This is a genomic window from Klebsiella sp. K5-204, from assembly GCF_030128585.1.
In the GTDB taxonomy this organism is placed as follows: domain Bacteria; phylum Pseudomonadota; class Gammaproteobacteria; order Enterobacterales; family Enterobacteriaceae; genus Klebsiella; species Klebsiella quasipneumoniae.
On sequence record NZ_JAKUZS010000011.1, the window covers coordinates 55,561 to 107,325 of the forward strand.

Annotated in this window: 54 protein-coding genes and 1 other RNA gene (1 of these 55 only partly in view); 27 read left to right on the forward strand and 28 right to left on the reverse strand. The window is 57.5% G+C overall.

What is annotated here, in order from left to right:
• The 10 genes from nusA to mtr all read left to right on the forward strand — a co-directional run.
• Window positions 1–1,270, forward strand: partial view of a transcription termination factor NusA gene (nusA, locus tag MKR05_RS23970; protein WP_002918252.1) — the 3' portion only. Its footprint begins 218 nt before the window's first position; 1,270 of the gene's 1,488 nt are visible here — the last part of the coding sequence; its start codon lies beyond the left edge, outside the window; the stop codon is at window positions 1,268–1,270.
• 24 nt (window positions 1,271–1,294) lie between these two features.
• Window positions 1,295–3,985 carry a translation initiation factor IF-2 gene (infB, locus tag MKR05_RS23975; protein WP_023291117.1) on the forward strand — a complete coding sequence of 897 codons (2,691 nt, stop codon included), beginning with the start codon at window positions 1,295–1,297 and terminating at the stop codon, window positions 3,983–3,985.
• 102 nt (window positions 3,986–4,087) lie between these two features.
• A complete protein-coding gene (gene rbfA / locus MKR05_RS23980) occupies window positions 4,088–4,489 on the forward strand; it encodes a 30S ribosome-binding factor RbfA (RefSeq protein WP_002918248.1) in 402 nt (133 codons plus the stop codon).
• Window positions 4,489–5,433 carry a tRNA pseudouridine(55) synthase TruB gene (gene truB, locus MKR05_RS23985; RefSeq protein ID WP_023291116.1) on the forward strand — a complete coding sequence of 315 codons (945 nt, stop codon included), beginning with the start codon at window positions 4,489–4,491 and terminating at the stop codon, window positions 5,431–5,433. Before rbfA ends, truB begins: the two co-directional genes overlap by 1 nt.
• A gap of 147 nt (window positions 5,434–5,580) precedes the next feature.
• Window positions 5,581–5,850, forward strand: coding sequence for a 30S ribosomal protein S15 (rpsO, locus tag MKR05_RS23990; protein WP_002918244.1), 270 nt, complete (start codon window positions 5,581–5,583; stop codon window positions 5,848–5,850).
• A gap of 242 nt (window positions 5,851–6,092) precedes the next feature.
• Window positions 6,093–8,228 carry a polyribonucleotide nucleotidyltransferase gene (pnp, locus tag MKR05_RS23995; RefSeq protein WP_023291115.1) on the forward strand — a complete coding sequence of 712 codons (2,136 nt, stop codon included), beginning with the start codon at window positions 6,093–6,095 and terminating at the stop codon, window positions 8,226–8,228.
• 108 nt (window positions 8,229–8,336) lie between these two features.
• The gene (gene nlpI, locus MKR05_RS24000) at window positions 8,337–9,221 is read left to right on the forward strand and encodes a lipoprotein NlpI (protein ID WP_004206169.1); all 885 of its coding nucleotides are present in this window, start codon (window positions 8,337–8,339) and stop codon (window positions 9,219–9,221) included.
• Between the two features lie 104 nt (window positions 9,222–9,325).
• Window positions 9,326–9,406, forward strand: coding sequence for a protein YrbN (gene yrbN, locus MKR05_RS24005; protein WP_085903200.1), 81 nt, complete (start codon window positions 9,326–9,328; stop codon window positions 9,404–9,406).
• A complete protein-coding gene (gene deaD / locus MKR05_RS24010) occupies window positions 9,399–11,330 on the forward strand; it encodes an ATP-dependent RNA helicase DeaD (RefSeq protein WP_023291114.1) in 1,932 nt (643 codons plus the stop codon). The genes yrbN and deaD overlap by 8 nt, the downstream gene beginning before the upstream one ends.
• A gap of 143 nt (window positions 11,331–11,473) precedes the next feature.
• Window positions 11,474–12,718 carry a tryptophan permease gene (mtr, locus tag MKR05_RS24015; protein ID WP_032454170.1) on the forward strand — a complete coding sequence of 415 codons (1,245 nt, stop codon included), beginning with the start codon at window positions 11,474–11,476 and terminating at the stop codon, window positions 12,716–12,718.
• A gap of 44 nt (window positions 12,719–12,762) precedes the next feature.
• On the opposite strand, the gene MKR05_RS24020 is transcribed toward mtr, so the two are convergent.
• The 3 genes from MKR05_RS24020 to MKR05_RS24030 form a co-directional block, all read right to left on the reverse strand.
• Complete coding sequence (locus tag MKR05_RS24020; RefSeq protein WP_017899898.1) at window positions 12,763–13,770, reverse strand: LLM class flavin-dependent oxidoreductase; 1,008 nt, start codon at window positions 13,768–13,770, stop codon at window positions 12,763–12,765.
• A 143-nt stretch (window positions 13,771–13,913) separates the two neighbouring features.
• Entirely contained in the window at window positions 13,914–14,792 is an 879-nt protein-coding gene (locus MKR05_RS24025; protein WP_023291112.1) for a U32 family peptidase, read from the reverse strand.
• A gap of 5 nt (window positions 14,793–14,797) precedes the next feature.
• On the reverse strand, window positions 14,798–15,793 hold the full coding sequence (locus MKR05_RS24030) for a peptidase U32 family protein (RefSeq protein WP_004206164.1): 996 nt from the start codon (window positions 15,791–15,793) through the stop codon (window positions 14,798–14,800).
• Between the two features lie 221 nt (window positions 15,794–16,014).
• Here MKR05_RS24030 and MKR05_RS24035 point away from each other — a divergent pair, with 221 nt between their 5' ends.
• Window positions 16,015–16,539: an SCP2 domain-containing protein gene (locus tag MKR05_RS24035; RefSeq protein ID WP_002918231.1), complete on the forward strand. Its 525-nt coding sequence runs from the start codon at window positions 16,015–16,017 to the stop codon at window positions 16,537–16,539.
• Window positions 16,533–17,036 carry a GNAT family N-acetyltransferase gene (locus tag MKR05_RS24040; protein ID WP_023291110.1) on the forward strand — a complete coding sequence of 168 codons (504 nt, stop codon included), beginning with the start codon at window positions 16,533–16,535 and terminating at the stop codon, window positions 17,034–17,036. Before MKR05_RS24035 ends, MKR05_RS24040 begins: the two co-directional genes overlap by 7 nt.
• On the opposite strand, the gene MKR05_RS24045 is transcribed toward MKR05_RS24040, so the two are convergent.
• Window positions 17,023–17,313, reverse strand: a complete 291-nt coding sequence (locus MKR05_RS24045; RefSeq protein ID WP_032429219.1) for a GIY-YIG nuclease family protein — start codon at window positions 17,311–17,313, stop codon at window positions 17,023–17,025. The genes MKR05_RS24040 and MKR05_RS24045 overlap by 14 nt on opposite strands.
• Window positions 17,314–17,362: 49 nt before the next feature.
• Between MKR05_RS24045 and MKR05_RS24050 the strand changes: the two genes are divergently transcribed.
• Window positions 17,363–17,806: a YhbP family protein gene (locus tag MKR05_RS24050; RefSeq protein WP_023291108.1), complete on the forward strand. Its 444-nt coding sequence runs from the start codon at window positions 17,363–17,365 to the stop codon at window positions 17,804–17,806.
• On the opposite strand, the gene MKR05_RS24055 is transcribed toward MKR05_RS24050, so the two are convergent.
• Window positions 17,768–18,304 carry a type 1 glutamine amidotransferase domain-containing protein gene (locus MKR05_RS24055; protein ID WP_004206160.1) on the reverse strand — a complete coding sequence of 179 codons (537 nt, stop codon included), beginning with the start codon at window positions 18,302–18,304 and terminating at the stop codon, window positions 17,768–17,770. The genes MKR05_RS24050 and MKR05_RS24055 overlap by 39 nt on opposite strands.
• 128 nt (window positions 18,305–18,432) lie before the next feature.
• Between MKR05_RS24055 and MKR05_RS24060 the strand changes: the two genes are divergently transcribed.
• Complete coding sequence (locus MKR05_RS24060; RefSeq protein WP_248569172.1) at window positions 18,433–19,080, forward strand: NAD(P)H-binding protein; 648 nt, start codon at window positions 18,433–18,435, stop codon at window positions 19,078–19,080.
• A gap of 75 nt (window positions 19,081–19,155) precedes the next feature.
• Window positions 19,156–20,196 (forward strand): permease, encoded by a 1,041-nt coding sequence (locus MKR05_RS24065; protein ID WP_284118886.1) that lies wholly within the window; start codon window positions 19,156–19,158, stop codon window positions 20,194–20,196.
• A gap of 120 nt (window positions 20,197–20,316) precedes the next feature.
• On the opposite strand, the gene dolP is transcribed toward MKR05_RS24065, so the two are convergent.
• From dolP to MKR05_RS24085, 4 genes are read right to left on the reverse strand one after another with little or no spacing between them, the layout of a single operon-like run.
• A complete protein-coding gene (dolP, locus tag MKR05_RS24070) occupies window positions 20,317–20,892 on the reverse strand; it encodes a division/outer membrane stress-associated lipid-binding lipoprotein (RefSeq protein ID WP_023291105.1) in 576 nt (191 codons plus the stop codon).
• Window positions 20,893–20,901: 9 nt separating this feature from the next.
• On the reverse strand, window positions 20,902–21,492 hold the full coding sequence (gene diaA / locus MKR05_RS24075) for a DnaA initiator-associating protein DiaA (protein ID WP_002918211.1): 591 nt from the start codon (window positions 21,490–21,492) through the stop codon (window positions 20,902–20,904).
• 25 nt (window positions 21,493–21,517) lie between these two features.
• On the reverse strand, window positions 21,518–21,904 hold the full coding sequence (locus MKR05_RS24080) for a YraN family protein (protein ID WP_023291104.1): 387 nt from the start codon (window positions 21,902–21,904) through the stop codon (window positions 21,518–21,520).
• A complete protein-coding gene (locus MKR05_RS24085) occupies window positions 21,862–23,970 on the reverse strand; it encodes a penicillin-binding protein activator (RefSeq protein WP_050533704.1) in 2,109 nt (702 codons plus the stop codon). The genes MKR05_RS24080 and MKR05_RS24085 overlap by 43 nt, the downstream gene beginning before the upstream one ends.
• A gap of 63 nt (window positions 23,971–24,033) precedes the next feature.
• Here MKR05_RS24085 and rsmI point away from each other — a divergent pair, with 63 nt between their 5' ends.
• Window positions 24,034–24,897 (forward strand): 16S rRNA (cytidine(1402)-2'-O)-methyltransferase, encoded by an 864-nt coding sequence (gene rsmI, locus MKR05_RS24090; protein WP_023291102.1) that lies wholly within the window; start codon window positions 24,034–24,036, stop codon window positions 24,895–24,897.
• Window positions 24,898–25,096: 199 nt separating this feature from the next.
• Here the strand turns inward: rsmI and garD are convergent, their stop codons facing one another.
• Window positions 25,097–26,668 (reverse strand): galactarate dehydratase, encoded by a 1,572-nt coding sequence (gene garD / locus MKR05_RS24095; protein WP_023291101.1) that lies wholly within the window; start codon window positions 26,666–26,668, stop codon window positions 25,097–25,099.
• 564 nt (window positions 26,669–27,232) lie between these two features.
• Here garD and garL point away from each other — a divergent pair.
• The 5 genes from garL to MKR05_RS24120 all read left to right on the forward strand — a co-directional run bounded on the left by garL (window position 27,233) and on the right by MKR05_RS24120 (window position 31,326).
• Window positions 27,233–28,003, forward strand: coding sequence for a 2-dehydro-3-deoxyglucarate aldolase (garL, locus tag MKR05_RS24100; protein ID WP_049014794.1), 771 nt, complete (start codon window positions 27,233–27,235; stop codon window positions 28,001–28,003).
• Between the two features lie 26 nt (window positions 28,004–28,029).
• Entirely contained in the window at window positions 28,030–28,920 is an 891-nt protein-coding gene (gene garR / locus MKR05_RS24105; protein WP_032454164.1) for a 2-hydroxy-3-oxopropionate reductase, read from the forward strand.
• A 248-nt stretch (window positions 28,921–29,168) separates the two neighbouring features.
• Window positions 29,169–29,551, forward strand: an RNA gene (gene rnpB, locus MKR05_RS24110) — RNase P RNA component class A.
• Window positions 29,552–29,905: 354 nt separating this feature from the next.
• Window positions 29,906–30,769 (forward strand): mechanosensitive ion channel domain-containing protein, encoded by an 864-nt coding sequence (locus MKR05_RS24115; protein ID WP_023291098.1) that lies wholly within the window; start codon window positions 29,906–29,908, stop codon window positions 30,767–30,769.
• A gap of 149 nt (window positions 30,770–30,918) precedes the next feature.
• The gene (locus tag MKR05_RS24120; RefSeq protein WP_032454162.1) at window positions 30,919–31,326 is read left to right on the forward strand and encodes a Spy/CpxP family protein refolding chaperone; all 408 of its coding nucleotides are present in this window, start codon (window positions 30,919–30,921) and stop codon (window positions 31,324–31,326) included.
• 73 nt (window positions 31,327–31,399) lie between these two features.
• Here MKR05_RS24120 and MKR05_RS24125 read toward each other — a convergent pair whose 3' ends face one another.
• Window positions 31,400–31,567, reverse strand: a complete 168-nt coding sequence (locus MKR05_RS24125; protein WP_004206134.1) for a hypothetical protein — start codon at window positions 31,565–31,567, stop codon at window positions 31,400–31,402.
• A gap of 24 nt (window positions 31,568–31,591) precedes the next feature.
• A complete protein-coding gene (locus MKR05_RS24130) occupies window positions 31,592–32,293 on the reverse strand; it encodes a pirin family protein (protein ID WP_023291096.1) in 702 nt (233 codons plus the stop codon).
• A 104-nt stretch (window positions 32,294–32,397) separates the two neighbouring features.
• Between MKR05_RS24130 and MKR05_RS24135 the strand changes: the two genes are divergently transcribed.
• Complete coding sequence (locus tag MKR05_RS24135; protein ID WP_004144865.1) at window positions 32,398–33,294, forward strand: LysR family transcriptional regulator; 897 nt, start codon at window positions 32,398–32,400, stop codon at window positions 33,292–33,294.
• Window positions 33,295–33,333: 39 nt separating this feature from the next.
• Here MKR05_RS24135 and MKR05_RS24140 read toward each other — a convergent pair whose 3' ends face one another.
• The 11 genes from MKR05_RS24140 to MKR05_RS24190 all read right to left on the reverse strand — a co-directional run bounded on the left by MKR05_RS24140 (window position 33,334) and on the right by MKR05_RS24190 (window position 40,808).
• The gene (locus MKR05_RS24140; protein ID WP_017900662.1) at window positions 33,334–33,702 is read right to left on the reverse strand and encodes a DUF805 domain-containing protein; all 369 of its coding nucleotides are present in this window, start codon (window positions 33,700–33,702) and stop codon (window positions 33,334–33,336) included.
• Between the two features lie 126 nt (window positions 33,703–33,828).
• A complete protein-coding gene (locus tag MKR05_RS24145; protein ID WP_023291095.1) occupies window positions 33,829–34,815 on the reverse strand; it encodes a glutathione S-transferase family protein in 987 nt (328 codons plus the stop codon).
• A 79-nt stretch (window positions 34,816–34,894) separates the two neighbouring features.
• Window positions 34,895–35,287, reverse strand: a complete 393-nt coding sequence (locus MKR05_RS24150) for a DoxX family protein (RefSeq protein WP_002917920.1) — start codon at window positions 35,285–35,287, stop codon at window positions 34,895–34,897.
• A 359-nt stretch (window positions 35,288–35,646) separates the two neighbouring features.
• Complete coding sequence (locus MKR05_RS24155) at window positions 35,647–35,943, reverse strand: YqjK-like family protein (RefSeq protein ID WP_023291094.1); 297 nt, start codon at window positions 35,941–35,943, stop codon at window positions 35,647–35,649.
• Window positions 35,940–36,338 (reverse strand): phage holin family protein, encoded by a 399-nt coding sequence (locus tag MKR05_RS24160; RefSeq protein WP_023291093.1) that lies wholly within the window; start codon window positions 36,336–36,338, stop codon window positions 35,940–35,942. The genes MKR05_RS24155 and MKR05_RS24160 overlap by 4 nt, the downstream gene beginning before the upstream one ends.
• Window positions 36,339–36,340: 2 nt before the next feature.
• Window positions 36,341–36,646: a YqjD family protein gene (locus MKR05_RS24165; protein ID WP_248569170.1), complete on the reverse strand. Its 306-nt coding sequence runs from the start codon at window positions 36,644–36,646 to the stop codon at window positions 36,341–36,343.
• Between the two features lie 45 nt (window positions 36,647–36,691).
• Complete coding sequence (locus MKR05_RS24170) at window positions 36,692–37,060, reverse strand: DUF1090 domain-containing protein (RefSeq protein ID WP_004206124.1); 369 nt, start codon at window positions 37,058–37,060, stop codon at window positions 36,692–36,694.
• 149 nt (window positions 37,061–37,209) lie between these two features.
• Entirely contained in the window at window positions 37,210–37,587 is a 378-nt protein-coding gene (gene mzrA / locus MKR05_RS24175; protein WP_072096611.1) for an EnvZ/OmpR regulon moderator MzrA, read from the reverse strand.
• Window positions 37,588–37,595: 8 nt separating this feature from the next.
• Window positions 37,596–38,258, reverse strand: coding sequence for a DedA family general envelope maintenance protein YqjA (gene yqjA, locus MKR05_RS24180; RefSeq protein ID WP_023291090.1), 663 nt, complete (start codon window positions 38,256–38,258; stop codon window positions 37,596–37,598).
• 341 nt (window positions 38,259–38,599) lie between these two features.
• Window positions 38,600–39,376, reverse strand: a complete 777-nt coding sequence (gene exuR, locus MKR05_RS24185; protein WP_004206120.1) for a transcriptional regulator ExuR — start codon at window positions 39,374–39,376, stop codon at window positions 38,600–38,602.
• 130 nt (window positions 39,377–39,506) lie between these two features.
• Complete coding sequence (locus tag MKR05_RS24190) at window positions 39,507–40,808, reverse strand: MFS transporter (protein ID WP_023291089.1); 1,302 nt, start codon at window positions 40,806–40,808, stop codon at window positions 39,507–39,509.
• A gap of 480 nt (window positions 40,809–41,288) precedes the next feature.
• Here MKR05_RS24190 and uxaC point away from each other — a divergent pair, with 480 nt between their 5' ends.
• The 3 genes from uxaC to MKR05_RS24205 all read left to right on the forward strand — a co-directional run bounded on the left by uxaC (window position 41,289) and on the right by MKR05_RS24205 (window position 44,892).
• Window positions 41,289–42,701: a glucuronate isomerase gene (uxaC, locus tag MKR05_RS24195; protein WP_023291088.1), complete on the forward strand. Its 1,413-nt coding sequence runs from the start codon at window positions 41,289–41,291 to the stop codon at window positions 42,699–42,701.
• A gap of 18 nt (window positions 42,702–42,719) precedes the next feature.
• Window positions 42,720–44,207, forward strand: a complete 1,488-nt coding sequence (locus MKR05_RS24200; protein WP_044524824.1) for a UxaA family hydrolase — start codon at window positions 42,720–42,722, stop codon at window positions 44,205–44,207.
• A 130-nt stretch (window positions 44,208–44,337) separates the two neighbouring features.
• A complete protein-coding gene (locus MKR05_RS24205) occupies window positions 44,338–44,892 on the forward strand; it encodes a YgjV family protein (RefSeq protein ID WP_049013415.1) in 555 nt (184 codons plus the stop codon).
• A 15-nt stretch (window positions 44,893–44,907) separates the two neighbouring features.
• Here MKR05_RS24205 and sstT read toward each other — a convergent pair whose 3' ends face one another.
• The 5 genes from sstT to MKR05_RS24230 all read right to left on the reverse strand — a co-directional run bounded on the left by sstT (window position 44,908) and on the right by MKR05_RS24230 (window position 49,852).
• Entirely contained in the window at window positions 44,908–46,155 is a 1,248-nt protein-coding gene (gene sstT / locus MKR05_RS24210) for a serine/threonine transporter SstT (protein WP_023291085.1), read from the reverse strand.
• A gap of 267 nt (window positions 46,156–46,422) precedes the next feature.
• On the reverse strand, window positions 46,423–47,394 hold the full coding sequence (locus MKR05_RS24215) for a TerC family protein (protein ID WP_004188496.1): 972 nt from the start codon (window positions 47,392–47,394) through the stop codon (window positions 46,423–46,425).
• 272 nt (window positions 47,395–47,666) lie between these two features.
• On the reverse strand, window positions 47,667–48,656 hold the full coding sequence (locus MKR05_RS24220) for a Gfo/Idh/MocA family protein (RefSeq protein WP_065812766.1): 990 nt from the start codon (window positions 48,654–48,656) through the stop codon (window positions 47,667–47,669).
• A gap of 73 nt (window positions 48,657–48,729) precedes the next feature.
• Entirely contained in the window at window positions 48,730–49,230 is a 501-nt protein-coding gene (locus MKR05_RS24225; RefSeq protein ID WP_032454156.1) for a M48 family metallopeptidase, read from the reverse strand.
• A 19-nt stretch (window positions 49,231–49,249) separates the two neighbouring features.
• On the reverse strand, window positions 49,250–49,852 hold the full coding sequence (locus MKR05_RS24230) for an XRE family transcriptional regulator (protein WP_043520967.1): 603 nt from the start codon (window positions 49,850–49,852) through the stop codon (window positions 49,250–49,252).
• Between the two features lie 43 nt (window positions 49,853–49,895).
• Here MKR05_RS24230 and MKR05_RS24235 point away from each other — a divergent pair, with 43 nt between their 5' ends.
• Entirely contained in the window at window positions 49,896–50,603 is a 708-nt protein-coding gene (locus MKR05_RS24235; protein WP_065812765.1) for a B3/4 domain-containing protein, read from the forward strand.
• Window positions 50,604–50,688: 85 nt separating this feature from the next.
• Window positions 50,689–51,765: 23S rRNA (guanine(1835)-N(2))-methyltransferase RlmG (gene rlmG / locus MKR05_RS24240; protein ID WP_284118873.1), on the forward strand; the 1,077-nt coding region annotated here is incomplete at its 3' end.

Below are 51,765 nucleotides of genomic sequence, written 5' to 3' on the forward strand. Positions count from 1 at the left end.
CGAGATCACGCTGGAAGCCGCGCGTTTCGAAGATGAAAGCATGAACGTCGGCGACTACGTCGAAGATCAGATTGAATCTGTCACCTTCGACCGCATCACCACCCAGACCGCTAAACAGGTTATCGTGCAGAAAGTTCGCGAAGCCGAGCGCGCGATGGTGGTCGATCAGTTCCGCGAGCACGAAGGTGAGATCATCACCGGCGTGGTGAAAAAAGTGAACCGCGACAACATCACTCTGGATCTGGGCAACAACGCTGAAGCCGTGATCCTGCGTGAAGATATGCTGCCGCGTGAAAACTTCCGTCCGGGCGACCGCATTCGCGGCGTACTGTACGCCGTCCGTCCGGAAGCGCGTGGCGCCCAGCTGTTCGTGACCCGTTCCAAACCTGAGATGCTGATCGAACTGTTCCGCATCGAAGTGCCGGAAATCGGTGAAGAAGTGCTGGAGATCAAAGCGGCAGCTCGCGATCCGGGCTCTCGTGCCAAAATCGCGGTGAAAACCAACGACAAGCGTATCGACCCGGTTGGCGCTTGCGTCGGTATGCGCGGCGCGCGCGTGCAGGCGGTATCCACCGAGCTGGGCGGCGAGCGTATCGATATCGTCCTCTGGGATGATAACCCGGCGCAGTTCGTGATTAACGCTATGGCGCCGGCAGACGTCGCGTCCATCGTGGTGGATGAAGATAAACACACCATGGATATCGCGGTAGAAGCGGGCAACCTGGCGCAGGCGATTGGCCGTAACGGTCAGAACGTCCGCCTGGCCTCGCAGCTTAGCGGCTGGGAACTCAACGTGATGACCGTTGACGATCTGCAGGCTAAGCACCAGGCGGAAGCGCATGCCGCTATCGATACCTTCACCAAATATCTCGATATTGATGAAGATTTCGCGACAGTGCTGGTTGAAGAAGGCTTCTCCTCACTGGAAGAGCTGGCCTATGTGCCGATGAAAGAACTGCTGGAAATCGACGGTCTGGATGAAGCCACCGTTGAAGCACTTCGTGAGCGTGCGAAAAACGCACTGACTACGCTGGCGCTGGCTCAGGAAGAAAGCCTGGGAGATAACAAACCTGCCGATGATCTGTTGAATCTCGAAGGTCTGGATCGTGCCCTGGCATTCAAACTGGCTGCCCGTGGTGTTTGTACGCTGGAAGATCTCGCCGAGCAGGGCGTTGATGACCTGGCTGATATCGAAGGGATGACCGACGAGAAAGCTGGCGAGCTCATCATGGCCGCTCGCAACATTTGTTGGTTCGGCGACGAAGCGTAATAAACTGTAGCAGGAAGGAACAGCATGACAGATGTGACTATTAAAGCGCTGGCCTCAGAGATTCAGACCTCTGTGGATCGCCTGATACAGCAATTTGCTGACGCAGGCATCCGCAAAACGGCTGATGATTCTGTGACCTCGCAAGAGAAACAAACTTTGTTGACGCACCTGAACCGTGAGCACGGTTCGGCGCCAGACAAGCTGACGTTACAGCGTAAGACGCGCAGTACGTTGAATATTCCAGGTACCGGTGGAAAGAGTAAATCGGTACAAATCGAAGTCCGCAAGAAACGCACCTTTGTGAAACGCGATCCGCAAGAGGCTGAACGCCTGGCCGCGGAAGAGCAGGCGCAGCGTGAAGCGGAAGAGCAGGCCCGTCGTGAAGCTGAAGAAGCAGCGAAACGCGAGGCGCAATTAAAAGCTGAACGTGAGGCCGCAGAACAAGCTAAACGTGAAGTCGCTGATAAAGCGAAACGTGAAGCTGCGGAAAAAGACAAAGTGAGCAATCAACATACCGACGAAATGACCAAAACCGCCCAGGCTGAAAAGATCCGTCGCGAGAACGAAGCCGCGGAACTGAAGCGCAAATCGGAAGAAGAAGCACGCCGCAAACTTGAAGAAGAAGCGCGCCGTGTAGCGGAAGAAGCACGCCGTATGGCAGAAGAAAACGAAAAAAATTGGTCTGAAACTTCAGACAGCCCGGAAGACACCAGCGACTATCACGTCACCACGTCACAGCATGCACGTCAGGCTGAAGATGATAACGATCGTGAAGTCGAAGGCGGCCGCAGCCGCAGCCGTAGCAGCAAAGCGGCGCGTCCGGCGAAGAAAGGCAACAAACACGCTGAATCTAAAGCCGATCGTGAAGAAGCCCGTGCGGCCGTTCGCGGCGGCAAAGGCGGTAAGCACCGTAAAGGTTCCGCTCTGCAGCAGGGCTTCCAGAAGCCGGCGCAGGCCGTTAACCGTGACGTCGTGATCGGCGAAACCATCACCGTTGGCGAACTGGCTAACAAGATGGCGGTGAAAGGTTCGCAGGTCATCAAAGCGATGATGAAGCTGGGCGCCATGGCGACCATCAACCAGGTCATCGACCAGGAAACCGCACAGCTGGTTGCCGAAGAGATGGGCCACAAAGTTATCCTGCGTCGTGAAAACGAGCTGGAAGAAGCGGTAATGAGCGACCGTGACACCGGCGCGGCGGCTGAACCGCGCGCACCGGTTGTGACCATCATGGGTCACGTTGACCACGGTAAAACCTCGCTGCTGGACTACATTCGTTCCACTAAGGTTGCCTCCGGCGAAGCGGGTGGTATTACCCAGCACATCGGTGCTTACCATGTAGAAACCGACAACGGCATGATCACCTTCCTGGATACCCCGGGCCACGCCGCGTTTACCTCCATGCGTGCTCGTGGTGCGCAGGCGACGGACATCGTGGTTCTGGTGGTGGCGGCAGACGACGGCGTGATGCCGCAGACTATCGAAGCTATCCAGCACGCCAAAGCGGCGCAGGTGCCGGTGGTGGTTGCGGTGAACAAGATCGATAAGCCTGAAGCCGATCCGGACCGTGTGAAGAACGAACTGTCCCAGTACGGCATCCTGCCGGAAGAGTGGGGCGGCGAGAGCCAGTTCGTCCACGTCTCCGCGAAAGCCGGTACCGGTATCGACGACCTGCTGGACGCGATCCTGCTGCAGGCTGAAGTTCTCGAGCTGAAAGCGGTCCGTAACGGGATGGCGAGCGGCGCGGTGATCGAATCCTTCCTTGATAAAGGTCGTGGTCCGGTCGCTACCGTTCTGGTTCGCGAAGGTACGCTGCACAAGGGCGATATCGTTCTGTGCGGCTTCGAATACGGTCGTGTGCGTGCGATGCGTGACGAACTGGGTCGCGAAGTGCTGGAAGCGGGTCCGTCCATTCCGGTGGAAATCCTCGGCCTGTCCGGTGTGCCGGCTGCCGGTGATGAAGTGACCGTGGTTCGTGACGAGAAAAAAGCGCGTGAAGTGGCGCTGTATCGTCAGGGCAAATTCCGTGAAGTTAAGCTGGCGCGTCAGCAGAAATCTAAACTGGAAAACATGTTCGCTAACATGACCGAAGGCGAAGTTCACGAAGTGAACATCGTGCTGAAAGCGGACGTACAGGGTTCTGTCGAAGCGATTTCCGATTCCTTACTGAAACTGTCTACCGACGAAGTGAAAGTGAAGATCATCGGTTCCGGCGTAGGTGGTATCACCGAAACCGACGCCACCCTGGCTGCAGCATCCAACGCGATTCTGGTTGGCTTCAACGTTCGTGCCGATGCCTCTGCGCGTAAAGTTATCGAAGCGGAAAGCCTGGATCTGCGTTACTACTCCGTCATCTATAACCTGATCGACGAAGTGAAAGCGGCGATGAGCGGCATGCTGTCTCCGGAACTGAAACAGCAGATCATCGGTCTGGCTGAAGTGCGTGATGTCTTTAAATCGCCGAAATTCGGCGCCATCGCGGGCTGTATGGTTACCGAAGGGACGATCAAACGTCACAACCCAATCCGCGTGCTGCGTGACAACGTGGTTATCTATGAAGGCGAGCTGGAATCCCTGCGCCGCTTCAAAGATGACGTTAACGAAGTCCGTAACGGCATGGAATGTGGTATCGGTGTGAAGAACTACAACGACGTTCGCGTTGGCGATATGATCGAAGTGTTCGAAATCATCGAAATCCAGCGTAGCATCGATTAATCATCGGATGGCTAAGCCGCCGGGGAAGCGAAGCGCCACCCGGCAATCATTTTAAAAAGGGGCTTTAGGCCCCTTTTTTGTCTTTATTCTGGAGAATTTATTATGGCGAAAGAATTTGGTCGCCCGCAGCGCGTGGCCCAGGAGATGCAAAAAGAGATTGCTATCATCCTGCAGCGTGAAATCAAAGACCCGCGTCTGGGCATGATGACCACCGTTTCCGGTGTGGAAATGTCCCGTGACCTGGCCTATGCCAAGGTGTATGTCACCTTCCTCAACGACAAAGATGAAGCCGCGGTGAAAGCGGGCATCAAAGCGCTGCAGGAAGCCTCTGGCTTTATCCGCTCTCTACTGGGGAAAGCGATGCGCCTGCGCATCGTGCCGGAGCTGACCTTCTTCTACGACAACTCACTGGTGGAAGGGATGCGTATGTCCAACCTGGTCACCAGCGTGGTGAAACACGACGATGAGCGTCGTGTGAACCCGGACGACAGCAAGGAGGACTGATGAGTCGTCCTCGTCGTCGCGGCCGCGACGTGCACGGCGTATTGCTGCTGGATAAGCCTCAGGGCGCCTCCAGCAACGATGTGCTGCAGAAAGTAAAGCGTATATATAACGCCAACCGCGCCGGACACACCGGCGCGCTGGATCCGCTGGCGACCGGTATGCTGCCGATCTGCCTTGGCGAAGCGACCAAGTTTTCCCAATACCTGCTGGACTCCGATAAGCGCTACCGCGTGATAGCTAAACTTGGCCAGCGCACCGATACCTCCGATGCCGATGGCCAGGTGGTGGAAGAGCGCCCGCTGACCTTTAGCGACGAACAGCTGGCGGCGGCGCTGGACAGCTTCCGCGGCGAGACGCAGCAGGTGCCGTCGATGTATTCGGCGCTGAAATATCAGGGCAAGAAGCTGTACGAATATGCCCGTCAGGGGATTGAGGTCCCGCGTGAAGCTCGGCCGATTACCGTTTATGAGCTGCTGTTTATTCGCCATGAAGGCGATGAACTGGAGCTGGAGATCCACTGCTCGAAAGGCACCTACATCCGGACGATTATCGATGATTTAGGTGAGAAGCTCGGCTGCGGCGCGCACGTGATTTTCCTGCGTCGCCTGGCGGTGAGCAAATACCCGGTTGAGCGGATGGTGACCCTCGAGCAGCTGCAGGCGCTGGTCGATCAGGCGGCGGCGCAGGATATTCCTGCCGCGCAGCTGCTCGATCCGCTGCTGATGCCCATGGACAGCCCGGCGTCGGACTATCCGCTGGTGACGATCCCGGAGACCTCCGCGGTCTACTTTAAAAACGGCAACCCGGTACGTCAGTCAGGCGCGCCGCTTAACGGGCTGGTGCGGGTGATGGAAAGCGAATCCGGCAAGTTTCTCGGCATGGGCGAAATTGACGATGAAGGCCGCGTGGCGCCGCGTCGTCTGGTGGTGGAATACCCGGCGTAAGCGCTTTTCTTGCGATAAAAGCCTGCTACGAGTAGAATATCGCCGCTTAACGTCCGCTAAAGTGTTTTAACATTTTCGGGCGTTGCATCAGGGGTCGCTGAATTAGAGATCGGCACCCTTTCTTTCTTTTAATTTTGGAGTTCTAAAATGTCTCTAAGCGTTGAAGCTAAAGCAAAAATCGTTTCTGAGTTTGGTCGTGGCGAAAACGACAGCGGTTCTACCGAAGTTCAGGTTGCACTGCTGACTGCACAGATCAACCACCTGCAGGGCCACTTTGCAGAGCACAAAAAAGATCACCACAGCCGTCGTGGTCTGCTGCGCATGGTTTCTCAGCGTCGTAAACTGCTCGACTACCTGAAACGTAAAGATGTTGCACGTTACTCTGCGCTGATCGAGCGTCTGGGTCTGCGTCGCTAATTCTGCGAGTTTCAGAAAAAGGGGCCTGACGGCCCCTTTTTTCGACCGGGCGGCAGCAATTCATTCAAAACTCATGTATTGTTGCTAGTAATGATCTTCATGCAGAGGTTCGCGCGGCTAATGAGAGGCTTCATCCGCAGGGGCGGGTAAAGGTTGTCATTAGTCGCGAGGATGCAGAGGATCGGGTCAATAGACGCTATGTCGTAGATATGGCGTGATTTATAGATAAAAAGGATAGAATTTTGCTTAATCCGATCGTTCGTAAATTCCAGTACGGCCAGCATACCGTGACCCTGGAAACCGGCATGATGGCGCGCCAGGCAACGGCCGCTGTGATGGTTAGCATGGATGACACTGCGGTATTCGTGACCGTTGTGGGCCAGAAAAAAGCGAAGCCAGGCCAGGACTTTTTCCCGCTGACGGTTAACTACCAGGAGCGTACCTACGCTGCCGGTAAAATCCCGGGTGGTTTCTTCCGTCGTGAAGGCCGCCCAAGCGAAGGCGAAACCCTGATCGCGCGTCTGATTGACCGCCCGGTTCGCCCGCTGTTCCCGGAAGGCTTCGTTAACGAAGTTCAGGTTATCGCCACCGTGGTTTCCGTTAACCCGCAGGTTAACCCGGATATCGTCGCGATGATCGGCGCTTCCGCAGCGCTGTCCCTGTCTGGTATTCCGTTCAATGGCCCAATCGGCGCCGCGCGCGTGGGTTACATCAACGACCAGTACGTACTGAACCCAACCCAGGAAGAGCTGAAGTCCAGCAAACTGGATCTGGTGGTTGCCGGTACCGAAGCGGCCGTGCTGATGGTGGAATCCGAAGCGGAACTGCTGAGCGAAGACCAGATGCTGGGCGCGGTGGTCTTTGGCCACGAGCAGCAGCAGATTGTTATTCAGAACATCAACGACCTGGTGAAAGAAGCCGGTAAACCGCGTTGGGACTGGCAGCCGGAAGCCGTCAACGAAGCGCTGAACGCGCGCGTGGCTGCGCTGGCTGAATCCCGCCTGAGCGATGCTTACCGTATCACCGACAAACAAGAGCGTTACGCTCAGGTTGATGTGATCAAATCTGAAACCATCGCTACGCTGGTTGCAGAAGATGAAACCCTGGACGCTAACGAACTGGGTGAAATCCTGCACGCTATCGAGAAAAACGTGGTTCGTAGCCGCGTGCTGGCCGGTGAGCCGCGTATCGATGGCCGCGAAAAAGATATGATCCGTGGTCTGGACGTTCGTACCGGCGTTCTGCCGCGTACTCACGGTTCCGCACTGTTCACCCGTGGCGAAACGCAGGCGCTGGTTACCGCGACTCTGGGTACCGCACGCGATGCGCAGAACATCGACGAACTGATGGGCGAGCGTACCGACTCCTTCCTGTTCCACTACAACTTCCCTCCGTACTCCGTAGGCGAAACTGGCATGGTGGGGTCTCCGAAGCGTCGTGAAATCGGTCACGGTCGTCTGGCTAAGCGCGGCGTTCTGGCCGTGATGCCGACTATCGACGAATTCCCGTACACCGTTCGCGTGGTGTCTGAAATCACCGAATCCAACGGCTCTTCTTCCATGGCTTCCGTCTGTGGTGCCTCTCTGGCGCTGATGGACGCTGGTGTGCCGGTGAAAGCCGCCGTGGCGGGTATCGCCATGGGCCTGGTGAAAGAAGGCGACAACTTCGTCGTGCTGTCTGACATCCTCGGTGACGAAGACCACCTTGGCGATATGGACTTCAAAGTAGCGGGTTCCCGCGACGGTATCTCTGCGCTGCAGATGGATATCAAAATTGAAGGTATCACCAAAGAAATCATGCAGGTTGCATTGAACCAGGCTAAAGGTGCGCGTCTGCACATCCTGGGCGTGATGGAGCAGGCGATTAACGCGCCGCGCGGCGACATCTCTGAATTCGCACCGCGTATCCACACCATCAAGATCAACCCGGACAAGATCAAAGACGTTATCGGTAAAGGCGGTTCTGTTATCCGTGCCCTGACCGAAGAGACCGGCACCACCATCGAAATCGAAGATGACGGTACCGTGAAGATCGCAGCGACCGACGGCGACAAAGCACAACATGCAATCCGTCGTATCGAAGAGATCACCGCTGAGATCGAAGTTGGCCGTATCTACAATGGTAAAGTGACCCGTATCGTTGACTTTGGCGCGTTCGTTGCCATCGGCGGCGGTAAAGAAGGTCTGGTTCACATCTCGCAGATCGCCGACAAGCGCGTTGAGAAAGTGACTGACTACCTGCAGATGGGTCAGGAAGTACCGGTTAAGGTTCTGGAAGTTGACCGCCAGGGCCGTGTCCGTCTGAGCATCAAAGAAGCAACTGAACAGACTCCGTCTGCCGCAGCGCCGGAAGTTCCGGCTGCCGAGCAGGGCGAGTAAGGTTGCCGTTAGCCCTCCGCTTTTGCGGAGGGCGTTTTACGGGCAGGACGCCTCGTTTGCAGCCGGGGAACAGGACGTTCATCCAATCGTTGTCTTCGGGAGTGGGAAATGAAGCCTTTTTTGCGCTGGTGTTTCGTGGCGACAGCTCTCACGCTGGCAGGATGCAGTAGCACCGCCTGGCGTAAGGACGCCGTCCTCGCAGTACCATTGCAACCGACTTTACAGCAAGAAGTGATTCTGGCACGTATGGAACAAATTCTTGCCAGTCGGGCTTTATCCGATGACGAACGCGCACAGCTTTTATATGAGCGCGGAGTGTTGTATGATAGTCTCGGTCTGAGGGCATTAGCGCGAAATGATTTTTCACAAGCGCTGGCAATCCGACCCGATATGCCTGAAGTATTCAATTACTTAGGCATTTACTTAACGCAGGCAGGCAATTTTGATGCTGCCTATGAAGCGTTTGATTCTGTACTTGAGCTTGATCCAACTTACAACTACGCGCACTTGAACCGCGGTATCGCCCTGTATTACGGCGGCCGGGCTAAGTTAGCGCAAGATGATCTGCTGGCGTTTTATCAAGACGATCCCAATGATCCTTTCCGTAGCCTGTGGCTTTATATCGCCGAGCGTAAACTCGACGAGAAGCGGGCGCTTGAAGCACTCAGAGAGCGCTTAGACAAGTCGGACAAAGAGCAATGGGGATGGAACATTGTCGAGTTCTACCTTGGCGACATTAGCGAAAAAGAGCTGATGACTCGTCTGAAGGCAGACGCAACGGATAACACCTCGCTCGCTGAGCATCTCAGTGAAACCAACTTCTATTTAGGTAAGTACTACCTAAGTCTGGGGGACAAGGACAGCGCTACGGCACTGTTCAAACTGGCGGTCGCCAACAACGTACATAACTACGTTGAGCACCGATACGCATTGTTGGAATTATCGCTCTTGGGCCAGGAGCAAGATGACCTGGCAGAATCGGACCAGCAATAGCTGACGAACACATCAGCCCATAGTTTTTTGCTTGCCATCACCTTCGCGGGTGAGGGCGTTGTTGTTCGTTAATACACCTACTTTGAGCCGGTTCACACTTTTCAATGAAAATTACCGTAAATTTTCACGATGAGTTATGTAGACTGGCCGCCATTAATTTTGAGGCACACGTACTACATGGCTGAATTCGAAACCACTTTTGCAGATCTGGGCCTGAAGGCTCCTATCCTTGAAGCGCTTACCGATCTGGGTTACGAAAAACCATCTCCGATCCAGGCTGAGTGCATTCCGCATCTGCTGGACGGCCGCGACGTTCTGGGTATGGCCCAGACCGGTAGCGGTAAAACCGCAGCGTTTTCTTTACCGCTGCTGAACAACATCGATCCTGAGCTGAGAGCACCACAGATCCTGGTGCTGGCGCCGACCCGCGAGCTGGCGGTACAGGTTGCTGAAGCAATGACGGAATTCTCTAAACATATGCGCGGCGTAAACGTGGTTGCCCTGTACGGCGGCCAGCGTTATGACGTGCAGCTGCGCGCCCTGCGTCAGGGTCCGCAGATCGTAGTCGGTACCCCGGGTCGTCTGCTGGACCACCTGAAGCGCGGCACCCTGGACCTCTCTAAACTGAGCGGCCTGGTACTGGATGAAGCAGATGAAATGCTGCGCATGGGCTTTATCGAAGACGTAGAAACCATTATGGCGCAGATCCCGGAAGGGCATCAGACCGCGCTGTTCTCCGCCACCATGCCGGAAGCGATCCGTCGCATTACCCGCCGCTTTATGAAAGAGCCGCAGGAAGTGCGTATTCAGTCCAGCGTGACGACTCGTCCGGACATCAGCCAGAGCTACTGGACTGCCTACGGCATGCGTAAAAACGAAGCGCTGGTGCGTTTCCTGGAAGCGGAAGATTTTGATGCGGCGATTATCTTCGTCCGTACCAAAAACGCGACCCTGGAAGTGGCTGAAGCGCTGGAGCGTAACGGCTACAACAGCGCGGCGCTGAACGGCGACATGAACCAGGCGCTGCGTGAGCAGACCCTGGAGCGTCTGAAAGACGGTCGTCTGGATATCCTGATTGCGACTGACGTTGCAGCCCGTGGTCTGGACGTTGAGCGTATCAGCCTGGTGGTGAACTACGACATCCCGATGGATTCCGAGTCTTACGTTCACCGTATCGGCCGTACCGGCCGTGCGGGCCGCGCCGGCCGCGCGCTGCTGTTCGTTGAGAACCGCGAGCGTCGTCTGCTGCGCAACATCGAACGTACGATGAAGCTGACCATTCCGGAAGTTGAACTGCCGAACGCAGAGCTGCTGAGCAAACGTCGTCTGGAAAAATTCGCCGCGAAAGTCCAGCAGCAGCTGGAAAGCAGCGATCTGGACCAGTACCGTGCGCTGCTGGCGAAAATCCAGCCGACGGCGGAAGGCGAAGAGCTGGACGTGGAAACGCTGGCTGCTGCGCTGCTGAAAATGGCCCAGGGCGAACGCTCGCTGATCGTGCCGCCGGATGCGCCGATGCGTCCGCGTCGTGAGTTCCGTGACCGTGACGATCGCTTCGAGCGTCGTGGCGACCGCAACGACCGCGCTCCGCGTGGCGATCGCGAAGATCGTCCGAAGCGTGAGCGTCGTGACGTAGGCGATATGGAACTGTATCGCATTGAAGTGGGTCGCGATGACGGTGTTGAAGTACGTCATATCGTTGGCGCGATCGCTAACGAAGGCGATATCAGCAGCCGTTACATCGGTAACATCAAACTGTTCGCTTCTCACTCCACCATCGAACTGCCGAAAGGGATGCCGGGCGAAGTGCTGCAGCACTTTACTCGTACCCGTATCCTGAACAAGCCGATGAACATGCAGCTGCTGGGCGATGCGCAGCCGCGCACCGAACGTCGTGGCGGCGGTGAACGTCGTGAAGGCGGTCGTAGCTTCGGCGGTGAGCGTCGTGAAGGCGGTCGTGGCTTCGGTGGCGAGCGTCGTGAAGGTGGTCGTGGTGATGGTCGTCGTTTCAGCGGCGAGCGTCGTGAAGGCCGTGCGCCGCGTCGTGACGATGCATCCGCGCCGCGCCGCGATGACTCTGCCGGTCGCCGTCGCTTCGGTGGCGATGCGTAATTAACGCATCCCGCTAGCGTAAACTAAATAATACAGCCCCGATCGTCTTGATTGGGGCTTTTTTTATTTCTTTTGTACTCGTGTACTGGTACAGTGCGTCACACCCATTGTGGGAAAGTATTTTTGACTGGAGATTTCGGTAAATGGCGACACTAACCACTACGGCAACCCGTCCGTCCCTGTTTGGCGGCGTGGTGATCATCGGCGGCACGATTATCGGCGCGGGCATGTTCTCGCTGCCGGTGGTGATGTCCGGCGCGTGGTTTTTCTGGTCGCTGGCGGCGCTGGTCTTCACCTGGTTCTGCATGTTGCACTCCGGTCTGATGATCCTCGAGGCCAACCTTAACTACCGGATCGGCTCCAGCTTCGACACCATTACCAAAGATCTGCTCGGTAAGGGCTGGAACCTGGTCAACGGCGTGTCGATCGCCTTTGTGCTGTATATTCTGACCTACGCCTATATTTCAGCCAGCGGCTCGATACTGCATCATACGTTTAGCGAGATGTCGCTGAACGTACCGGCGCGGGCGGCGGGTTTTGGCTTTGCGCTGCTGGTGGCATTTATCGTCTGGATGAGCACCAAAGCGGTGAGCCGCATGACGGCTATCGTGCTTGGCGCCAAGGTGATCACGTTCTTCCTGACCTTCGGCAGTCTGCTGGGGCACGTCGAGCCGACGACGCTGTTTAACGTCGCGGAAAAGAACGCCTCCTATGCGCCATACCTGCTGATGACGCTGCCGTTCTGCCTGGCCTCGTTTGGCTACCACGGCAACGTGCCGAGCCTGATGAAATACTACGGAAAAGATCCACGTACCATCATCCGCTGCTTAACCTACGGTACGTTGCTGGCGCTGGGTCTGTACGTGGTCTGGCTGCTGGTGACGATGGGCAATATCCCGCGCCCGCAGTTTATCGACATCGCGCAGAAGGGCGGCAACATTGATGTGCTGGTGCAGGCCCTGAGCGGGGTGCTGAACAGCCGGAGCCTGGATCTGCTGCTGGTGGTGTTCTCTAATTTTGCCGTCGCCAGCTCGTTCCTTGGCGTCACGCTGGGGCTGTTCGACTACCTGGCGGATCTGTTTGGCTTTGACGACAGCGCGCTGGGGCGCTTTAAAACTGCGCTGCTGACCTTTATTCCGCCGATGATTGGCGGGTTGGTGAAACCCGATGGCTTCCTCTACGCCATCGGCTATGCCGGCCTGGCGGCGACGATCTGGGCGGCGATTGTACCGGCTCTGCTGGCTCGCGCCTCGCGTAAACGCTTCGGCAGCCCACAGTTCCGCGTATGGGGCGGAACACCGATGATTGTGCTGATCCTGCTGTTTGGCCTGGGCAATGCGGTCGTGCACATTCTGTCGAGCGTTAATCTGCTGCCGGTTTACCAGTAAGAGGCTTACCCGGTGGCGCGACGTCCACCGGGCCTGGATTTTGATTAACCCAACAATTCCTCTTTCACCTGCATCGCTAAATCGAAAGAATGCAGGCGCGCCTGGTGGTCGAAGATCTGGCCATTGACCATGATTTCGTCCGCCTCGGTTTCCCGCAAAATCGACTCCAGGCCGTGGCGGACTTTGGTTTTATCACCCACCAGCGACATGCGCAGCGCCTGCTGCACGCCATACTGCTCGGACGCTGACCACAGCTGATGCATATTTTCCACCGGCGGCGGCAGCTGTCCGGTTTCGCCGCGACGTAGCTTCACAAACGCCTGCTGCATGGAAGTGAAGAGAAACTCCGCATCGCGGTTGCTGTCGGCGGCGATGATATTAATGCACACCATGGCATACGGTTTTTCCAGCCGCGCTGAGGGCGTAAAGTTGCTGCGATACAGGTGCAGGGCCTGGAACAGCATATCCGGCGCGAAGTGCGAAGCGAATGCGAACGGCAGGCCGAGCTGCGCCGCCAGCTGGGCGCTGTAGAGGCTTGAGCCCAGCAGCCACACCGGAATTCGTTCGCCATAGCCAGGAACCGGGCGCACGTGCGGGTTCGGATCGCGGGCGTCAAACCAGTCCACCAGTTCCGCGACATCGCGCGGGAAGTTATCGACATCGCCGCTCATATGGCGACGCAGGGCGCGCATGGTGGGCTGATCGCTGCCCGGCGCGCGGCCAAGGCCGAGATCGATACGCCCGGGATAGAGGGTATTCAGGGTGCCGAACTGCTCGGCAATCACCAGCGGAGAGTGGTTGGGCAGCATCACGCCACCGGACCCCAGATGCAGGGTGGTGGTATTGGCCGCGAGATAGCCAATGAGCACCGAGGTCGCTGCGCTGGCAATGCCGACCATATTGTGGTGCTCCGCCAGCCAGTAGCGGTGATAGCCGCGCGATTCGGCCAGCCGGGCGAGATCCAGAGAGTGGGTAAAGGCTTCTTTAGCAGAAGATCCTTGCGGGATCGGCGCCAGATCGAGCACCGAGAACGGAACAGATTTGTCAGTCATAAAGGCTCACTTTGCTACAGCATCGTCATCAGATTGAAGGTCTTCTTCCAGCCTGGCGCATCCAGGACGCGCCAGCCAGAAAAGCTGCATCTTTAATAATGCATTAAAATCTGAGCACTGCTGTTAACAAAGTGAGCGGTTTATCAGGCCTGCAGCGCCAGCCCAGGCAGCCGTTTCCAGTAGCCGTTGCAATCGCTGTTGCCGGTGAGCGCCAGCGGCGCAGCGCCGTTTTCATTGGCGCGGAAGGCGTCGAGCATGGCGAAGGTCTCGTTGCCCATCGGCGACAGGCGCACCATATCCACCAGGCCGTGCATGGACGTCAGCTCATTGCCCAGGTTGTAGACATAGCCGCTCATGGTCTGGATACCGTTGAGCACGAACACCTGCTGGTTCTCCTGGGACAGCATGCTGCGCCCGGTTGGGTACTTGATGCAGCAGGTCTCGCACTCATCCTTTGGCCGATCTTCCGAGCGGGCGGTAAAGCAGCGGGCGGAATAAGCCAGCGGCAGATGGCCGTAGCTCAGCACTTCGACTTCAAACTGATTGCGAATACCCAGCTCTTCGCACTGGGTCAGTAAATTAGCCAGCCAGTCGCGGGAAAGCTCCACCGGCATGCACCAGCGCACCATACCTTGCTTAAGCAGCAGACGCAGAGTGACGGCGTTGTAGCAGTTCAGCGCATGCCCGGCGACGAACGGCAGCTTGCGTTCGGCGCAGAGGTTCACCACGCCCAAATCGCTGGCCTCAATCAGGAACTCACCGTTATCGACATAGCGCTTCAGCTCGCCCAGTTCAGAGGAGGCCTGCACCAGCGCGAGGGTAGACAGCACCACCTGCTTGCCGCTGCCGGCCAGCGCTTTCGCCATCTCGATCCAGTCGCCGACTTTGGTGGCGCGGCGTTTGCTGCACACCGCTTCGCCGAGATAAATGGTGTCGGCGCTGCAGTTTGCCGCCTGCTGGTAAAAATCTTCCAGCGTCTCTTTTGGCCAGTAGTAAAGCACCGGCCCTAATGAATATTTCATGTTTCTCACTGCCATTTACGGTGATAGGCGCCAAGGGTGGTTTGTGTCCCTTCGGACATGGAGCCAAGGGTTTCCATCCATGCGGATTGCGGCACGAAATTCTGCGGATCGGCTTTGCAGCGATCGATCGCCTGGCGCCAGACTTTCGCCACCTGGGTGACGTAGGCTGGGCTGCGCTGACGGCCTTCGATTTTCACTGAGGCGATATTGGCGGCCATCAGCTCCGGCAACAGTTCCAGAGTGTTGAGGCTGGTGGGCTCCTCCAGCGCGTGATAGCGCTCGCCATCGACCAGGTAGCGGCCTTTACACAACGTTGGGTAGCCAGCGTTTTCCCCATCCTGATAGCGGTCAATCAGCACCTCATTGAGACGCGATTCCAGCCCCTGCGGGGTTTGCTGCCAGCGCACGAAGCGCGCAGGCGAACAGGCGCCGACGGTGTTGGGCGATTCGCCGGTCAGGTAGGAAGAGAGATAGCAGCGGCCTTCCGCCATGATGCACAGGCTGCCGAAGGCAAAGACTTCCAGCGGCACCGGCGTGGCGCGGGCCAGCTGTTTCACCTGGTGAATAGATAACACCCGCGGCAGTACGACGCGCGCCACGTCGAAGTTGCGATGATAGAAGCGAATGGCCTCTTCATTGGTGGCGGAAGCCTGTACCGACACATGGCGTTCTATATGCGGATAGCGCTCCGCGGCGTACTCCAGCATGGCGATATCGGCCAGAATGAGCGCATCGGCGCCCAGCTGAGCCGCCATATCCACCGCGCGCTGCCAGCGGGCGTAGCCGTCGGGGTGGGCGAAGGTGTTGATGGCGATATGCAGCTTACGACGGTGCTGATGCACAAAGCTGACGGCTTCCTGCAGTTTCTTTTCGGTGAAATTAAGGCCGGCAAAGTGGCGGGCGTTGGTGTCATCTTTCAGCCCGATATAGACGGCATCGGCGCCGTTTTCGATGGCCGCCTTAAGCGCCGGAAGGTTACCGGCTGGGCAGAGCAGCTCCATAATTTTTCCTGAAAAATGCGGCCCGTCAGGGACGCTGAATGGTTAACGAGCAGGGATTTTAGTTAACCTTCTGGTGACAATTTTTGATTTGAGGCAGTTAAAAGTGTATTGGCGGCGCCAATAACTGGCTGCCGTCATCGCGTTTTTGTTGATTTACGCCGCTATGTTGTTTATGTGATATGGCACAATAGCGGCACAATTGCATTCATGGAGTAAAGCTTGTGTTGGATAAACTGCGTTCCCGGCTGGTCCACTTTGGCCCGTCTTTAATGAGCGTGCCGGTTAAGCTGGCGCCTTTTGCCCTCAAGCGCCAGGTGCTGGAGCAGGTGCTTAGCTGGCAGTTTCGCCAGGCGCTGGCGGAGGGTGAGCTGGAGTTTCTCGAGGGGCGCTGGTTAAGTATTCATGTGCGTGACATCGGTCTGCTGTGGTATACCTCGGTAGTCGATGGTCGCCTGGTGGTCAGCCAGCAGGCCGACGCCGACGTCAGCTTCAGCGCCGACGCCAGCGATCTGTTAATGATCGCCGCGCGCAAGCAGGATCCGGATACGCTATTCTTCCAGCGTCGTCTGGTTATTGAAGGCGATACGGAGCTGGGGCTGTATGTAAAAAATTTGATGGACGCCATTGAGCTCGAGCAGATGCCCAAAGCGCTGCGCGTGATGTTGCTGCAACTGGCGGATTTTGTCGAAGCTGGACTGAAGAGCCCGCAGAAACCTGAACAGACATCGGTAGGTGAGGCATGCTGATTCGAGTGGAAATTGGGATTGATGCACCGGGAATCGACGCGCTGCTGCGTCGTACCTTCGGCCGCGATGCCGAAGCGCAGCTGGTGCACGATCTGCGTGAAGATGGACTGATCACGCTGGGGGTAGTGGCGACGGATGATGAAGGCCAGGTGATCGGCTACGTTGCCTTCAGCCCGGTTGCGGTGGAAGGTGAAGAGCTGCAGTGGGTCGGCCTGGCGCCGCTGGCGGTGGATGAACGCTATCGCGGACAGGGCATTGGCCGGCAGCTGGTCTATGAAGGGCTGGATTCGCTGAATGAGTTTGGCTATGCCGCGGTGGTGACGCTGGGCGACCCGGCGTTATACCGTCGCTTTGGTTTTGAACCGGCCGCGCGCTTCGATCTCCGCTGCCGCTGGCCGGACAGCGCGGAGGCGTTCCAGGTGCATCGCCTGGCGGATGACGCCCTCGAAGGCGTCCACGGCCAGGTCGAATACAGCGACCACTTTAATCGTTTTTGAGCCTTGCCAGCAGGGTTTCAACGGTATCCTCTCCGGCAACGAGGCGCTCTTTTTCGCGCTTCGTTAGCTGCTTAATGCGGTATTCCAGCCGCAAAGCAAGTGAGTGTTCACCAACTTCATGACTAAAGGCCAGTCGCAGGTCGCCTTTGCCGCGCAACGCCTTCGCGCCTTTCCCTGCCTGATGCTGGCGAAAGCGGCGCGGCACATCGGTGGTGATGCCGGTATAGAGGCGATTATCCGCGGTTCGAATGAGATACAGAAACCAGCACACGGTCACAAAGTCACTATGGTAAGGTGTATGCACCATAGCATAATGGAGAAGAAAGATGGATACGCTTGCCGCCATTGGCCGCTGGCTGAGTAAACAGCACGTCGTCACCTGGTGCGTCTCCCGTGACGACGAGCTGTGGTGTGCGAATGCCTTTTACGTCTATGACCCGGATACCGTGGCCTTTTATCTGCTCAGCGAGGAGCACACCCGCCACGGCCAGATGACCGGCGAGCGGGCGAAGGTGGCCGGGACGGTCAACGGTCAGCCCAAGACCGTGGCCTTGATCCGCGGCGTGCAGTTCCAGGGCGAGATCCGTCGTCTGCGCGGCGACGAAGAGGCGCGAATGCGCCAGCGCTACGTCAAGCGCTTCCCGGTGGCCCGCATGCTGTCGGCGCCGGTCTGGGAGATTCGTCCGGACGAAATCAAGTTTACCGACAACACGCTGGGGTTCGGGAAAAAGCTACACTGGCGGCGCGATGCCGGCGCCGAGCAGGCGTAGCGCTTCGCGATTGAAGGCCGGCAGATCGTCCGGCGTTCTGCTGGTGACCAGCTGTTCGTTATCGACCACCACCTCCTGGTCGTAAAACTCGCCCCCGGCGTTTTTCACATCCACCACGATCGGTTTTACCGCCGTGAGCTTGCGCCCGCGGATCACATCGGCGCTGATCAGCAGCTGCGGGCCGTGGCAGATGGCGAAGACCGGCTTCCCGCCGTTGACAAAATCGCGCGTAAAGGTGACAAAGCGTTCATCCCCGCGCAGCTGGTCCGGGGAATAGCCCCCTGGCAGCAACAAGGCATCAAATTCACCCGGTGTGACGTCATCAATGGCCCGATCGATGGCGACCTCTGCTTCTCCCTGTTTACCCTTCACCGTCTTGCCAGCCTGCTTTTCGATCGTCACGACCTGATGCCCGGCGAGCTTAAACGCCTCGGCGGGAGAGGTAAATTCAGAATCTTCAAAGTCGTCGGTAATGAGCACGGCTATCTTTTTACTCATGCTTCCTCCGCTGTCTGGATGGTCAATGAGGTAATTCCATGATGATGGTGGATACTTACCTTGTAAGGTATTAAGCCTGGAACATGAGCGCGAAAGTGCAAGGCAGAGAATTCCGTAAAGGAGAATCAATGAGTCAGGTATTATTGACCGGCGCGACCGGGTTAGTTGGCGGTCACTTACTCCGGCTGCTGCAGAATGAGCCCCGCATCAGCACCATCGCTGCCCCGACGCGTCGCCCACTGGCGCCGGCGGAAGGCGTGTTTAATCCGTACGATCCGCAGCTGACCGATGCCCTGGCGCAGGTGGTCGACCCGGTCGACATTGTCTTCTGCTGTCTGGGAACGACGCGCCGGGAAGCGGGAAGTAAAGAGGCCTTTGTCCATGCCGACTTTACGCTGGTTGTTGATACGGCGCTGACCGGCAAACGGCTAGGCGCTCAGCATATGCTGGTGGTCAGCGCGATGGGCGCTAACGCCCACTCGCCGTTTTTCTACAATCGGGTGAAGGGGGAAATGGAGGCGGCGCTGATCGAGCAGGGATGGCCGCGGCTGACTATTGCCCGGCCGTCGATGCTGTCAGGCGAGCGGGAAAAAAAACGGGCCAATGAGACCTTCCTCGAACCGCTGTTCCGACTCTTACCGGGGAACTGGAAATCCATTGCGGCACGCGACGTGGCGATTGCCCTGCTGGAGGAGGCGCTGTCGCCCACTCACGAAGGGGTGCAAATTCTGTCATCGTCCGAGCTGCGGGAGCGCGCCGCGCGGCACGCGGAATAGCGGTTTGCAAACGCAGGCTTCCGGCGTAGTATTCACGGCTTCAATTCATATCCACATTTCTTGCTGGGGAATGCTATGGCTGGTCAGTCTTCATCTCAGGCGGCGTCACCATTTCAATGGTGGAAACCCGCGCTTTTCTTTCTCGTCGTGATTGTCGGCCTGTGGTTCGTCAAATGGCAGCCGTACTACGGGAAAGCCTTCACTGCGGCGGAAACCCACAGTATCGGTAAATCCATTCTCGCCCAGGCCGACGCTAATCCGTTAAAGGCGGCGTGGGACTACGCGATGGTTTACTTCCTTGCCGTCTGGAAAGCGGCGGTGCTCGGCGTGCTGCTCGGGTCGCTGATTCAGGTGCTGATCCCGCGCGACTGGCTGCTGCGCACCCTGGGGCAATCGCGTTTTCAGGGGGCGCTGCTGGGGGCGATTTTCTCGCTGCCAGGCATGATGTGCACCTGCTGCGCCGCGCCGGTCGCGGCCGGGATGCGCAAACAGCAGGTGTCGATGGGCGGGGCGCTGGCGTTCTGGATGGGCAATCCGCTGCTCAACCCGGCGACATTGGTGTTTATGGGCTTTGTTCTGGGCTGGCAGTTTGCGCTGGTTCGCCTGGTGGCGGGCCTGGCGACGGTGCTGATTGTCGCAACGCTGGTGCAAAAATGGGTAAAAGAGGCGGCGACGCAGCCTGCCGTGGTGCCTGAAGCGCAACCGGAAGCGGCCCAGGGCGGTTTCTTTAGCCGCTGGCTGCGGGCGCTGTGGACGTTGTTCTGGAACACCATCCCGGTTTATATCCTTGCGGTACTGGTGCTGGGGGCGGCGCGCGTCTGGCTGTTCCCGCACGCTGATGGCGTGGTGGATAATACCTTGTTCTGGGTCATCGCGATGGCGATCGCCGGCTGCCTGTTTGTGATCCCTACCGCGGCGGAAATTCCGATTGTCCAGACGATGATGCTGGCAGGGATGGGCGTCGCACCGGCGCTGGCGCTGCTGATTACGTTGCCGGCGGTGAGCGTGCCGTCGCTGATTATGCTGCGCAAAGCCTTCCCGGCCAAAGCGCTGTGGCTGACCGGCGGGCTGGTGGCGCTGTGCGGCGCGATTGTCGGTGCGCTGGCGCTGGTGTAGTGTGCTGTAAACGTACGGATAGCCGGATGGTGTGCCGGGCGGCGCTACGCCTAACCCGGCACATAACGAACAGGGGACTGCAGCCCGGCTAAGCGTAGCGCCAGCCGGGAAACTGCAGCTTTATTTGATGTAGGTAAAGGCGGTAGTCACCCGGGACACGCCGCTCACCCGGCTGGCGATATCCGCCGCCGCGCGGCCTTCACGGTCGGTCACCAGTCCCATCAGGAAGACTTCGCTGTTTTCCGTGGTCACCTTCACGTTCGAGGATTTGACCTGATCGGTGCCCAGCAGCTGCGAACGCACCTTGGTGGTAATCCAGGTATCAGAAGAGGCGGTGCCTAAACCAATCGGCTGGCCCTGGCGCACTTCGTTAAACACTTCCGTGGTTCCTTCCACGCCCATGGCGATTTGCTTGGCGCGGGCTGAGAGGTCCGGCGTCGGCGACTGACCGGTCAGCAGGACTTTGCCCTGATAAGCGGTAACGTTGATGCGGGCCTGTTTCTTAATCTGTTCATCTTTCGACAAGGCGCTATTGACGCGCAGTTCCAGGGTGCTGTCATCGACCTGGGTTCCCACCGTACGCGGGTCCGTTGCGGCTTTAGTGCCGACTGCTGCCGTTCCGACTACCGCGGCGGCAACGCAGCCCTGCAGCAGTAGTGCAGAAAGCAGGATGGCGAGGGGCGAGAGAGCCTTCATGTGTTCTCCTTAATCGTCCTGGTGTGGAAAAAGAGTGTTATCTATCAAATCGCACAGACAGTTGACGGTCAGCATATGCATCTCCTGGATACGCGCGCTGCGGTGCGAGGGGATGCGAATTTCGACATCCTGCTGACCTAACAGGCCCGCCAGCTCACCGCCGTCATAGCCGGTCAACGCGACGATGGTCATGTCGCGGGTCACGGCGGCTTCCACTGCCTTGACGATGTCCCGGCTGTTACCGCGCGTGGAGATTGCCAGCAGCACATCGCCGGCATGTCCCAGGGCGCGCACCTGCTTGGCGTAAATCTCGTCATGCAGGCGATCGTTAGCGATGGCAGTTAAGACCACATTATCGGTGTTTAGTGCAATGGCGGGTAAACCAGGGCGTTCCGTTTCAAAACGATTAATCATGCTGGCAGCAAAATGCTGTGCGTTGGCGGCGGAAGTGCCATTACCACAACAGAGGATTTTGTTGCCGTTGAGCAGGGACTGCACGAGCGTCATCGCCGCCCGGGAGATGGCGTCCGGGAGTGCTTCTGCTGCGGCAATTTGGGTTTGAATGCTTTCGGTAAAGCAGGCTTTGATTCTGTCGAGCACGGGATCCCTTACTTCTGGTATTACGCTATTCGCCAAAGGCGTTTTTTAGCCATTGGATGTCGTTTCCGGTGAAGGCTACCACATCGAAACGGCAATCCACAGTCTCAAAGCTCCCATTCTGTCGGCAGAGCCACAAACGGGCGGCTTTAAGGAGGCGTTGCTGTTTTTGCGGGGTGACGCTGGCCGCCGCGTCACCGTACAGGGCGCTGCGGCGGTAGCGCACCTCGACAAAGACGGTGACGGCGCCGTCGCGCATGATGAGGTCAATTTCGCCGCCACGCTCGCGGGCGTTGGCGGCGATAAAACGCAGGCCCTGGCCTTCCAGCCAGCGGCGAGCACGGTGTTCCCATGCATCGCCGGTCTGTTTGCTTAGCTGGCCGGGACGATTTGTCCCTGCTGGTACTTGAGCCATGACAGTTTCCTGTTAATCACGCAGTCCTGAGTCGCCGTCAGATCGCCGGTATTCCCGTTCAGCTCGAAGCCCGGCGTCTGGCGCATTTGCGTGAAGTGGTTTGCCAGCGACCAGGCGTCAGCGCCCATCGCATACAGACGCGCCAGCGAGTAGTCATTGCGCACCGCAGACAGCGCCTGCTGCATCAGCGCCGGGTTGCTGCCAGCCAGCATCGGGATTTCGCTATACTGCAGGCCTTCCATCTCCAGACGGAAATCCGGACCGGCGGTGCCCTGCGCGCTGCGCGAGCTGGCGTACAGGGTGACATTGCTCTGGCTGCCGTTGCGCATCGCGATCATGGGTTTGATATAGCCAATCTGTTCCGGGGTGGCGAGGATGTAGGCCGCGTCGACGCTGCCGCCGCTGCTAACCGGCATCTCATCCGCACTGCCGAGGACGCTGTTCTGCGCTGATGGCAGGGTGGAGACCGGGGTGCCGCTCAGCGCAATGCCCCCTCCGCCGTTAACGCCAGCGCGCAGCTCCGCCGTGGAGCCAAAACGCTGCTGCAGAACGCTGGCGCCGCCCAGCTTCAGCCACTCGTCGGCAAACGCGCTGACCACACGATCGCCCAGCGCGCCGCGCGGAACCAGCAGCAACGGCGTCTGTTTGCCCTGTTGATGGATATGTCGGGCGGCGTCACGCGCTTCGTCTTCCGGCGACAGCGCGAAATAGCAGATATTAGCGCGGCCTTCGACTTTCTCCGGCTGGTTGAGCGCCAGCACGTTGAGCGGCGTATTGCTCTTGATAACATCTTCGACGTTCTCTTTCAGCAGCGGTCCGACGACGAGGGTGGCGCCGTCCTGCTGAGCCTGAGCAAGCAGCTGGCCGATCGGCTGGCTGGTGGTATCGTAAATTTTCAGTTCTGCCGAGGGGTTGGCGGCGGTGGCGACCACTGGCTGCGGCTGTGCGGCCGGGGCAGTGACCGGCTGGGTGGCCGGAGAGGCGGTGGTCTGCGGCGCGGCGACCGCTGCCGGGGCCTGAGCGGCCGGCTCCGCGGCTGGCGTTGCCTGGGTTTGCGCCGGGGCCTGCACCGGTTCAGCGCGACTTCCGGTAGCCGTAAGATCGGTAATTTCCGCCTGCGACGGGCTTACCACGTCATCATTACCGGACGCGTTCGCCGCCTGGGCGACCTGAGCGGGAACCGCGCTGCCCGTCACCGACGGCGCGCCGTTTTTGGCGGCTTCGAAGCCCTGCTGGATGGTACGGCCGAAGATCGACGCCTGGCCGTTCAGCGGCAGGAAAAGCGCAATCTTGTTGATGGAGGCGGGCTTATAGTTTTGCATGTTCACCAGCGCCGTCGGCAGCATTTTGGCGCCCGGGTTTTGCGGGTAGCGCGTCTGCCAGTCTTTGACGCCGGCTTTCAGCAGCGTGGGATCGTTGCGGTTGTCAAACCACATCCGCTGCAGATCCAGCCAGCCCTGGAGGGTATTTTCATCGGCATTGATCACCAGCGCATTGGCCTGATCCTGGGTCATCGCGGTCAGCGCTTGCCAGGTCGCGTCAATATTTTGCTGGCGCTGTTTGGCATCGCTCAGCAGCGGCTGCTGGGCGATTAAGGCCCGCAGCAGCGTAACCGATGGTTTACCCTGGCTGGCATCGATTTGCGCCTGCCAGTAGCGCGCCTGCTGAGGCTGCTCCAGGCTTGCCGGGTCAAGCTTAGCCAACAGCGTACGGGCCCCCTGATAGTCGTTCTGCGCCAGCTTCACTTCTATCGCCAGCAGTGACTGTTCACGGGCCTGGGTGCTGTCCAGGTTCGACGGCAGCTGGTTAAACAGGTCGATGGCCTGCTGCTTCTTTCCTTCCTGCAGCAGTGCACGAATGGCGAGTAATTGCCAGTTGGTCTTGCTATCATTCGTGCTTTGCTGCATCTGCTGCAAGTAGAAACTGGAGTTGGCCTGCGACGTACCCTGCATAAACGCCGTACTTTGATCCTGCGTGTGGGTGCCGCAGCCAGCAAAAAGAAGAGTAGCCAGCAATACGGGCAGACAGCGCGCGGGCTTAGAACGAAGAAATGTTGACGGTACCATAAGTGTCCAGTGATATTTTTTTGGCTCAATGCTCAATATTAAATCGGCAATACGGACGAGACAATGAAACAACACGAATCAGCGGATAATTCTCAGGGGCAGCTCTATATTGTGCCCACTCCGATAGGAAATCTGTCTGATATCACGCAGCGCGCACTGGAAGTGTTGCAAGCCGTTGATTTAATTGCTGCGGAGGATACCCGCCACACCGGTTTGCTGCTGCAGCATTTTGCGATTAACGCCCGCTTGTTTGCGCTTCATGACCATAACGAGCAGCAAAAGGCGGAAACACTTCTCGCTAAACTGAAAGAAGGGCAAAACATCGCGCTGGTCTCCGATGCCGGCACGCCGCTGATTAACGACCCAGGCTACCATCTGGTGCGCACCTGTCGTGAAGCGAATATTCGCGTCGTACCGCTGCCGGGACCCTGCGCGGCCATCGCCGCCCTCAGCGCCGCCGGTTTGCCCTCCGATCGTTTCTGCTATGAAGGCTTCCTGCCGGCGAAATCGAAAGGCCGTCGCGATACCCTGAAAGCGCTGGAAGAAGAACCGCGCACCCTCATCTTCTACGAGTCGACCCACCGGCTGGTGGAGAGTCTGGAAGATATCTGCGCGGTACTGGGAGAATCCCGCTACGTGGTGCTGGCCCGCGAGCTAACCAAAACCTGGGAATCGATCCACGGGGCGCCGATTGGCGAGCTGGTGGCGTGGGTCAGGGAAGACGAAAACCGTCGCAAAGGCGAGATGGTGCTGATCGTCGAAGGCTTTAAGGCGCAGGAAGAGGCGCTGCCGGCGGCGGCGCTGCGTACCCTGGCGCTGCTGCAGGCGGAGCTGCCGCTGAAGAAAGCCGCTGCGCTGGCTGCGGAGATCCACGGTGTGAAGAAGAATGCGCTGTATAAGTATGCCCTGGAGCAGCAGGGGGAGTGATCCTGTAAAACCAGTGAAAGCCTGGCAAGCCGCCCTTGAGATTGTGAAGGGCGGCTTGAGCGTCATCCGACATGTCGGAAGAAATGTCGGAAGAAATGTCGGAAGAAAAGTGCAGCCCGCCTTCCTTGCCGCACAGCACCCCTAACCAACCAGCCCGGATAAATCCGGGCTTAACGTGGTTAAACCCTTACGCTCTCGATCAGGTCACCGGCGCCGGGTTAAACACCGCCAGCTGGTTATGCAGACCCCATTGATCGGAGAAGGTTTTCTTGCGTCCGCTGGCCACGTCTAGAATGAATTCGAACAGCTTCAGCCCCACATCCTCAATCGTCTCTTCGCCGGTGGCGATGGTGCCGGCGTTAATGTCCATTAAGTCATACCAGCGGTTAGCCAGCTCGGTACGGGTCGCCATTTTTATCACCGGGACCGCCATCAGTCCGTAAGGCGTGCCGCGGCCGGTGGTGAATACCTGCACCGTGATGCCAGAGGCCACCTGCTGGGTGCCGCAGACAAAATCGCTGGCGGGGGTGGCAGCGTAAATCAGGCCGCGTTTGGTCGGGCGCTGCCCAGGGGAAAGCACCTCAACGATGGCGCTTTTGCCTGATTTGGCAATCGACCCCAGCGCTTTTTCCACCACGTTGGCCAGGCCGCCTTTCTTGTTGCCGGGGGAGGGGTTGGCGCTGCGGTCGGTTTTGCCCATGTCGAGATAGTTATCGTACCAGGCCATCTCTTCCAGCAGGCGTTGACCCACCTCTTCGTTGATCGCCCGCGGGGTCAGCAGATGGATAGCGTCGCGGACTTCGGTCACCTCTGAGAACATCACCGTCGCGCCGCAGCGCACCAGCAGATCGGAGGCGTAACCCACCGCCGGGTTGGCGGTCACGCCGGAGAAAGCGTCGCTGCCGCCGCACTGCATACCCACCACCAGCTCAGAGGCCGGGCAGGTTTCCCGCTGACGCTGGTTGAGTTTCGCCAGATGGCGCTCGGCGACCTGCAGAATGTCATCGACCATCGATTTAAAGCCCACGTGCTTTTCATCCTGCAGGCTGACGATGCTGGCGCTGTCCACCGGGATGCTTTTGACATCTTCGGTCCCCTGCAGCAGGCGTTCGGGCTGCAGCTTTTCACAGCCAAGGCCAATGACCATCACCTCGCCGCCGAAGTTCGGGTTAAGGGCGATATTGTGGATGGTGCGAATCGGCACCACCGCCGCTGGCGCATTAATCGCTACGCCGCAGCCATAGAGGTGATTCAGACCCACCACGCCGTCGACGTTGGGATAGTTCGGCAGCAGGTCGCGTTCAATGAGTTTCACCACGTAATCGACCACGCCCGCAACGCAGTGCACGCTGGTGGTGATACCCAGCAGATTTTTGGTGCCCACGCTGCCGTCGGCATTGCGGTAGCCTTCGAAGGTGTAGCCTTCCAGCGGCGGTAGCGGGGCGGGCACTTTGGTGGCCAGCGGCAGGGTGTTCAACGGCGGGGCGGTAGGCAACTCCACTAACGACTCGTCAATCCAGCTTCCCTGGGGGATGTCGCGCACCGCGAAGCCAATCACTTCTCCGTAACGGATAATTTCACCGCGGGCAGGGATATCCGCCAGGGCGACTTTATGCCCCTGTGGGATGTGCTCGATGAGCGTCAGGCCGTCCGGGAAACGCGTTCCGGCGGTCAATCCCCGATCGTTGACAATAATCGCCACATTATCTGTTGGGTCAACTTTTATATAAAACGCGGTCGGCGATGGTTGTCGAATTGAAATATCGGCCATTGTCCAGTTATCTCCAAACAGGTGCTAAAAATATAATTAAATGGTCATTCTGGCGCGGTAGAGCAGAATAATGAAATAAAGAATGTCAGGTGTGTCGGCATGAAGATGTGATCTAAATCACTCCTTATCGCCATGGACGCGTGCGGTGGGCGGGCAATCGTAAGAAGTGTGGATTAGCGCCCATGGCTTAAGGCGATTGCCCAATTTAAGCTTTTAAAAATGTATTTATATTGTGTTTATGCATAGTGTCTGGCGAGTTGGCGCTGACTATACTGAGTCGTGTTTTTGTGACGTCCGATATCTGCATGGTTGGCCTTTGAATCGCGGGTTAATAATTTAGCCGTGACCTAATGAATAATAAAAAATGGTTAATTTGCGATGGGCTGACATTTTCCGGACTCAAGGTCAGGGAATAAAAAAGGACACCCATTCGCCGGTTTACTCTGCGGATAATATTTGGGGTCAGGCGATACGCTTTTCCAGCCTGATGGGGCTCTCTCGCCGGGCTGGTGATATAACGAATGAATTGCAGAAGTTAGCAACGGTTAACGCAAGGTAAAAATCATGGATAACGCAATTTTCCCGAACAAATTTAAGGCCGCGCTGGCGGCTCATCAGGTGCAGATTGGCTGCTGGTGCGCGCTGGCCAATCCGATTAGCACCGAGGTGTTGGGTCTGGCGGGTTTCGACTGGCTGGTACTGGACGCGGAACACGCGCCGAACGACGTCACCACGCTTATCCCGCAGCTTATGGCGCTGAAAGGCAGTTCCAGCGCTCAGGTGGTTCGCGTGCCGACCAACGAGCCCATCATTATTAAGCGCATGCTGGATATCGGCTTCTATAACTTCCTGGTGCCGTTTGTCGAGACGGCTGAGCAGGCGGCGCAGGCGGTGGCTTCTACCCGCTATCCGCCGGAAGGGATCCGCGGGGTTTCCGTTTCCCATCGCGGCAATATGTTCGGCACTGTGCCGGACTACTTCGCCCAGTCCAATAAGAACATTTCCGTTCTGGTACAGATTGAGAGCCAGATCGGGGTGGACAACGTCGAGGCGATTGCCGCGACCGAAGGTGTCGACGGCCTGTTCGTCGGCCCGAGCGACCTGGCCGCCGCGCTAGGTCATCTGGGCAATGCCGCCCATCCTGAGGTGCAGCGCGCCATCCAGCATATCTTCGCCAGCGCGAAGAAGCACGGTAAGCCAAGCGGCATTCTGGCGCCGGTGGAGGCCGATGCGCGGCGCTACCTGGAGTGGGGCGCCTCTTTTGTCGCCGTCGGCAGCGATCTGGGCGTCTTCCGTTCCGCAACCCAGAAACTTGCTGATGCCTTTAAAAAATAGTCACCAGGATGAAGAGAGAGAACAATATGACAATCAAAGTGGGTTTTATCGGTCTTGGCATTATGGGCAAGCCGATGAGCAAAAATTTGCTGAAGGCGGGTTACTCGCTGGTGGTGTCTGACCGTAACCCGGAAGCGATTGCCGACGTGATTGCCGCGGGCGCAGAGACCGCGACCACGCCGAAGGCGATTGCCGAGCAGTGCGACGTGATCATCACCATGCTGCCGAACTCGCCGCATGTCAAAGAGGTGGCGCTGGGGGAGAACGGCATTATTGAAGGCGCGAAACCGGGCACCGTGGTGATCGACATGAGCTCTATTGCGCCGCTGGCCAGCCGGGAAATCAGCGAAGCGCTGAAGGCTAAAGGCATTGATATGCTGGACGCGCCAGTAAGCGGCGGCGAACCAAAAGCGATCGACGGCACCCTGTCGGTAATGGTCGGCGGCGACAAGGCGATCTTCGACAAATATTACGAGCTGATGAAAGCGATGGCCGGCTCCGTGGTGCATACCGGCGACATCGGCGCGGGCAATGTGACCAAACTGGCCAATCAGGTGATTGTCGCCCTGAACATCGCGGCCATGTCCGAAGCGCTGACTCTGGCCACCAAAGCCGGCGTCAATCCGGATCTGGTTTATCAGGCGATCCGCGGTGGTCTGGCGGGGAGTACCGTGCTGGATGCCAAAGCGCCGATGGTGATGGATCGTAACTTCAAGCCGGGCTTCCGGATCGATCTGCATATTAAAGATCTGGCCAATGCGCTGGATACCTCCCACGGCGTGGGCGCTCAGCTGCCGCTGACGGCGGCGGTAATGGAGATGATGCAGGCGCTGCGTGCGGACGGTCTGGGCACCGCTGACCATAGCGCGCTGGCTTGTTACTACGAAAAGCTGGCGAAAGTGGAAGTGACTCGCTAACAAGAAGAGCTCTGCGCGGCCCGGTGGTTATGCCTGGCGCAACAGCATCAGACTGCCACGGCGGGGCGAGCCTGGACGCGGTATCGGCGTCGTCTTCCGCGTGTTTACCTCGGTTGCGACGCAGGAAGCGGCGTTTCGCGCGCGTTGGACAATATTTCTCGTGCGTCGCGCAATAGCGCTGCCGCCCTGCAGGGCGGGATGACGACAGAGGGATGACAACGGGCGGTAAACCCACTATACTGCGCGCCGAAGCTGACCAGACAGTCGCCGCTTCGTCGTCGTCCTCTTTCGGGGGGAGACGGGCGGAGGGGAGGAAAGTCCGGGCTCCATAGGGCAAGGTGCCAGGTAACGCCTGGGGGGTGTCACAGCCCACGACCAGTGCAACAGAGAGCAAACCGCCGATGGCCCGCGCAAGCGGGATCAGGTAAGGGTGAAAGGGTGCGGTAAGAGCGCACCGCGCGGCTGGTAACAGTCCGCGGCACGGTAAACTCCACCCGGAGCAAGGCCAAATAGGGGTTCATAAGGTACGGCCCGTACTGAACCCGGGTAGGCTGCTTGAGCCAGTGAGCGATTGCTGGCCTAGATGAATGACTGTCCACGACAGAACCCGGCTTATCGGTCAGTTTCACCTCTTTATGTCAAAACCCCGCTTCGGCGGGGTTTTGCTATCTGAATCCGTGACGCAGATGAATGACTGTCCACGACGCTATACCCAAAGAAAGCGGCTTATCGGTCAGTTGCAACTATCTCTATAAAACCTCTCGATGAAGGTGTTTATTTTTAATTTCAGTCGGTTGTAAATCAGGTTTGCAGAATATCCACTTTTAAACAGTTTTTTGGCTGCTTTAAACACCGGATTCGTTAATACTGTCACGCTACGATGTTTTATTGTCTATCCGTTAGTCTCTATTCCCTCATTTGCAGCGGTCATCATTCAGCTTAATGGATAGCAGGTTTATAGGTTATCCAGACAGGAGTGATGGATGTGAAAAATGTAGTATTATTCCCGCAGCTCAAATCGGCAATAGCCTGGCTTATCGGTCATGGTGAAACAATTATGCAGTTTGCCTGGAATATCGTGGCAGCGCTGATTATTCTTTTTGTCGGGCGAATGCTTGCAAAAGTCCTCGCTAAAGCCTTCGAGAAAATTCTCTTACGACGCAACGTCGATGCGACAATCGTTCATTTCTTTGCTGCGCTCGTTCGTTATATTACGATGGCTTTTGCGATAATCGCCGCATTAGGTCGGGTAGGGATTGAGACGTCGTCCATCATCGCGGTTATTGGCGCGGCAGGGCTGGCAATTGGTCTGGCGCTGCAAGGCTCGCTTTCTAACTTTGCCGCTGGTGTTCTGTTGGTCACTTTACGTCCTTTTCGGGCCGGCAATTTTGTACAGGTCGGCGCGATTTCTGGTATGGTGCAGTCCGTACATGTTTTTTCAACAACGCTACTAACCGTTGATAATAAAGAAGTTATTATTCCTAATGGTAAAGTCATCGCCGACAGTATTGTGAATTATTCCTGCCATCCTTTTCGGCGAATCGATCTGACCCTCGGCGTGGCCAGCGAGACTAAAATTGTGCAGGTTAAGCAGGTCATTCAGGCTATCATTGATAGTGAAAAGCGAATCGATCAATCTCGTGGTACTACGGTTCGTCTGCTTGAAATGATGCCGGGCACACTTAACTTCACTGTTCGTGTCTGGGTGAAAAATAGCGAATATTGGGAGACTTATTTTGATTTTCTTGAAGCGATTAAAGAAGCGCTCGATGAACATCAGATCACACTCGCCGCGCAACGGATGGATATTAATTTAACCTCCTCGTCGTTATCGGACCTAAAAAAATAAACAATGTGGATGTTTAGCTTATAGATCATTTGATCTATGAATGTATTCAACCCCTTTTACAATTATGTTCATGCTTTTTTACACATCGCCATTATTGTTCAGGGAATAATAGTGCGTCTTATCATGACGCACTTATACAGGATAATAAAATGACAAAAGTATCACGAGCTATATTATTGACCGCCGCCGTTGCAGGTTTTTCGCTGGCGGCGCAGGCCGCGGAAGTGACTGCGCCAGCACCCGCTAAGGACCCTATCGTTCAGCACTTAAAACTGACTTCCGATCAGGTGAGCAAAATTAACAGTCTGCATCAGCAAATGGAAAAAAACGTTGAGCAGATTTCACAGCAAGACATTAAAGATGGCGCGCTGATTAACGTGATTGATTCCGGTAAATGGAATGAGAAAGCGGTGAAGGATCAGCTGGCGGCATTCAGTAAAATTGATCAACAGGTACGTTATTATCGCGTGAAGTACTATTTTGATGTGAATCAGGTACTGACGCCGGAGCAGCGCACCCAGGTGAAAAAAGATCTTGCCGACGCGCTGAGTGAATAATGCCATCAGCCCCTTTCGGGGCCGGTATTAGCGGCAGGCCACCAACGATAGCCGAATAATCCATGCTGCAGCTTCAGGCGAGACTTTCTTCATCCCGCAGGCGAATCTCCGCCTCGGCGACGATGGCTTCCAGTTCGCTAAGCATCTCATCATAACCAAAGCTGACGACGCCGACGGTTTCCGGCGGCGTCGGGGCAAGCGGCGTCGGAGACGCCTTTTTTCTGTTTTTCTTCTTACTCACTGACAGACTCCATCCCTTCCGTTGTTACACCGGTAAATCTATCAGCAAAGCGCGCAGCGGCGTATCGGCGACGAGGGTAATGTTAGCTTCGTCACGAATAAATGCCCCATCACCACAGGTGAGAGCCTGTTTGGGTTGTTCCTGCGCGACGGCATGGACGGTGCCGTGGATCGACTGCAGGTAGGCGCGCGGGCCATGCAATTGCACGTTGATCTGCTCACCTTTTTCCAGCGCGATGTGATAGACCCAGGCCTGCTGGCGAAGCTGGAGGCTATTATTCCCCCCATCCGGTGAGGCCAGCAGCTGTAGCGGCGCGTTGGCGACCTCGATTTTCTGCTGCAGCGGGTTTTCCCGCTGCGGGCAGGCATCGAGCCATAGCTGCATTCGCGTTAACGACTGCTCTTTGCTCAGATTGTGCTCGCTATAGCTCACGCCAGGCTGAGTGGCGATAATCAACGCGTCGCCGGCCCTGGCCTGCAGGTGATTGCCGTCGCTGTCGCGATACTCCGCTTCGCCTTCCAGAATCAGGTTCAGGATATCGACCTTGGGATACGTTCTGGCCTGGAACGAGGCCCCGGGGGCCAGCACTTCCTGATTGAGAACGCGTAAGGACGCGAAGCCCAGTAATTTTGGGTCGAAGTAGTGGCCAAAGGAGAAGGTGTAGCGGGCCTGCAGCCAGCCGAAGTCTGCTTGTCCGCATTGTTTGGCTGTTCGGGTAGTAATCATGTTCTTGACCTCTCTTTACACTAAATCAATGGTAAAGGTATGGACGCTGTATTGTTAGCCAGATATTCTGCCCGGTATGTTCAAATTTCCTGAATGAGAAAGCGATGGCTAAAGAGAGAGCATTAACGCTGGAAGCGTTACGCGTGATGGATGCGATCGACCGTCGCGGGAGCTTCGCTGCCGCGGCTGATGAGCTGGGACGCGTGCCTTCCGCCCTGAGCTACACCATGCAAAAACTGGAGGAAGAGCTGGACGTGGTGCTGTTTGACCGCTCAGGTCATCGCACAAAGTTCACCAACGTCGGGCGTATGCTGCTGGAGCGCGGTCGCGTGCTGCTCGAGGCGGCGGACAAGCTCACCACCGATGCCGAAGCCCTGTCTCGCGGCTGGGAAACTCACCTGACGATCGTCACCGAAGCGCTGGTGCCCACGCCGGATCTGTTTCCGCTGATTGAGAAACTGGCGACCAAGTCCAATACCCAGCTGTCGATTATCACCGAGGTGCTGGCCGGCGCCTGGGAGCGGCTGGAGCAGGGGCGGGCGGATATCGTTGTCGCGCCGGATATGCATTTTCGTTCTTCCTCGGAGATTAACTCGCGCAAACTCTATTCGGTGCTCAGCGTGTACGTCGCGGCGCCGGACCACCCGATCCACCAGGAGCCTGAACCGCTCTCTGAGGTCACCCGCGTGAAATACCGTGGCGTCGCGGTGGCGGATACCGCGCGCGAGCGGCCCGTTCTCACCGTTCAGCTGCTGGATAAACAGCCGCGCTTAACGGTGAGCACCATTGAAGATAAGCGCCAGGCGCTGCTGGCCGGATTAGGCGTGGCGACCATGCCCTATCCGCTGGTGGAGAAGGATATTGCTGAAGGACGCTTGCGGGTGGTCAGTCCGGAATATACCAATGAAATTGACATTATCATGGCCTGGCGACGGGACAGCATGGGCGAAGCGAAGTCCTGGTGCCTGCGTGAGATCCCTAAGCTGTTTGCCGGCAGATAGTCGAGGACACTCCTCCCGCTAGCGGGAGGAGCAGGAAGATCAGTAGGAAAAGGGTTTTGGATCGGGCCCGAATCGGTTGTTGCCTTCCGTTCCGCGCTGGCAGTTAAAGATCAGGATCACCAGCCAGCCGATGACCGGGATCAACAGCAGCAGCAGCCACCATGCTGAACGGTCGGTGTCGTGCAGACGCCGAAACTGCACCGCCCACCACGGTAAAAAGACCAGTATGCCATAGATGGTCGTCAGAATGCCTTCGCCGCCCGCCCGCTGCCAGCCCAGCATTTTATCGATGATGCTCAATACGCCGGTCAGGATGAGGTTGACCAGAATAAACATCCAGTACTCTTTGCGCCGCGCACGGCCGCCAAATCCTATATAGTTTTTTAATACCTTGAGATACCAGTCCATTTCTACGCCTCAATTAACCGTCAATCACTTGTTTTTTAAGCGATCGCAATAAGAATAGACGTGAATGAATGGTGGGTAAATATCTGTTTTCTGAATTATTGGGCGCCATCACTGGCGCCCGACGGATCAACGGAAGCGCTGGTCGCGACCGTGTGGTTCGCTGAGATCCTGCTGCGGCCCAATGGAGATGATGCCGGTAGGGTTAATGGTTTTATGGCTGCGGTAATAGTGGTGACGAATATGCGGAAAGCTCACCGTCTCCGCGATACCCGGCATCTGGTAGATGTCGCGCAGGAAGCCGTAGAGATTGAGATAATCGCTGATGCGTCGTTTGTCGCATTTAAAATGGGTCACATACACCGGGTCGAAGCGTACCAGCGTCGTCCACAGGCGAATATCCGCTTCCGTCAGCTGATTGCCCGTCAGGTAACGATGCTGACCGAGGATCTGCTCCAGCCGCTCCAGCGAGGTAAACACCGCATCCACCGCTTCGTCGTAAGCCTGCTGACTGGTGGCAAAGCCGGCTTTATACACGCCGTTATTGACGTTGTCATATATCCAGCCGTTCAGTTCATCGATTTTTTCCCGCAGCGCCGGCGGGTAGTAATCCCCGGCTCTGGCGCCCAGGCCATCGAAGGCGGTATTAAACATACGGATGATTTCTGCCGACTCATTGCTGACGATGGTCTGCTGTTTTTTATCCCATAGTACCGGGACGGTGACGCGACCGGTGTAGTGCGGGTCGGCGTGCAGATACAGCTGATAGAGAAAATCGTGCTGATAAAGGGTGTCACCGGTGGCTTCCGGGAAGCTGTCGTCAAAAGTCCAGCCGTTTTCCAGCATCAGCGGATTGACCACGGAGACAGGGAGAAAAGGCTCCAGTCCTTTCAGCTTACGCATAATTAACGTGCGATGCGCCCACGGGCAGGCGAGAGAGACGTACAGATGATAGCGATCTTTTTCCGCCGCAAATCCCCCTTCACCACTCGGTCCGGCCGCGCCATCGGCGGTGAGCCAGTTACGGAAGGCGGAAACGGAACGCTTAAAACGCCCACCGGTGGATTTTGTGTCATACCAGGTATCCTGCCAGACGCCGTCGACTAATTGTCCCATCTTTATTCCTCCTTCAGACTTCAGATAGCAAAAGCGAGGAGTGGTCTCCTCGCTTTTTCATTCATTCAGTATAGTGCGCTTACCATTTCTTATTCAGTACACGGTCGATACTGAAGGCGCCCGGTCCGGTAATGGCCAGCAGCAGGTAACCGCCAGCGATGGTCAGGTTTTTCATGAACATCAGGGAGTTCACGCCTTCCGCAAAATTGCTGTGGAACAGGAACGCGGTCAACAGCGTAAAGCCTGCGGTGAACAGCGCGGTGGTCCGGGTCAGGAAACCGAACAGAATCGCCAGTCCGCCGCCGAATTCAAGGAGAATGGTCAGCGGCAGCAGCGCACCCGGTACGCCCATGGCTTCCATATACTGCTGGGTTCCCGCATAACCGGTGATTTTGCCCCATCCTGCAGTGATAAACAGAATCGGCATCAGAATGCGCGCTACCAGTACACCAACATCTTCTAATTTTTTCATTTCTTACTCCAGAAAACCCAAAGGGCGGCGGTTTTGTTTTTTAGCGCAATCCCGCGTAGTTACGCGGTGTTGCTGTCGATGGAGAGGATAGTAGCGAGGCGGAGAGGGAATTGTTAGCAAGGAAAACTGTAGATCTAGTTCAAAGTTTCTGAGTAATCGGTAAGAGGGGGCGAAAATGCCTCAGCGCGATAGGTCATGACCGGCGCTGGTAAAGGCCTGGCCGGGCGGAATGGCATGGGATCAGAGGGCTGGCTGACCGCGGATGGCGGCCAGGGGGCAAGTTTTTACGCACGGCGTTGCGTATCGGGCGAGGAAGTGGCAGAGCGGGGCGCCGGGAAAAGCGCCCGCGCTCCGGGCGGCTAACGGACTGCCGACTGGCGCAGGATCCCGCGGACCAGCCGCCAGGTACTCCATAAACCCAGTCCGCGTTTGGTCCAGCGCATTAAAAAATGCGGGTGTCGGACGGACCACACGGCCATCAGACCGCTGCCCACCATCAGCCACGAACGTAAACTTAGCAGCGTATGCCAGCCGCGGTCTAAGGGCGCCGTCGCTTCCAGCCAGTGGCGGCGACAGGCGCTCAGCTCCAGCCGTTGCTGCTGGATCTGGCGCAGCAGCTGCGCCTTTTGCCGTTCACGCTCCTGTCGGCCATTCATGGTTTATCTTCCTCCAGAAGGGCACGGTCGTTCTCCAGCTCTCTTCGCGTCAGGCGCAGCAGCGTGGAGCGTCGCGCCTTACGTAAGGTAAGGATACCGACAATCGCGGCGGCGAGAAGCAGCACGACGGTGGTGGCGATCATGACGTGCAGGCGGTACTGAGCGTCAACGGCCCAGATAACCAGCACCAGCAGACTCATGAGGCCAAACGCGGCAAACAGCAGCGTCAGTCCGGTCATGATCAGCAGCTGGAAGAGGTTGGCTTTCTCCTCCTCCAGCTCCACGACGACCAGGCGCAGCCGTGTTTCCACCATTTCGACCAGCAGCGTAACGATACGCTGGCCAATGGAGAAGACGCGCTGACCCGGCCCCTGCGTGTGTTGAGTATTTGCCATAATCAGCGACGCGACAGCAGGACACCCAGCACCAGCCCGACGGCGGCGCCAATCCCGACCCCTGTCCACGGATTTTCGCGAACATAATCATCCGCTCGCGCGGCGGTCTCACGAGTTTGACGCAGAATCGCTTCGCTGGTCTCACCCAGACGGACGCGGCTCTCTTTCAGCGCGCTCTCGGCTTTACTGCGCAGTTTACCCATCTCTTCTTTCGACTTGTCCGCCGAGGAATTCAGTACTTCCTCCAGGGTGTCCGCCAGCGTTTTCAGTTCTGCACGAAGGTCGTCAGTCACATTCTCTTTAGCCATGTCGTTCTCCTGTAGCGTGGTCCGTATTGCGAAAGTTAATAGTGATTAGTAATCCCGAGACTCCAGCGTTTTCAACTCCTGTTGCGCTTCATTGAGTTTATGCTGGCGTTTATTGATTTTGTCCGCATCGCCTTTCTTCCGGGCTTCCTGCAGATCGCGCTGACGTTCAGCGATCTCTTCCCGCTGTTTGGCAATTTTTTGCTGATGATCGGCTTTGAGTTTACTGTCGCTGCAGTTTTCCCGTACCTGGCGTAGCGCGGTATTTAGCCCATCAATGCGACTTTGATTGTGATGCTTTTCGGCATAGCTGATCTCTCGTTGAATATCCTGCTCTTTTTCCTGGCAGGGAGAGGCGGCTATGGCGCTGGCGCTAAGTGAAGACAGGGCCAGAAGCAGAGCGATGCGGTGTTTCATGGATAGTACCTTCCATTGTCTTAGGGGATACCCGGAGGATAAACCCGTTCCCGTTGGTAAACGTGAATGCGTTGATTCACGCAGGTTTAAGCATAGTAACAAATACGAGAAACCACCAGACTGCGTTGAAAACGCAGTCTGGTGGCCGTTTACCCGAGCCGATGCGGCGCGTCGCGCAGGCGGGATAACCAGGCGGTGGGCGAGTTATCGTCTTCCAGCAAGGCGATAATATAACCATGAGGCAGAGCGCGGCCGAGAACCTCTTTCGCCGCCGCGCCCTGGGCGGTGGAATCAAACTTAATCAGCAGGCCATCCTTTTGCGGCGTAATGCTCTTGAAGCGGATACCGTTGGCGTCGAGGTGATGCCAGACGGAGAAACCATCCGGCATACTGACGCCCTGGCCAACCGGACGGATCGCCAGCGTGGCCTCCTGCTGCTGCACCGCCAGCCATAGCCAGAACAGCGCGCAGAGCAGAAGAGAGCCACCCAGCAGCCAGCTGAGCTGGCGCAGGGAAGGGCGTTTTATGACCATCATTAGCCCCGGCTTCTGTATTTTTTCTTCCACAGCACCACCAGCGAGCCGACCAGTCCGAAGACCAACAGCGCAACCGGCAGGAGCATCAGGCAGGACATCAGCTGATCTTCATACTTAAGGAATACCGGGGTTTTGCCCAGCAGATAGCCCAGCGAGGTCAGGATGAGCACCCACAGCAGGCCGCTCATCCAGTTAAAGAACTGAAAGCGGGCGTTATTGAGGCCGGAAAGCCCGGCGATGGTCGGCAGCAGCGTGCGCACGAAGGCAATGAAGCGGCCGATCAGCAGCGCGGAGAGTCCATGTTTATGAAACAGGTGATGCGCGCGCTGATGATAGTGAGAGGGCAGATGCGACAGCCAGTTTTGCACGATCCGCGTATTGCCCAGCCAACGCCCCTGGATGTAGCTCAGCCAGCAGCCGAGGCTGGCGGCGGCGGTGAGCAGCAGCAACGTTTCCGGAAAGCCCATCGCCCCTTTGGCGATCAGCACGCCCACGAGCACAAGCAGGCTGTCTCCCGGCAAAAACGCGGCAGGCAGTAACCCGTTCTCAAGGAACAAAATCATAAACAAGACAAAATACAGCATGCCAATCATGGAGGGATTCGCGAGCGTTTCGTAATCCTGAGCCCACAAGGCATTCAATAACTGGGTTAATAGTTCCATTCACGATTCCTGGTACATCGGTTAACGGCACGTCTGAGCGCGCGGCATGTAGGGCGACAAGATTTTTATGAGATTATGGTCGCTGCTTCGGCGCTCTGAACGCTTCCCTGTATAAAATTGAAGTAAGTCGATACCTACTCCCAGAACGGCAAAATGCATCTAATTGTAACAAATCACCTGACTTTCCGTCAGAGAAATTGCAAGGTGTTGCTCGTTGATTTTGCTGATTGCGGCGATGGGAGGCGAGAGGATTTACACAGGCTGACACTATATATGTTTTGCTTACCCCAGCCTGTCTGGGGAACAGGCGCGCAGGGGCCGCGCGCCGGGGAGATAAAGGCTTATTTCGCGCCGTTGGCCGCGGTATCGAGATGAACCACCGGGTTTTCGGCAAATAAGTAGCGATCGGCATTAAATTCAAAGTCGTCGCTGGTTTCGTTAAACAGCATTTGCTTGGTATTTTCCAGATGCTGCCACATCGCCAGTTTGGCGGCGTTCGGATCTTTACGCAGCAGAGCCTTCAGGATCTGATCGTGGTCGTCGCACCAGTTATCGACGGTGCGCAGGTCGATATGCTCATGCAGCTTTTTCCAGTACGGGTTATGCACGCGCTGGGTCCACATTTTTTCCACGATCGCCGCCAGGGCGCTATTCTGCGTGGCCAGCGCCACCTGGACGTGAAACTGCAGATCCCATTCGGAGTCGCGGAAACACTTTTCGTTGCGCGCTTTCTCCTGAATCTCCATCAGCTTCATGATGTCCTGCTTGGTCACCTGAGTGGCCGCGAATTCGGCGATATTGCTTTCAATAAGCTGCCGCGCCTGCAGCAGCTCAAAGGGGCCATAGTTGGCGAACTCCAGGCTTTCATCGGCCACCTGCTGGTATTTCGGATGGTTGGAGATGACGTGAATGCCCGACCCTTTGCGGACTTCGACATAGCCTTCCACTTCCAGCATGATAATGGCTTCACGAACCACGGTGCGGCTAACGTTTTTTTCATCGGCGATAAAGCGCTCGGCGGGCAGCTTATCCCCTACAAGGTAGACACCTTGTTCGATGCGCGTCTTCAGCTCAGCGGCAAGTTGCTGATAAAGACGGCGTGGTTCAATGATTTCCATATTCGCTCCCGCAAGATGGCGACAATATTCGATTTGTTATACCACTTTTACGCGATTTCCACCACTGGCAGGGATGAAAAAGCCGCCTGAGAAGGCGGCTTGGCAGGCGATCACCTCAGCATAAGCGTCTCTAACTCTGGGTGGCCGGTTTGCGGCTGCTAAGCGGCGTCGTGTCATCGTCAGCCGGTTTGTTTTTCAGCACCGTCCAGATGACCAGCGCGCCCAGCAGGTCAAAGACCGCCAGAACCGCAAACAGCGGGCTGAAACCGATGGTGTCTGCCAGCGCGCCGACGACCAGGGCGAACATGGTGCTCGCCAGCCAGGCGGCCATCCCGGTCAGACCGTTGGCGGTAGCGACTTCGTTACGGCCAAAGACGTCGGAAGAGAGGGTAATCAGCGCCCCGGACAGCGCCTGGTGAGCAAACCCGCCGATGCACAGCAGGGCAATCGCCACGTACGGGCTGGTGAACAGGCCGATCATCCCCGGGCCAATCATCAGCAGGGCGCCCATGGTGACCACCATTTTACGCGACACGATCAGGTTAACGCCGAACCAGCGCTGGAACAGCGGCGGCAGGTATCCACCGACGATGCAGCCGAGGTCGGCGAACAGCATCGGCATCCAGGCAAACATCGCGATCTCTTTCAGGTTAAAGCCGTAAACCTTAAACATGAACAGCGGGATCCAGGCGTTAAAGGTCCCCCAGGCCGGCTCGGCGAGGAAGCGCGGCAGGGCGATACCCCAGAACTGACGGTTGCGCAGGATCTCCCACGGCGACATTTTCTTCGCATTATTGGTCTGGTGTTGAGACTCCTGGCCGCCAATGATGTAGTCGCGTTCTTCGTCAGATAATTTCTTCTGGTCGCGCGGGTGTTTGTAGAAGATCAGCCAGGCGATGGCCCAGGCGAAGCTCAGAACCCCGGAGATAATGAACGCCATCTGCCAGCTGTGCATGACGATCGCCCACACCACCAGCGGCGGCGCGATCATGGCGCCGATAGAGGAACCTACGTTGAAGTAGCCCACCGCGATAGAGCGCTCTTTTGCCGGGAACCATTCGGAGCTGGCTTTCAGCCCGGCGGGGATCATCGCCGCTTCCGCCGCGCCCACCGCGCCGCGGGCCAGCGCCAGTCCGCCCCAACTGCCGGCGAGGGCGGTCGAGCCGCAGAATATCGCCCAGGCGATAGCGAAGAAGGCATAGCCGACTTTAGTCCCCAGAATATCAAGGACATAACCTGCGACAGGCTGCATGACGGTATAGGCAGCGGAATAGGCTGCAATGATATAGGAGTACTGTTGGGTCGAGATGTGTAACTCTTCCATCAGCGTCGGCGCGGCCGCCGCCACGGTGTTACGGGTCAGGTAGCCCAGCACGGTGCCCAGCGTCACCAGTGCGATCATGTACCAACGTAACCCTTTAATTTTACGCATGTAAACCTCATCGTCTGTAATTTCTCCGCACCAGGTGCGGCCTCTCCTGACGGCGATACGCGGTCAGGAAAGCGAAACGGAGGGTTCAGGAGGGCGGTCCCCTCTGGCCCGAACCTTACCATCAGTTGTTATGTAAAAAGTCGGTATCCATTCCGTATAAGCCGATGCCATAAACACCGGTAAAGCATTCCGTCGGTTTATATGTTGCGACGGCAGAAAGATAACTTGTCATACAACTTTAAAAGTTGAGTGCTGTCACAAAAGCGGGAAAGTTAGTGTGGTCTTTATGATTGGCGAAGAAAGCCAGATACGGCGCGCCCTGGCGAGATGTTTGCCGCGCGCAGACGGTTTTTTTTATCAGCGTTTATTGATCTAACTCACGAAAAACAGTTCGGTCTGTAGAAATTGGTGTGATAACTTTGTCAGCATTGTAGTCAATCATCTGAAAGGCTCCCGCTCCGGAGCGAAGAGGACACACGAATGACACCGTTTATGACCGAAGATTTTCTACTCGATAGCGAATTTGCCCGCCGCCTGTACCACGATTACGCCAAAGATCAGCCTATTTTCGACTACCATTGCCACCTTCCGCCGCAGCAGGTTGCCGAAAATTACCGTTTCAAAAATCTGTATGACATCTGGCTGAAAGGCGATCACTATAAATGGCGCGCGATGCGCACCAACGGCGTGCCGGAGCGTCTGTGTACCGGTGATGCCTCCGATCGCGAGAAATTTGACGCCTGGGCAGCCACCGTGCCTCACACGATTGGCAACCCGTTATACCACTGGACCCATTTAGAGCTGCGTCGCCCATTTGGTATTACAGGTAAGCTGCTGTCGCCTTCCACCGCCGATGAGATCTGGGACCAGTGCAATGCGTTACTGGCGCAGGACGCTTTCTCCGCCCGCGGGATCATGAAGCAGATGAATGTGAAGATGGTCGGCACCACCGACGATCCGATTGATTCCCTGGAACACCATGCGGTTGTCGCCAAAGACACTTCATTTGATATCAAGGTGTTACCGAGCTGGCGCCCGGATAAAGCGTTCAACATCGAGCAGGCGACCTTCAATGACTATATGGCTAAGCTGGGTGAAGTGTCCGACACCGATATTCGCCGTTTTGCGGACCTGCAAAGCGCGCTGACCAAACGTCTGGACCACTTTGCCGCTCACGGTTGCAAAGTCTCCGACCACGCCCTGGACGTGGTGCTGTTTGCGGAAGCGACTGACGCCGAGCTGGACGCCATTCTGGCGCGTCGCCTGGCTGGCGAAACCCTCAGCGAACGCGAAGTGGCGCAGTTCAAAACCGCGGTGCTGGTGTTCCTCGGCGCAGAGTATGCCCGTCGCGGCTGGGTGCAGCAGTACCACATCGGCGCGCTGCGCAATAACAACCTGCGTCAGTTCAAACTGTTAGGCCCGGACGTTGGCTTTGACTCGATCAACGATCGCCCGATGGCTGAAGAGCTGTCTAAGCTGCTGAGCAAGCAGAACGAAGAGAACCTGCTGCCGAAAACCATTCTCTACTGCCTGAACCCGCGCGATAACGAAGTGCTGGGCACCATGATCGGTAACTTCCAGGGCGAAGGGATGCCGGGCAAGATGCAGTTCGGCTCCGGCTGGTGGTTCAACGATCAGAAAGACGGCATGGAGCGGCAGATGACCCAGCTGGCGCAGCTCGGCCTGCTGAGCCGCTTTGTCGGGATGCTGACCGACAGCCGCAGCTTCCTCTCCTACACCCGCCACGAATACTTCCGTCGTATTCTGTGCCAGATGATCGGCCGTTGGGTGGCCGCCGGCGAAGCGCCTGCGGATATCGCGCTGCTGGGCGAGATGGTGAAAAACATTTGCTTTAACAATGCGCGTGACTATTTCGCCATTGAACTGAACTAAGACCAGAGGTCGGTTGATATGCAATACATCAAAATCCATTCGCAGGATAACGTCGCGGTCGCGCTGGCGGATATGACGGCCGGTAGCGTGGTGACGATCGACAATGACCCGGTCACCCTCGGTCAGGATATCGTTCGCGGACATAAGTTTGCACTGCGCGCTATCGCGAAAGGGGAAAACGTCGTTAAGTATGGGTTGCCGATTGGCCATGCGCTGGCGGATATCGCGCCGGGCGAGCATGTCCATGCGCACAATACGCGCACCAATCTCAGCGACCTTGATGCGTATCGCTATCAACCGGAGCAGGTTGCCCAACCGCCGCAGCCAGCGGATCGCGAAGTGCAGATTTATCGTCGCGCCAATGGCGACGTCGGGGTGCGCAATGAGCTATGGATCCTGCCGACCGTCGGCTGCGTCAACGCCATGGCCCGTCAGATGCAGAACCGTTTTCTGAAAGAGGCGAACGGCGCCGAAGATATCGATGGGGTGCATCTCTTCAGCCATACCTACGGTTGCTCACAGCTCGGGGACGACCACATCAACACCCGCACCATGTTGCAGAATATGGTCCGCCACCCGAACGCCGGAGCGGTGCTGGTGGTGGGCCTTGGCTGTGAAAACAACCAGGTGGATGCTTTTCGCGAAACGCTGGGCGAGTATGATCCGCAGCGCGTGCACTTTATGGTTTGTCAGCATCAGGACGATGAAGTGGAGGCGGGGGTGGCGCATCTCCACCAGCTGTATGACGTGATGCGTCAGGATAAACGTCAGCCGGGCAAGCTGAGCGAGCTGAAGTTTGGCCTCGAGTGCGGTGGGTCGGACGGCCTGTCCGGCATCACCGCTAACCCGATGCTGGGGCGCTTCTCAGACTATGTGATCGCCAACGGCGGCACCACCGTGCTGACCGAAGTGCCGGAGATGTTCGGCGCCGAACAGCTGCTGATGAGCCACTGCCGCGACGAAGCGACCTTCGACAAGCTGGTGACCATGGTCAATGACTTTAAGCAGTACTTTATCGCTCACGACCAGCCTATTTACGAAAACCCTTCGCCGGGCAACAAGGCCGGGGGGATCACCACCCTCGAAGATAAGTCGCTGGGCTGTACCCAGAAAGCGGGCTCCAGCCAGGTGGTGGATGTCCTGCGCTACGGCGAGCGTCTGAAGGTACATGGTCTGAACTTGCTGAGCGCGCCGGGCAATGATGCTGTCGCCACCAGCGCGCTGGCCGGCGCCGGCTGCCATATGGTGCTGTTCAGCACCGGCCGCGGCACGCCGTACGGCGGCTTTGTGCCGACGGTGAAGATCGCCACCAACAGCGAGCTGGCGGCAAAGAAAAAGCACTGGATCGACTTCGATGCCGGACAGCTGATCCACGGCAAAGCGATGCCGCAGCTGCTGGAGGAGTTCGTGGACACCATTGTGGCTTTCGCCAACGGCAAACCGACCTGTAATGAGCAGAATGACTTCCGCGAGCTGGCCATCTTTAAAAGCGGTGTTACCCTGTAAAGGCGCATTCATATTGGCGCCCGGGCGGCGTTGATCGCGCATTGGCCTGATAGCGCAGCGTCATCGGGTAAGCAACAGCGGCGTTTCAGCCTGTGAAGCGCCGTTTGTTTTTTTCTCTCAGGGAGCTTTCATGACCGCATATTGGCTGGCCCAGGGCGTCGGCGTCATCGCCTTTCTTATCGGCATTACCACCTTTATCAACCGCGACGAACGTCGCTTCAGGCTTCAGCTGGCGGTCTATAGCGGCGTTATCGGCGTCCATTTCTTCCTGATGGGCGCCGCGCCTGCCGGGATGAGCGCCGGGCTTAATGCGCTCCGCACGGTCATTTCCCTACGCACCCGCAGCCTGTGGGTGATGACGATCTTTATCCTGCTGACGCTGATCCTCGGCCTTGGCAAGCTGCAGCATGCTATGGAGCTGCTGCCGATTATTGGCACTGTCGCCAGCACCTGGGCGCTGTTTCGCTGTAAGGGGCTGACCGTCCGCTGCGTGATGTGGTGCTCCACCGCCTGCTGGGCGACGCATAACCTGTGGCTGGGTTCCATCGGCGGGACGCTGATTGAAGGCAGCTTCCTGATCGTCAACGGCCTGAACATTATTCGCTTCCGCCGGATGCAAAAGCGGGGTATCGATCCGTTCAGGGTTGAAAACGCGGTGCAGGAAGAGAGCCCCTCCGCGCGGTAGCGGAGGGGAAAGGCATTAGCTACGCAGGGCGTTTTTCGCCAGCTGGTCGTCTTCCGCCATGCAGGCGGCGGCGGTAAACAGGGCGTCGGTGGAGGAGTTCAGCGCGGTTTCGCAAGAATCCTGCAGCACGCCGATAATAAAGCCGACGGCAACCACCTGCATCGCCACATCGTTCGGAATACCAAACATATTACAGGCCAGCGGGATCAGCAGCAGCGAACCGCCCGCCACGCCGGAGGCGCCGCAGGCGCACAGCGAAGCGACCACGCTTAGCAACAGCGCCGTCGGCAGATCCACCGGAATATTCAGCGTATGGACCGCCGCCAGCGTCAGCACGGTGATCGTGATTGCCGCGCCCGCCATATTGATGGTTGCCCCCAGCGGAATGGAGACCGAATAGGTATCGCGATCCAGGTTCAGCTTCTCACACAGCGCCATATTCACCGGAATATTAGCGGCGGAGCTGCGGGTGAAAAACGCGTAGACGCCGCTTTCGCGCAGGCAGGTCAGCACCAGCGGATAGGGGTTGCGGCGGAGCTTCCAGAACACCAGCAGCGGATTAATCACCAGCGCTACCAGCAGCATACAGCCCACCAGCACCAGCAGCAGCTGGGCGTAACCCCACAGGGTTTCAAAACCGGTGGTCGCCAGGGTGGAAGAGACCAGACCGAAGATCCCCAACGGCGCAAAGCGGATCACCACTTTAACGATAAAGGTCACCGCGTGGGAGACATCGTTGATCAGGTTTTTAGTGGTGTCGTTACCGTGACGCAGGGCGAAGCCAAGGCCCACCGCCCACACCAGAATACCGATATAGTTGGCGTTCAGCAGGGCGTCGATCGGGTTGGACACCATACTCATTAGCAGGCCGCGCAGCACCTCAACAATCCCCGACGGCGGCGTGATGCTGTCGGCGGCGGTGGTTAAGTGCAGGGTCGAGGGAAAGACAAAACTGAACAACACTGCGGTCAGCGCCGCGCTGAAGGTGCCCAGCAGATAGAGAAACAGAATGGGGCGGATACTGGTTTTTTGTCCGTGCTGATGGTTGGCGATCGAGGCCATGACGAGCATCAATACCAGCACCGGCGCTACCGCCTTTAACGCGCCGACGAACAGGGTCCCCAGCAGGCCGACGGCGATGGCCGCAGGCTTAGAGACCAGCGCCAGCAGCACGCCAAGTACCAGGCCGACTAAAATTTGTTTCACCAGGCTGCCTTGTGCCAGGCGGGAAAGCCACCCTGATGAGGGAGTGCGTGTGGTCATAATTCATTCCTTCCAGTGATGTAGCAAGCCATCCCAGCCACGTATTATTTGTTACGTTTATGTCAGGATGTAAGTATATGTTTGCATAGTCGAGTATACGGAAAGAATGACGGGCGGGAAGCGCAAAATACTGTGATTTTAATCTGGATCTTATTTTTTAACTATGTAGCAACATAATTGTGACATGAGCAGGCATTATCGTTACGAGAAGGTTTGCTATAGCCGATTACCGCGCCGCCAGCGGGGGCCGACGGCGCGCCAGGCAGGTTACTCAGGCAGTTTGCGCTGCTTGTCGTGCTGCTTGTTGACCCAGGCGTTAATCAACAGCGTGACGGTCAGGATACCACCCACGACCCCCAGCGAGATGGCGACCGGGATATGGTAGAAATCGACGATCAGCATCTTCACGCCAATAAACACCAGGATCACCGACAGGCCATATTTGAGCATTGAGAAGCGCTCAGCGACCCCCGCCAGCAGGAAGTACATGGCGCGCAGGCCAAGAATGGCAAACAGGTTCGAGGTCAGCACGATAAACGGGTCGGTGGTGACCGCGAAGATCGCCGGGATACTGTCGACGGCGAATATCACATCGCTCAGCTCGACCAGAATCAACACCAGCAGCAGCGGCGTGGCGAACAGCACCCCGTTTTTACGGGTGAAGAAGCGCTCGCTCTCGATTTTATCGGTCATTCGCAGATGGCTGCGGATCCAGCGCACCAGCGGTTTGTCGCCGATGCCGGAATCGTCCTCTTTCGCCAGCGCCATCTTCACGCCGGTAAACAGCAGGAAGGCGCCGAAGACGTACAGCAGCCAGTCGAACTGGGAGATAAGCCAGCTACCGGCGAAGATCATAATGGTGCGCAGAACAATCGCCCCGAGGACGCCATACACCAGCACCCGGCGCTGCAGAGCAGGCGGCACGGCGAAGTAGCTGAACAGCATCAGCCAGACGAAGACGTTATCGACCGCCAGCGCTTTTTCAATCAGATAGCCGGTGAGGAAGGCCAGGGCCTGCGGATCGGCGACGGCGCGGCCCTGGGTTTGCACCAGATACCACCAGAACGCGGCGTTAAACAACAGAGAAAGTGTGACCCAGAGGATAGACCAGCCAGCGGCCTGCTTCATGGTCATGCTATGCGAACCGCGTCGTCCCTGAAGCAGCAAGTCGATCGCCAACATGATCGCGACGACGACAGCGAATCCACCCCATAGCAACGGCGTGCCGACAGTATTCATTTGATATTCCTTACATAAAAACAAAAACGGCTGACGTCGGAAGACGGCAGCCGCTGCGCTTTTATGCATAGACCTCGCCTTCCGGCAAGGTCTCACTTACAACAACCAAAGTTCATCGCGATGGGCTTTGGTAATTGCCCGGCGACCGGATGCGGTGTTACACGCATCGTAATGACGATCGGCCGGCAAGGAAGTTACTCCCCTTTGCTCGTAACAAAATATGTCACGGGGCGGTTTTCGTCAATGGCGGCCAGACGGGCCTTTACACTCTTTTACGCCAGCGGCTGCGTATCGGCCGGGAACATCACCCCGGTCTGGCGACGAATTTCGCTCGACAGTTTCGCCGTGATACGGCTCACTGCCAGGCCCGGATGGTCGACATCCTCTGTTTCCACCAGCCGCGCGAAGGTCTCCGCCTCGTACAGCATAGTATTGATATGCTGCGGCTGCGTCAGGTCCTGGGCTTTGCCGCCGCGCGGCACAAACGCCAGCTTCTGGCACTCGGAGATTTTTTCGATCACTAATACGCCGTCTTCGCCCTGAATTTCACTGGGGATCGCCGAGTCGCTCACCTTGGAATGATGCAGCGTCACGTCGAAGTCGCCGTAGCTCAGCACCACGGTGCCCTGGGCGTCCACGCCGCTGTCCAGCAGGCTGGCGGTGGCATGAACGGCCCGCGGTTCGCCCCACAGCGCCACAGCGGACGCCAGGCAATAGAAGCCGATATCCATAATCGACCCGTTGGAGAACGCCGGATTAAAGGTGTTGGGGTTTTCGCCGTCGAGGTAGCGCTGGTAGCGCGAAGAGTACTGGCAGTAGTTAATGAAGGCTTTACGCAGTTTACCCACTTTGCCGAGGGTTTCCTTCAGCAGCAGAAAGTTGGGCAGGCTGGCGGTTTTGAAGGCTTCAAACAGCACCACGTTGTTGGCTTTCGCCACCGCGATGGCCGCCTCGACCTCCTGCAGATTCGACGCCAGCGGTTTTTCGCAAATGACGTGCTTTTTGTGGCTCAGGAACAGCCGCGTCTGCGGGAAGTGCAGGGAGTTCGGGCTGGCGATATATACCGCGTCAATGGCGTCGCTTTGCGCCAGCGACTCCAGCGAGGTAAACAGATGCTCGACCGGATAGTCATTGGCGAAGGCTTGCGCCTGTTCGAGGCTGCGGGAGTAGATGGCGGTAAGTTTATATTTGCCGGTTTCATGGGCGGCATCGACAAACTGCTTAGTGATCCAGTTTGTGCCAACAACTGCGAAACGTATCATAAACGGTGACGAACTCCATTAAAGGGAACCTGTCGTCACTCTATCATGCCCCCATGACAAAACCAGTGCGTGACTACGCAGAACGATTTAACGAAAGGTGCGTCAGCCACAGGCGGGTGTCGAACTCCAGCTGATGGTACTGCGGCTCCATATGGCAGCACAGCTGGTAGAAGGCTTTGTTGTGCTCCTTCTCTTTCAGATGCGCCAGTTCATGGACCACGATCATCCGCAAAAAGTCCTCCGGCGCGTCGCGAAATACCGTCGCCACGCGAATCTCCGCTTTGGCTTTCAGCTTGCCGCCCTGAACGCGGGAAATGGCGGTATGCAGGCCGAGCGCATTGTTCAGCACGTGGATCTTACTGTCATACATCACTTTGTTGATCGGCGCCGCGCCGCGCAGAAAGCGGTTTTTCAAATCCTGGGTGTACTGATATAGCGCTTTATCGCTGTTCACGTCGTGCCCATGCGGATAGCGCTTTTGCAGCACCTCTCCAAGGCGGTTTTGCTCGATTAACGTGGTCACCTGCGCCAGCAGCGATTCAGGATAGCCCTGTAAATAAATGAGTTTTGTCATCGTCTTATCATTATGTCTGTCAGGAGGGCAGTTCAGCCACGGTCATGGTAAAGACCAGCGGCGCGGGCCCCGCATTCCGGTACCCGTGCTCTGTTTCGGTACGGGCCACCGCGGATTCCCCGGCCGCCACCGTGCGGCAGGTCTCGCCAAGCGTCAGCGTCAGCGCGCCGGCTTCCACGTGCAGCAGCTCGAAGGTCGTCGCCGGATGGCCGGGCGAGGTAAAGGCTTCGCCGGGCTGCATCTCCCAGCGCCACAGCTCAATCATATTCGGCCCGGCGGTGCCGGCGAGGAGCCTGGCGCTGCCCCCCAGCGGGCCTTGCCAGAGGGTGGGGATCTGCTCGGCGGGAATAATATGCAACGCGGGTTCGCTAGCCACATTGACAATATCCGCCACCGAGACGCCCAGCGCGGCGGCGAGTTTGCAGAGGATCGCAATGCTGGGGTTGGCGGCCTCTTTTTCCATCTCGACCAGCATGCCTTTGCTGATGCTGGCCCGGCGCGACAGCTCGTCCAGCGACATTTTTTTCGCTTTACGGTAGGCCTTCAGCCGCGTGGCGACGGCGCGACTTACTTGGTCGACATCAGATCCTGAATCGGTCGTTATATTGACTTTTACGTTCATTGGTCACTATGATGAAACAAATTGGTCATTACAGGATTATCGAATGCGTAGCGTAACGCCGTCAATCGAATCTGCGGTCAGCCGCCTGGCGCCGGGCTTTCGGGCATTAAGTATTGTGGTGGAGAGCGCGCCGGTGGCCAATCCCGCCGTCGCGGAACAGGCGCTGGCCGAGGCCTGCCTGGCGGTGCAGCAGGATGATGTGCCCTGGGCGCAAGCGCACCTGGCGGCATGGGATGAAGTGTTCAGCGCCTTCGGCGCGAAGGCGAAACGTACCCCCTGTTCGGCGCAGGCGCTGCGCAAGCGGGTGCTGAAGGAGGGGAGCCTGCCGGCCATCGATCCGGTGGTGGATATCTACAACGCGATCAGCATTCGCTATGCCATCCCGGTCGGTGGGGAAAATCTGGCCGCCTACCGTGGCGAACCGCGGCTGGCCATTGCCCGCGGCGATGAGCCATTCGATACGCTAAAATCGGCAGAGCCGGTGGTGGAATATCCGGAGCCGGGCGAAGTCATCTGGCGGGATGATATAGGCGTAACCTGCCGACGCTGGAACTGGCGGCAGGGCGTACGCACCCGGCTGGACAGCGGCGCGCAGACGATGTGGTTTATTCTCGAAAGCCTGCCGGCGATGCCGTTGTCGGCCCTGCATGAGGCGGGAGAGCGGCTGGTAGGCTATCTGCAGCAGCTGATGCCCGGCGCCCGCGCCTCGATAACGCTGCTGCGAGCCGATGACGAGGGCGATCTACGCTGAGCGGCGATGATCAGCGATCTCTCTTCAACTGGACAGGATTTGCGTATAAACTCGCGGGTTTTACTATTCCGGAGGCGGAGAGGCGATGAGCCAGGCAGAGTTAAACGGTGAGTTATTCACATTAGAGCGGTTCCCACCTAACGCTGAAGAAGAAGCGCTTCAGGCGTGGGAAGCGGCGGATGAATATCTGCTGCAACAGGTGAATGACGTCGACGGCCTGACGCTTATCTTCAACGACGGCTTCGGCGCGCTCGCCTGCGCGCTGGCGGAACGCAACCCGGTGAGCATCAACGACTCCTTCATCTCCGAGCTGGCGACCCGCCACAACCTGCGGATGAACGGCATTGATGAAGAGAGTGTGCGTTTTCAGGATAGCCTGAGCCCGCTGCCGGCCGGGCCGGCGCTGGTGCTGATTAAGGTGCCAAAGCAGCTGGCGCTGCTGGAACAGCAGCTGCGCGCCCTGCGCGCAGTGGTGACGCCGAAAACCCGCATTATCGCCGCGGCGAAAGCGCGCGATGTGCATAACTCGACGCTGGCGCTGTTTGAAAAAATCCTCGGCACCACCACCACCTCGCTGGCGTGGAAAAAAGCGCGTCTGATCCACTGCGTTTTCACCGCCCCTGAGCTTGCCGATGCGCCGCAAACCTACAGCTGGAAGCTGGACGGCACGCCGTGGACCATCCACAACCATGCCAACGTCTTTGCCCGCAGCGGTCTGGATATCGGCGCGCGCTTCTTCCTGCAGCATTTACCGTCTGATTTAGAAGGCGAGATCGCCGATCTCGGCTGCGGCAACGGAGTGATAGGCCTGCAGGCGCTGGCGCAGAACCCCCATGCCCGCGTGATGTTCACCGATGAGTCGCACATGGCGGTGGCTTCCAGCCGGTTGAACGTTGAGCACAACCTGCCGGACGATATTGACCGTTGTGAATTTATGGTCAACAACTCGCTCTCCGGCATTGAGCCGGACCGCTTTACGGCGATCCTGTGCAATCCGCCGTTCCACCAGCAGCACGCCATTACCGACCATATCGCCTGGCAGATGTTTAACGACGCCCGCCGCAGCCTGAAATACGGCGGCGAGCTGTACGTCGTCGGCAACCGTCATCTCGACTACTTCCGTAAGCTGAAGCGCGCTTTTGGTAACTGCACGACGATTGCG

Bases quoted from the DNA above. Each gene is read 5' to 3' on its own strand.
- yqjA (WP_023291090.1), bottom strand. From the start codon at position 38,258: ATGGAACTATTAACCCAGTTATTGAATGCCTTGTGGGCTCAGGATTAC.
- MKR05_RS24060 (WP_248569172.1), top strand. From the start codon at position 18,433: ATGAGTCAGGTATTATTGACCGGCGCGACCGGGTTAGTTGGCGGTCAC.
- garL (WP_049014794.1), top strand. From the start codon at position 27,233: ATGGATAACGCAATTTTCCCGAACAAATTTAAGGCCGCGCTGGCGGCT.
- garD (WP_023291101.1), bottom strand. From the start codon at position 26,668: ATGGCCGATATTTCAATTCGACAACCATCGCCGACCGCGTTTTATATA.
- MKR05_RS24165 (WP_248569170.1), bottom strand. From the start codon at position 36,646: ATGGCTAAAGAGAATGTGACTGACGACCTTCGTGCAGAACTGAAAACG.
- MKR05_RS24120 (WP_032454162.1), top strand. From the start codon at position 30,919: ATGACAAAAGTATCACGAGCTATATTATTGACCGCCGCCGTTGCAGGT.
- yrbN (WP_085903200.1), top strand. From the start codon at position 9,326: ATGAAAATTACCGTAAATTTTCACGATGAGTTATGTAGACTGGCCGCC.
- MKR05_RS24160 (WP_023291093.1), bottom strand. From the start codon at position 36,338: ATGGCAAATACTCAACACACGCAGGGGCCGGGTCAGCGCGTCTTCTCC.
- dolP (WP_023291105.1), bottom strand. From the start codon at position 20,892: ATGAAGGCTCTCTCGCCCCTCGCCATCCTGCTTTCTGCACTACTGCTG.
- MKR05_RS24150 (WP_002917920.1), bottom strand. From the start codon at position 35,287: ATGAAAAAATTAGAAGATGTTGGTGTACTGGTAGCGCGCATTCTGATG.
- MKR05_RS24080 (WP_023291104.1), bottom strand. From the start codon at position 21,904: ATGGCTCAAGTACCAGCAGGGACAAATCGTCCCGGCCAGCTAAGCAAA.
- MKR05_RS24145 (WP_023291095.1), bottom strand. From the start codon at position 34,815: ATGGGACAATTAGTCGACGGCGTCTGGCAGGATACCTGGTATGACACA.
- rsmI (WP_023291102.1), top strand. From the start codon at position 24,034: ATGAAACAACACGAATCAGCGGATAATTCTCAGGGGCAGCTCTATATT.
- sstT (WP_023291085.1), bottom strand. From the start codon at position 46,155: ATGACCACACGCACTCCCTCATCAGGGTGGCTTTCCCGCCTGGCACAA.
- MKR05_RS24205 (WP_049013415.1), top strand. From the start codon at position 44,338: ATGACCGCATATTGGCTGGCCCAGGGCGTCGGCGTCATCGCCTTTCTT.
- MKR05_RS24200 (WP_044524824.1), top strand. From the start codon at position 42,720: ATGCAATACATCAAAATCCATTCGCAGGATAACGTCGCGGTCGCGCTG.
- mtr (WP_032454170.1), top strand. From the start codon at position 11,474: ATGGCGACACTAACCACTACGGCAACCCGTCCGTCCCTGTTTGGCGGC.
- MKR05_RS24025 (WP_023291112.1), bottom strand. From the start codon at position 14,792: ATGAAATATTCATTAGGGCCGGTGCTTTACTACTGGCCAAAAGAGACG.
- rpsO (WP_002918244.1), top strand. From the start codon at position 5,581: ATGTCTCTAAGCGTTGAAGCTAAAGCAAAAATCGTTTCTGAGTTTGGT.
- MKR05_RS24055 (WP_004206160.1), bottom strand. From the start codon at position 18,304: ATGAGTAAAAAGATAGCCGTGCTCATTACCGACGACTTTGAAGATTCT.
- deaD (WP_023291114.1), top strand. From the start codon at position 9,399: ATGGCTGAATTCGAAACCACTTTTGCAGATCTGGGCCTGAAGGCTCCT.
- MKR05_RS24085 (WP_050533704.1), bottom strand. From the start codon at position 23,970: ATGGTACCGTCAACATTTCTTCGTTCTAAGCCCGCGCGCTGTCTGCCC.
- MKR05_RS24020 (WP_017899898.1), bottom strand. From the start codon at position 13,770: ATGACTGACAAATCTGTTCCGTTCTCGGTGCTCGATCTGGCGCCGATC.
- infB (WP_023291117.1), top strand. From the start codon at position 1,295: ATGACAGATGTGACTATTAAAGCGCTGGCCTCAGAGATTCAGACCTCT.
- MKR05_RS24155 (WP_023291094.1), bottom strand. From the start codon at position 35,943: ATGAATGGCCGACAGGAGCGTGAACGGCAAAAGGCGCAGCTGCTGCGC.
- truB (WP_023291116.1), top strand. From the start codon at position 4,489: ATGAGTCGTCCTCGTCGTCGCGGCCGCGACGTGCACGGCGTATTGCTG.
- MKR05_RS24135 (WP_004144865.1), top strand. From the start codon at position 32,398: ATGGCTAAAGAGAGAGCATTAACGCTGGAAGCGTTACGCGTGATGGAT.
- exuR (WP_004206120.1), bottom strand. From the start codon at position 39,376: ATGGAAATCATTGAACCACGCCGTCTTTATCAGCAACTTGCCGCTGAG.
- rbfA (WP_002918248.1), top strand. From the start codon at position 4,088: ATGGCGAAAGAATTTGGTCGCCCGCAGCGCGTGGCCCAGGAGATGCAA.
- MKR05_RS24050 (WP_023291108.1), top strand. From the start codon at position 17,363: ATGGATACGCTTGCCGCCATTGGCCGCTGGCTGAGTAAACAGCACGTC.
- MKR05_RS24230 (WP_043520967.1), bottom strand. From the start codon at position 49,852: ATGAACGTAAAAGTCAATATAACGACCGATTCAGGATCTGATGTCGAC.
- MKR05_RS24170 (WP_004206124.1), bottom strand. From the start codon at position 37,060: ATGAAACACCGCATCGCTCTGCTTCTGGCCCTGTCTTCACTTAGCGCC.
- MKR05_RS24040 (WP_023291110.1), top strand. From the start codon at position 16,533: ATGCTGATTCGAGTGGAAATTGGGATTGATGCACCGGGAATCGACGCG.
- nlpI (WP_004206169.1), top strand. From the start codon at position 8,337: ATGAAGCCTTTTTTGCGCTGGTGTTTCGTGGCGACAGCTCTCACGCTG.
- garR (WP_032454164.1), top strand. From the start codon at position 28,030: ATGACAATCAAAGTGGGTTTTATCGGTCTTGGCATTATGGGCAAGCCG.
- MKR05_RS24215 (WP_004188496.1), bottom strand. From the start codon at position 47,394: ATGAATACTGTCGGCACGCCGTTGCTATGGGGTGGATTCGCTGTCGTC.
- MKR05_RS24225 (WP_032454156.1), bottom strand. From the start codon at position 49,230: ATGACAAAACTCATTTATTTACAGGGCTATCCTGAATCGCTGCTGGCG.
- MKR05_RS24190 (WP_023291089.1), bottom strand. From the start codon at position 40,808: ATGCGTAAAATTAAAGGGTTACGTTGGTACATGATCGCACTGGTGACG.
- MKR05_RS24130 (WP_023291096.1), bottom strand. From the start codon at position 32,293: ATGATTACTACCCGAACAGCCAAACAATGCGGACAAGCAGACTTCGGC.
- MKR05_RS24065 (WP_284118886.1), top strand. From the start codon at position 19,156: ATGGCTGGTCAGTCTTCATCTCAGGCGGCGTCACCATTTCAATGGTGG.
- MKR05_RS24220 (WP_065812766.1), bottom strand. From the start codon at position 48,656: ATGATACGTTTCGCAGTTGTTGGCACAAACTGGATCACTAAGCAGTTT.
- MKR05_RS24140 (WP_017900662.1), bottom strand. From the start codon at position 33,702: ATGGACTGGTATCTCAAGGTATTAAAAAACTATATAGGATTTGGCGGC.
- MKR05_RS24235 (WP_065812765.1), top strand. From the start codon at position 49,896: ATGCGTAGCGTAACGCCGTCAATCGAATCTGCGGTCAGCCGCCTGGCG.
- MKR05_RS24030 (WP_004206164.1), bottom strand. From the start codon at position 15,793: ATGGAGCTGCTCTGCCCAGCCGGTAACCTTCCGGCGCTTAAGGCGGCC.
- uxaC (WP_023291088.1), top strand. From the start codon at position 41,289: ATGACACCGTTTATGACCGAAGATTTTCTACTCGATAGCGAATTTGCC.